At 71.4% G+C, this 50201-nt stretch carries 50 protein-coding genes and 1 pseudogene; 36 read left to right on the forward strand and 15 right to left on the reverse strand.

Annotated elements, in window-relative coordinates; genetic code table 11:
• Positions 1-967: 967 nt before the first annotated feature.
• The 15 genes from AC2CHE_RS17500 (at position 968) to AC2CHE_RS17570 (ending at position 17465) form a co-directional block, all read left to right on the forward strand.
• Positions 968-1798 carry an alpha/beta hydrolase family protein gene (locus AC2CHE_RS17500; protein WP_484506008.1) on the forward strand — a complete coding sequence of 277 codons (831 nt, stop codon included), beginning with the start codon at positions 968-970 and terminating at the stop codon, positions 1796-1798.
• 116 nt (positions 1799-1914) lie between these two features.
• Positions 1915-3072, forward strand: a complete 1158-nt coding sequence (locus AC2CHE_RS17505; RefSeq protein WP_484505961.1) for an acyl-CoA dehydrogenase family protein — start codon at positions 1915-1917, stop codon at positions 3070-3072.
• A complete protein-coding gene (locus tag AC2CHE_RS17510; protein ID WP_484505962.1) occupies positions 3069-4190 on the forward strand; it encodes an acyl-CoA dehydrogenase family protein in 1122 nt (373 codons plus the stop codon). The genes AC2CHE_RS17505 and AC2CHE_RS17510 overlap by 4 nt, the downstream gene beginning before the upstream one ends.
• Positions 4191-4279: 89 nt before the next feature.
• Entirely contained in the window at positions 4280-5062 is a 783-nt protein-coding gene (locus tag AC2CHE_RS17515) for an ABC transporter ATP-binding protein (protein ID WP_484505963.1), read from the forward strand.
• Positions 5062-5781, forward strand: a complete 720-nt coding sequence (locus AC2CHE_RS17520; RefSeq protein ID WP_484505964.1) for an ABC transporter ATP-binding protein — start codon at positions 5062-5064, stop codon at positions 5779-5781. Before AC2CHE_RS17515 ends, AC2CHE_RS17520 begins: the two co-directional genes overlap by 1 nt.
• 16 nt (positions 5782-5797) lie before the next feature.
• Entirely contained in the window at positions 5798-6676 is an 879-nt protein-coding gene (locus AC2CHE_RS17525; RefSeq protein WP_484505965.1) for a branched-chain amino acid ABC transporter permease, read from the forward strand.
• Positions 6673-7779: a branched-chain amino acid ABC transporter permease gene (locus AC2CHE_RS17530; RefSeq protein WP_484505966.1), complete on the forward strand. Its 1107-nt coding sequence runs from the start codon at positions 6673-6675 to the stop codon at positions 7777-7779. The genes AC2CHE_RS17525 and AC2CHE_RS17530 overlap by 4 nt, the downstream gene beginning before the upstream one ends.
• A gap of 64 nt (positions 7780-7843) precedes the next feature.
• Positions 7844-9124, forward strand: a complete 1281-nt coding sequence (locus tag AC2CHE_RS17535; RefSeq protein WP_484505967.1) for an ABC transporter substrate-binding protein — start codon at positions 7844-7846, stop codon at positions 9122-9124.
• A gap of 179 nt (positions 9125-9303) precedes the next feature.
• Positions 9304-9915, forward strand: a complete 612-nt coding sequence (locus AC2CHE_RS17540; RefSeq protein WP_484505968.1) for a TetR/AcrR family transcriptional regulator — start codon at positions 9304-9306, stop codon at positions 9913-9915.
• Between the two features lie 65 nt (positions 9916-9980).
• A complete protein-coding gene (locus AC2CHE_RS17545; RefSeq protein ID WP_484505969.1) occupies positions 9981-12902 on the forward strand; it encodes a helix-turn-helix transcriptional regulator in 2922 nt (973 codons plus the stop codon).
• A 185-nt stretch (positions 12903-13087) separates the two neighbouring features.
• A complete protein-coding gene (locus AC2CHE_RS17550; protein WP_484505970.1) occupies positions 13088-14059 on the forward strand; it encodes an ABC transporter substrate-binding protein in 972 nt (323 codons plus the stop codon).
• 75 nt (positions 14060-14134) lie between these two features.
• Positions 14135-14926 (forward strand): ABC transporter permease, encoded by a 792-nt coding sequence (locus AC2CHE_RS17555; protein ID WP_484505971.1) that lies wholly within the window; start codon positions 14135-14137, stop codon positions 14924-14926.
• On the forward strand, positions 14923-15747 hold the full coding sequence (locus AC2CHE_RS17560; RefSeq protein ID WP_484505972.1) for an ABC transporter permease: 825 nt from the start codon (positions 14923-14925) through the stop codon (positions 15745-15747). The genes AC2CHE_RS17555 and AC2CHE_RS17560 overlap by 4 nt, the downstream gene beginning before the upstream one ends.
• On the forward strand, positions 15740-16540 hold the full coding sequence (locus AC2CHE_RS17565) for an ABC transporter ATP-binding protein (RefSeq protein WP_484505973.1): 801 nt from the start codon (positions 15740-15742) through the stop codon (positions 16538-16540). The genes AC2CHE_RS17560 and AC2CHE_RS17565 overlap by 8 nt, the downstream gene beginning before the upstream one ends.
• Before the next feature lie 37 nt (positions 16541-16577).
• Positions 16578-17465, forward strand: coding sequence for a PaaX family transcriptional regulator (locus AC2CHE_RS17570; protein WP_484505974.1), 888 nt, complete (start codon positions 16578-16580; stop codon positions 17463-17465).
• Here the strand turns inward: AC2CHE_RS17570 and AC2CHE_RS17575 are convergent.
• The 4 genes from AC2CHE_RS17575 to AC2CHE_RS17590 all read right to left on the reverse strand — a co-directional run bounded on the left by AC2CHE_RS17575 (position 17462) and on the right by AC2CHE_RS17590 (position 21354).
• On the reverse strand, positions 17462-18988 hold the full coding sequence (locus AC2CHE_RS17575) for an acyl-CoA synthetase (protein WP_484505975.1): 1527 nt from the start codon (positions 18986-18988) through the stop codon (positions 17462-17464). The genes AC2CHE_RS17570 and AC2CHE_RS17575 overlap by 4 nt on opposite strands.
• A gap of 64 nt (positions 18989-19052) precedes the next feature.
• On the reverse strand, positions 19053-19505 hold the full coding sequence (locus AC2CHE_RS17580) for a MaoC family dehydratase (protein ID WP_484505976.1): 453 nt from the start codon (positions 19503-19505) through the stop codon (positions 19053-19055).
• Between the two features lie 16 nt (positions 19506-19521).
• Complete coding sequence (locus AC2CHE_RS17585) at positions 19522-20403, reverse strand: amidohydrolase family protein (protein WP_484505977.1); 882 nt, start codon at positions 20401-20403, stop codon at positions 19522-19524.
• A 24-nt stretch (positions 20404-20427) separates the two neighbouring features.
• Positions 20428-21354 (reverse strand): SDR family oxidoreductase, encoded by a 927-nt coding sequence (locus AC2CHE_RS17590; protein ID WP_484505978.1) that lies wholly within the window; start codon positions 21352-21354, stop codon positions 20428-20430.
• Between the two features lie 83 nt (positions 21355-21437).
• On the opposite strand from AC2CHE_RS17590, the gene AC2CHE_RS17595 reads away from it, so the two are divergent.
• Positions 21438-21905 (forward strand): MarR family winged helix-turn-helix transcriptional regulator, encoded by a 468-nt coding sequence (locus AC2CHE_RS17595; RefSeq protein WP_484505979.1) that lies wholly within the window; start codon positions 21438-21440, stop codon positions 21903-21905.
• Positions 21906-21924: 19 nt separating this feature from the next.
• Here the strand turns inward: AC2CHE_RS17595 and AC2CHE_RS17600 are convergent, their stop codons facing one another.
• From AC2CHE_RS17600 to AC2CHE_RS17615, 4 genes are read right to left on the reverse strand one after another with little or no spacing between them, the layout of a single operon-like run.
• Positions 21925-22698 (reverse strand): IclR family transcriptional regulator, encoded by a 774-nt coding sequence (locus AC2CHE_RS17600; protein ID WP_484505980.1) that lies wholly within the window; start codon positions 22696-22698, stop codon positions 21925-21927.
• 30 nt (positions 22699-22728) lie between these two features.
• On the reverse strand, positions 22729-23676 hold the full coding sequence (locus AC2CHE_RS17605; protein ID WP_484505981.1) for a PDR/VanB family oxidoreductase: 948 nt from the start codon (positions 23674-23676) through the stop codon (positions 22729-22731).
• On the reverse strand, positions 23673-23900 hold the full coding sequence (locus AC2CHE_RS17610) for a hypothetical protein (RefSeq protein WP_484505982.1): 228 nt from the start codon (positions 23898-23900) through the stop codon (positions 23673-23675). The genes AC2CHE_RS17605 and AC2CHE_RS17610 overlap by 4 nt, the downstream gene beginning before the upstream one ends.
• Complete coding sequence (locus AC2CHE_RS17615) at positions 23897-24940, reverse strand: aromatic ring-hydroxylating dioxygenase subunit alpha (protein WP_484505983.1); 1044 nt, start codon at positions 24938-24940, stop codon at positions 23897-23899. The genes AC2CHE_RS17610 and AC2CHE_RS17615 overlap by 4 nt, the downstream gene beginning before the upstream one ends.
• A 143-nt stretch (positions 24941-25083) precedes the next feature.
• Here AC2CHE_RS17615 and AC2CHE_RS17620 point away from each other — a divergent pair, with 143 nt between their 5' ends.
• The 5 genes and pseudogenes from AC2CHE_RS17620 (at position 25084) to AC2CHE_RS17640 (ending at position 28980) form a co-directional block, all read left to right on the forward strand.
• A complete protein-coding gene (locus tag AC2CHE_RS17620) occupies positions 25084-26355 on the forward strand; it encodes an MFS transporter (RefSeq protein ID WP_484505984.1) in 1272 nt (423 codons plus the stop codon).
• A 363-nt stretch (positions 26356-26718) separates the two neighbouring features.
• A complete protein-coding gene (locus tag AC2CHE_RS17625; protein WP_484505985.1) occupies positions 26719-27870 on the forward strand; it encodes a helix-turn-helix domain-containing protein in 1152 nt (383 codons plus the stop codon).
• Between the two features lie 180 nt (positions 27871-28050).
• Positions 28051-28287: a hypothetical protein gene (locus AC2CHE_RS17630; RefSeq protein WP_484505986.1), complete on the forward strand. Its 237-nt coding sequence runs from the start codon at positions 28051-28053 to the stop codon at positions 28285-28287.
• A 55-nt stretch (positions 28288-28342) separates the two neighbouring features.
• A pseudogene (locus AC2CHE_RS17635) lies at positions 28343-28690 on the forward strand (hypothetical protein); the annotation flags it as partial.
• Entirely contained in the window at positions 28687-28980 is a 294-nt protein-coding gene (locus AC2CHE_RS17640; protein ID WP_484505987.1) for a hypothetical protein, read from the forward strand. The pseudogene AC2CHE_RS17635 and the gene AC2CHE_RS17640, both read left to right, overlap by 4 nt.
• A gap of 27 nt (positions 28981-29007) precedes the next feature.
• Here the strand turns inward: AC2CHE_RS17640 and AC2CHE_RS17645 are convergent, their stop codons facing one another.
• On the reverse strand, positions 29008-29751 hold the full coding sequence (locus AC2CHE_RS17645) for a helix-turn-helix domain-containing protein (RefSeq protein ID WP_484505988.1): 744 nt from the start codon (positions 29749-29751) through the stop codon (positions 29008-29010).
• Between the two features lie 150 nt (positions 29752-29901).
• On the opposite strand from AC2CHE_RS17645, the gene AC2CHE_RS17650 reads away from it, so the two are divergent.
• The 5 genes from AC2CHE_RS17650 (at position 29902) to AC2CHE_RS17670 (ending at position 34217) form a co-directional block, all read left to right on the forward strand.
• Positions 29902-30072 (forward strand): hypothetical protein, encoded by a 171-nt coding sequence (locus AC2CHE_RS17650; protein WP_484505989.1) that lies wholly within the window; start codon positions 29902-29904, stop codon positions 30070-30072.
• Entirely contained in the window at positions 30059-31261 is a 1203-nt protein-coding gene (locus tag AC2CHE_RS17655) for a helix-turn-helix domain-containing protein (protein WP_484505990.1), read from the forward strand. The genes AC2CHE_RS17650 and AC2CHE_RS17655 overlap by 14 nt, the downstream gene beginning before the upstream one ends.
• A 573-nt stretch (positions 31262-31834) precedes the next feature.
• Positions 31835-32575: a hypothetical protein gene (locus tag AC2CHE_RS17660; RefSeq protein ID WP_484505991.1), complete on the forward strand. Its 741-nt coding sequence runs from the start codon at positions 31835-31837 to the stop codon at positions 32573-32575.
• Between the two features lie 110 nt (positions 32576-32685).
• On the forward strand, positions 32686-33732 hold the full coding sequence (locus AC2CHE_RS17665) for a hypothetical protein (RefSeq protein WP_484505992.1): 1047 nt from the start codon (positions 32686-32688) through the stop codon (positions 33730-33732).
• Positions 33729-34217 carry an NUDIX domain-containing protein gene (locus AC2CHE_RS17670; protein WP_484505993.1) on the forward strand — a complete coding sequence of 163 codons (489 nt, stop codon included), beginning with the start codon at positions 33729-33731 and terminating at the stop codon, positions 34215-34217. Before AC2CHE_RS17665 ends, AC2CHE_RS17670 begins: the two co-directional genes overlap by 4 nt.
• A 144-nt stretch (positions 34218-34361) precedes the next feature.
• Here the strand turns inward: AC2CHE_RS17670 and AC2CHE_RS17675 are convergent, their stop codons facing one another.
• From AC2CHE_RS17675 to AC2CHE_RS17685, 3 genes are read right to left on the reverse strand one after another with little or no spacing between them, the layout of a single operon-like run.
• On the reverse strand, positions 34362-35438 hold the full coding sequence (locus AC2CHE_RS17675; protein ID WP_484505994.1) for an alcohol dehydrogenase catalytic domain-containing protein: 1077 nt from the start codon (positions 35436-35438) through the stop codon (positions 34362-34364).
• The gene (locus tag AC2CHE_RS17680) at positions 35435-36853 is read right to left on the reverse strand and encodes an aldehyde dehydrogenase family protein (RefSeq protein ID WP_484505995.1); all 1419 of its coding nucleotides are present in this window, start codon (positions 36851-36853) and stop codon (positions 35435-35437) included. Before AC2CHE_RS17680 ends, AC2CHE_RS17675 begins: the two co-directional genes overlap by 4 nt.
• Before the next feature lie 44 nt (positions 36854-36897).
• On the reverse strand, positions 36898-37563 hold the full coding sequence (locus AC2CHE_RS17685) for a TetR/AcrR family transcriptional regulator (protein WP_484505996.1): 666 nt from the start codon (positions 37561-37563) through the stop codon (positions 36898-36900).
• Between the two features lie 89 nt (positions 37564-37652).
• On the opposite strand from AC2CHE_RS17685, the gene AC2CHE_RS17690 reads away from it, so the two are divergent.
• From AC2CHE_RS17690 to AC2CHE_RS17710, 5 genes are all read left to right on the forward strand, one after another.
• Complete coding sequence (locus AC2CHE_RS17690) at positions 37653-38801, forward strand: acyl-CoA dehydrogenase family protein (RefSeq protein ID WP_484505997.1); 1149 nt, start codon at positions 37653-37655, stop codon at positions 38799-38801.
• Between the two features lie 23 nt (positions 38802-38824).
• A complete protein-coding gene (locus AC2CHE_RS17695) occupies positions 38825-39997 on the forward strand; it encodes an acyl-CoA dehydrogenase family protein (RefSeq protein WP_484505998.1) in 1173 nt (390 codons plus the stop codon).
• Complete coding sequence (locus AC2CHE_RS17700) at positions 39994-40458, forward strand: MaoC family dehydratase (protein ID WP_210936754.1); 465 nt, start codon at positions 39994-39996, stop codon at positions 40456-40458. Before AC2CHE_RS17695 ends, AC2CHE_RS17700 begins: the two co-directional genes overlap by 4 nt.
• A complete protein-coding gene (locus AC2CHE_RS17705) occupies positions 40455-41372 on the forward strand; it encodes an AMP-binding protein (protein ID WP_484505999.1) in 918 nt (305 codons plus the stop codon). Before AC2CHE_RS17700 ends, AC2CHE_RS17705 begins: the two co-directional genes overlap by 4 nt.
• 138 nt (positions 41373-41510) lie before the next feature.
• Positions 41511-42029 carry a GNAT family N-acetyltransferase gene (locus AC2CHE_RS17710; protein WP_484506000.1) on the forward strand — a complete coding sequence of 173 codons (519 nt, stop codon included), beginning with the start codon at positions 41511-41513 and terminating at the stop codon, positions 42027-42029.
• A gap of 46 nt (positions 42030-42075) precedes the next feature.
• Here AC2CHE_RS17710 and AC2CHE_RS17715 read toward each other — a convergent pair whose 3' ends face one another.
• The 3 genes from AC2CHE_RS17715 to AC2CHE_RS17725 all read right to left on the reverse strand — a co-directional run bounded on the left by AC2CHE_RS17715 (position 42076) and on the right by AC2CHE_RS17725 (position 45559).
• Positions 42076-43938, reverse strand: coding sequence for an adenylyl cyclase (locus tag AC2CHE_RS17715; RefSeq protein WP_484506001.1), 1863 nt, complete (start codon positions 43936-43938; stop codon positions 42076-42078).
• A gap of 94 nt (positions 43939-44032) precedes the next feature.
• Positions 44033-44332 carry a hypothetical protein gene (locus tag AC2CHE_RS17720; RefSeq protein ID WP_484506009.1) on the reverse strand — a complete coding sequence of 100 codons (300 nt, stop codon included), beginning with the start codon at positions 44330-44332 and terminating at the stop codon, positions 44033-44035.
• A 57-nt stretch (positions 44333-44389) separates the two neighbouring features.
• Positions 44390-45559 (reverse strand): 4-hydroxybenzoate 3-monooxygenase, encoded by a 1170-nt coding sequence (locus AC2CHE_RS17725; RefSeq protein ID WP_484506002.1) that lies wholly within the window; start codon positions 45557-45559, stop codon positions 44390-44392.
• A gap of 524 nt (positions 45560-46083) precedes the next feature.
• Between AC2CHE_RS17725 and AC2CHE_RS17730 the strand changes: the two genes are divergently transcribed.
• The 5 genes from AC2CHE_RS17730 to pcaB all read left to right on the forward strand — a co-directional run.
• A complete protein-coding gene (locus AC2CHE_RS17730) occupies positions 46084-46902 on the forward strand; it encodes a CoA transferase subunit A (RefSeq protein WP_484506003.1) in 819 nt (272 codons plus the stop codon).
• Positions 46899-47663: a CoA-transferase subunit beta gene (locus tag AC2CHE_RS17735; protein WP_484506004.1), complete on the forward strand. Its 765-nt coding sequence runs from the start codon at positions 46899-46901 to the stop codon at positions 47661-47663. Before AC2CHE_RS17730 ends, AC2CHE_RS17735 begins: the two co-directional genes overlap by 4 nt.
• A gap of 118 nt (positions 47664-47781) precedes the next feature.
• On the forward strand, positions 47782-48522 hold the full coding sequence (gene pcaH, locus AC2CHE_RS17740; protein WP_484506005.1) for a protocatechuate 3,4-dioxygenase subunit beta: 741 nt from the start codon (positions 47782-47784) through the stop codon (positions 48520-48522).
• Complete coding sequence (pcaG, locus tag AC2CHE_RS17745; RefSeq protein WP_484506006.1) at positions 48515-49084, forward strand: protocatechuate 3,4-dioxygenase subunit alpha; 570 nt, start codon at positions 48515-48517, stop codon at positions 49082-49084. Before pcaH ends, pcaG begins: the two co-directional genes overlap by 8 nt.
• Positions 49059-50201: 3-carboxy-cis,cis-muconate cycloisomerase (gene pcaB, locus AC2CHE_RS17750; protein WP_484506007.1), on the forward strand; the 1143-nt coding region annotated here is incomplete at its 3' end. The genes pcaG and pcaB, both read left to right, overlap by 26 nt.

The following is a 50201-nucleotide window of genomic DNA, read 5'->3' on the forward strand; positions in this document are numbered from 1 at the left end:
GGGCCCGCAAGGGGCGGGCCCCCCCCGGGGGGGGGGGGGGCGGGGGGGGGGGGGGGGGGGGGGGCGCGCCCCCCCCCCGGACCGGGGATCAGCAGGAGAGGTTCGCTCCGGCGGGCACTCCGAGGATGCCCACGAACTGCTGGTACCGGGTGACCCGACTCTGCACCTGGGCGGGGTTGCCGCCGTTGCACTCGATCGAGCGTTGATGCTGCGGCGGAGGTGGCGGTCGACGGGGTGACCGCCAGCAGCGCGCCGGTGAGCGTCAGTGCCGCGAGCGCGGCCAGGGTGCCCCGGCTCATCGGCGGACATGATGGTAAAACCGACTGTTTGCAAACCTTACTATTAGTTCCAAGTAGTGAACCGGGCGTTGAGCCGGGCACGTCGCTGTGGGATTCTTGGACGCCGATGCGTTGTCGCGCGTGTGAATGACCGTCGCCCGATGGGCAACCGGAGCCGCCACGGTTCCGAGGGGCGACGGCCGAAGAGGGGATTCGTCTCTGTTCCGCCGGCCCCGGGCCCGGCACGTCGGGCTCGGGGCCGGTGGATCTCCGCGCGGCCAACGAAGGAAGATCATCAAGATCTCCGACAGGCGCGGCGTTCGTCCTCTGGCCCACCCCGGCGATCAGCCCGACGCGGGCATGTCCTTGTCGCGCTGGGTCTGCTGCTCGGCAGCGCCGCACTCGCCGGCATCGACCAGCCCGTCGCCGTCGCCGCCTACCACGGGCTGTCCATGATGAGCCGCTTCGCCCGCACCGGCGACCAGTCATCCGGGCGGCCAGCGATGAGCGGCGGGTGGGTAGCCGTGCCCAACGGTGACGCCGGGACTGGTGATTCTGCCGATGCGGGGCCGAGGGGGTGCCCCAAACACTGATCGCAGTCGATACCACTCCAACCCAAGGGAGTATCCGACGTGCGATCTACCACCACCACCCGTCCCCGTTCCCTCTCCCTGTTGGCCCGGCTGGCGATGGCCGCCGTCGTGGCCACCGGTGGCGTCGTCGCCGCCTCGTCCCCGGTCCAGGCCGCCAACCCGTACGAGCGGGGGCCGGCGCCGACAAACGCGATCCTGGAGGCCAGCCGCGGCCCCTTCGCCACCTCGTCGACGAGCGTCTCCTCGCTGGTCAGCGGCTTCGGCGGCGGCGTCATCTACTACCCGACCACCACCACGGCGGGCACCTTCGGCGCGGTGGCCATCTCGCCCGGCTACACCGCCTCCTGGTCGAGCCTGGACTGGCTGGGCCCGCGGATCGCCTCGCACGGTTTCGTGGTGATCGGCATCGACACCATCACCCGCTTCGACCAGCCGAGCAGTCGGGGCCGGCAGCTGCTGGCCGCACTGGACTACCTGACCGAGCGCAGTTCGGTGCGCGGGCGGATCGACGCCGGTCGGCTGGCCGTGGCCGGGCACTCGATGGGCGGCGGCGGCAGCCTGGAGGCCGCGGCGAGCCGACCGGCGTTGCAGGCCGCGGTGCCGCTGGCGCCGTGGAACCTGGACAAGAACTGGTCGAACCTGCGGGTGCCGACGCTCATCGTCGGCGGTGAGTACGACACGATCGCCTCGGTCTCGTCGCACTCCGAGCCGTTCTACAACAGCATTCCGGCCTCGGCCGAGAAGGCGTACCTGGAACTGAACGGCGAGGGTCACTTCTTCCCCAACACGGTGAACACCCCCACCGCCAAGCAGATGGTGGCCTGGCTGAAGCGGTTCGTCGACGACGACACCCGGTACGAGCAGTTCCTCTGCCCGGGGCCGAGCGGTCTGGCGATCGAGGAGTACCGCGACACCTGCCCGCACTGAGGGTGGCCCGGGGCGGTCGCGTCGCGTCCGCCCCGGCCGTCCGGCCGCCGGTCTTCCGTCCCGTGGACCGGCGGCCTTATATTGCATCAGCAATGCAATAACATTGGAGGTGGCGAGTGTCCGACCACACGGCGGACGGGCTGCGCGGGCTGGTCGCCGCGTTCCTGCGGACGCACGACCCGAGCGTTGACCGCACCGGTTTCCTGCGCGCCCGCTTCGACGCCGGCCTGGCCTGGGTGCACCACCCGCCCGGTCGCGGTGGCCTGGGCGCACCACCGCACCTTCAGGCGGTGGTGGACGACGCCTTCGCGGAGGCCGGCGCGCCGGACAACCAGCCCCGGCGCAACAGCATCGGGCTCGGCATGGCCGCGCCGACCCTGCTGCGGCACGCCAGCGAGGCCCAGTGCCAGCGCTGGCTGCGACCGCTGTGGACCGGCGAGGAGGTGTGGTGCCAGCTGTTCAGCGAGCCCGATGCCGGCTCCGACCTGGCGAGCCTGCGTACCCGGGCGGTGCCCGACGGCGACGGCTGGGTGGTCGACGGCCAGAAGGTGTGGACGTCACTGGCCCACGAGGCGCGCTGGGCGATCCTGCTGGCCCGCACCGACCCGGCCGCACCGAAGCATCACGGCCTCACCTACTTCGTCTGTGACATGACCGCGCCGGGGGTGCAGGTCCGGCCACTGCGGCAGGCCACCGGCGAGGCGGAGTTCAACGAGGTCTTCCTGACCGGGGTCCGGATACCCGACGCCCATCGGATCGGCGAGGCCGGGCACGGTTGGCGGATCGCCCGCACCACCCTGATGAACGAACGCGTCGCCATCGGCGGCCGGCCGTTGCCCCGGGAGGGTGGGATGGTCGGGGTGCTGGCCCGGCTGTGGCGGGAGCGACCGGACCTGCGCACCGGTGGCCTGCACGAGGAGGTCCTGCGCGCGTGGGTACGCGCCGAGGCCGCCCGGCTGGCCGCGCTGCGTCTGCGCCAGCTGGTCGCCGCCGGTCAACCCGGCCCTGAGGGCTCGGCGGTGAAGCTGTCCTTCGCCGAGCTGAGCCAGCGGATCAGCGGCCTGGAGGTCGAGTTGCGCGGCGCCGAGGGGCTGCGGCACGACGACTGGACGATGCGTCGTCCGGTGGCCCCGGACCTGCTCGGCCGCACCGCCACCTATCGATACCTGCGTGCCCGGGGCAACTCCATCGAGGGCGGCACCTCGGAGATCCTGCGCACCATCATCGCCGAGCGGGTGCTGGGCCTGCCCGCCGAGCCCCGGGTGGACCGATGACCGACCTGCTCTACGACGCCGACGAGGAGGCGCTGCGCGACGCCGTCCGCGCCCTGCTGGCCACGCACGCACCATGGCAGCGCATCCTCGCCGCCGTCGACGCCGGTGCGCCCTACGACGCGGCACTGTGGCGTCGGCTGGTCGACCAGACCGGAGTGACCGGCCTGGTGGTGCCGGCCGAGCACGGTGGCGCCGGAGCCGGGTTCCGCGAGGTCGCGGTGGTGCTGGAGGAACTGGGCCGGGCGGTCGCGCCGGTGCCCTTCCTGGGGGCCGTCGTGGCCACCCGGGCGCTGCTGGCCTGCGACGAGTCCACTCTGCTGCGCCAGGTCGCCGCCGCCGAACGCGACGTGACGTTGGCCGTCGGTCTCGCCACCGCGCCCGACGCGGATCCCGGGACGGTCACCGTCGGCCCCGGACCGACGCTGTCCGGCCGGGTGGCCGGCGTGGCCGACACCGCGCCGCACAGCCTGCTGCTGGTCCCGGCCGGCGACGCGTTGTACGTCGTCGACGGCACCGAGCCGGCGGTCCACCGGACCCCGGTGGTGTCCCTGGACGCCACCCGGCCGCTCGTCGACCTCGAGTTCACCGCCGCGCCCGCCCGCCCGGTCGCCCGGGGCACGGTGGCCGCCACGGCGGTGACGGCGGCGCTGACCACGGGCGCGGCGCTGCTCGCCTCGGAGCAGGTCGGGGTGGCGCAGTGGTGTCTGGACACGACGGTGGACTACGTGCGACAGCGTCACCAGTTCGGCCGGCCGGTCGGCTCGTTCCAGGCGGTCAAGCACCGGCTGGCCGACCTCTGGGTGGAGCTGACCGAGGCCCGGGCGGTGGCCCGGTACGCGGCCGCCAGCGCCGCCGGTGCCGAGGCGTCGCTGGCCGCCGCGTTGGCGCAGGCGTACTGCGGCCCGGTGGCGGTCCGGGCGGCGGAGGTGTGCGTCCAGTTGCACGGTGGCCTGGGCTTCACCTGGGAACACCCGGCCCATCTCTATCTCAAGCGGGCCAAGAGCGCCGCGATCGCCTTCGGCACCGCCGACCGGCACCGGGCCGCCCTGGCTCGGCTGGTCGACCTGCCCGCGCCCGTCGTCGTCGGGTCCGTCCCGGACGGCGGTGCCGGCGGGTGACGAAGGGCCATCCGGAGGTGTTGACGAAACACGCGAGAAACGTACACTCCGAGTGTAATAATCTCGACCGCGAGGCGGGGGGCGGGTTGATGGCGGACGGTCTCGCACTGCACCAGGTCGGCGTCCGCTTCGGCGGCCTCACCGCCCTTGACGACATCTCGCTGACGGCCGGGCCGGGCGAGGTGGTCGGGGTGATCGGTCCCAACGGGGCCGGGAAGACCACGCTGTTCAACGTCGTCTGCGGCTTCGTCACCGCACACACCGGCACGCTCACCCTCGACGGTCGGCCGCTGCGGCCACGGCCGCACCGGCTCACCCGCCTGGGCATCGCCCGGACATTGCAGGGCACCGGCCTGTTCGCCGGGCTCACCGTGCTGGAGAACGTGATGGCCGGGGCCACCCACACCGCCCGCACCGGTCTGATGCCGGCCCTGCTGGGGCTGCCCCGCAGCGACCGCGACGAGCGCCGGCTGCGCGAGCACGCCCGCGCCGTCCTGGCCGACCTGGGCATCAAGGAGTACGCCGACGCCGCGCCGGGCACCCTGCCGTTCGCGGTACGCCAGCGGGTCGCGCTCGCCCGCGCGCTGGCCGCCCGCCCCCGGCTGCTGCTGCTCGACGAGCCGGCCGGCGGCCTCGGCGCCGATGACGTGGACAGTCTCGCGGAGTTGATCCGGGGGCTCCCGCACCGGGCCACCGACCCCTGTGCGGTGCTGCTGGTGGAACACCACATGGACCTGGTCATGGCGGTCTGTGACCGGATCGTGGTGCTCGACTTCGGGCGGGTCGTCGCCACCGGGCCGCCCGAGGCGGTCCGTGAGGATCCGGCTGTGGTGGACGCCTACCTCGGTGCCACTCTCGACGAGGCAGCGTAGTGGGCGGCGACCTGCTCACCGCCGAGGCCCTGGCCGCCGGCTACGGGCCGATCCCGGTGCTGCACGACGTCGATCTGCGGGTGCCCACCGGCACCATCGCCGCCGTCATCGGGGCCAACGGCGCCGGCAAGACCACCCTGTTGCGCACCCTGTCGGGCATGCTGCGTCCGACCGCCGGCCGGATCCTCCTCGACGGCCGCGACCTGCGCGGCACCCCGGTCGAGCAACTCGTGCGGCGCGGCGTGGCGCACGTGCCGGAGGGACGCGGCGTGATCGGAGAACTCACCGTGGAGGAGAACCTGCGCCTCGGCGCGTTGTGGCGGCGGGATCGCAGCGACGCCGCGCGCGCCCTCGACGAGGTCTATCAGCTGTTCGAGCCGCTGGCCGCGCGGCGGCGACACCTCGGCCACCAGCTCTCCGGTGGCGAACGGCAGATGCTGGCCCTCGGTCGGGCCCTGGTCGGCCGGCCCCGGCTGCTGCTGCTGGATGAGCCGTCGCTCGGCCTGGCACCACGGGTGGTGGCCCAGACCATGGCGTTGCTGCGCCAGCTGCGCGACGACAGCGGGCTGACCGTGCTGCTGGTGGAGCAGAACGTGCGCAGTGCTCTGGCCGTCGCCGACCAGGGCATCGTGATGTCGCTCGGGCGGATCGTCCTGGCCGCACCGGCCGCCCGGCTGCGCGACGACGCCGACCTGCGCCACGTCTACCTCGGATTCTGAGAGCACAAGGAGGACCGTGGACCGCTTCCTGTTCCTCACCCTCGACGGACTGTCGAGGGGCGCGGTCTACGCCGCGTTCGCCCTCGCCCTGGTGCTCATCTGGCGGGCCGGTCGGATCGTCAACTTCGCCCAGGGCGCGATGGCGGTGGCCGCGGCGTACGTCGCGTACAGCGTCACCGCCGCCACCGGCTCGTACTGGCTCGGCTTCGGCGCGGCGCTGCTCGCCGGGCTGCTGCTCGGCGCGGTCGTCGACATCGCGGTGATGCGGCTGGTGGACCACCGGTCACCGCTCAACCCGGTGATCGTCGCGCTCGGGCTGGTCCTGCTGATCCAGGCGGTCCTCGGCATGGTGTACGGCAACGAGTACCTACCCGCCCGGACACCGTTCAGCCGGACCGCGCTGACGGTCGGCGGCACCGCCGTGCTGTCCCCGTACGACCTGTTCGTCTTCGCCACCGTCGGGGTGGTCGGCGCGGCCCTGGTCTGGGTCTTCACCCGGACGGCGATCGGGCTGCGGATGCGCGCCGCGGCGTTCGCACCCGAGGTGTCCCGGCTGCTCGGGGTGAACGTGGGCGGCATGCTCACCCTCGGCTGGGCGCTGGCCTCGGGTGTCGGCGCCCTGGCCGCGATGCTGGTCATCCCCACCGGACTGGGCCTGCATCCGCACGCGATGGACCTGGTCTTCGTCTCCGCGTTCACCGCCGCGGTGCTCGGCGGGTTGGACAGTCCGCCCGGCGCGGTCGTCGGTGGTCTCGGCGTCGGCCTGCTGCTGTCCTACGTCAGCGGGTACGCGGGCGGCGACCTCATCCCGCTCGCGGTGCTCGCACTGCTGCTGACGGTGCTGCTGCTGCGCCCCGGCGGGTTGTTCGCCGCGGTCACCGCGAGGCGGGTGTGAGCGCCACCCGGGCGGTGGCGCCGTCCGTCCGGCACACCGCCGCCGGTGCCGCCCGGTTCGGCCGGTCGCTGCCGACCCTGGTCCGTCACCTCGCCGTCGCGGCCGGCGCCGGCCTGCTGGTGCTGATGGTCAGCTACCAGCTCGACTCGTTCCGCAACTTCCAACTGGCCACCGTGGCGGCCTACCTCTGCGCCACGGCCGGGCTGACCGTCCTGACCGGCCTCTGCGGGCAGCTCTCGCTGGGACACGGCGCGCTGATGGCCACCGGCGCGTACACCCTCGCCCTAGTGCAGAACGCCTTCGCCGAGCGGGGCCTCACCGCCGGCGGATGGCTGTTCGTGTCGCTGGTGGTCGCGGTGCTGGCCACCGTCGTCGTCGGCGCGGTCGTCGGGGTCGCCGCCGCCCGGCTGCGCGGGCCGTACCTGGCCGGGCTCACGCTGGCGGTGGCCGTGGTGGTGCCGGCGTTGACCGTCACCTTCGACGGGGTTTTCAACGGCGAGCAGGGTCTGGCGGTGCCGGTGGCCCCGGCCCCGGCCGGGCTGGGCAGCTACTTCCCGCACGAGCGGTGGCAGCTCTGGGTGGCCGCCGCGGCGACCCTGATCTGCCTGGTGCTGCTGGCGAACCTGGTCCGCAGCCGCTACGGCCGCTCGTTCCGGGCGGTACGCGACGACGAGGTCGCCGCCCGGCTGGCCGGGATCCACGTGGCGCGTACCCAGGTCGTCGCGTTCGTGGTCAGCGCGGCCAGCGCCGGCCTCGGCGGGGCCCTGCTGGCGATGCTCGCGCAGAGCGTTTCACCCGGCGCGTTCGGCCTGACGTTGTCGCTGTTCCTGCTGATGGCAGTGGTCATCGGCGGTCTCGGTCGAATCGCCGGGGCGGCCTGGGGCGCCTTCCTGCTGGTCGCCCTGCCCGATCTGACGCACTCCCTGACCAACCTGTTCACCCTCTCGCCGGCCGCGGCGCAGCGACTGGAGGGCAATCTGCCGCTGGCGATCTTCGGTAGCACGCTGATCGCGGTCATGATCGTCGCGCCGGGAGGTGTACAGGGGTTGTTGTCCCGGCTGGCCCGGGCCTTGCGCGCCCGCTGGCCGGTCGGGCGGTCGTAACCGTCGCACCTACTCACCCAACCATCCATTTCGCACAACCGGACCGATGAAAGGTCGGTGTCCCATGCGAAGCACGGCACGGCGCGGTCTCGTGATCGCCACCACTCTCACCCTGCTGCTCACCTCAGCCGCCTGCGGCTCCGACGACGGCCCCGGTGCGGGCGCGGCGGTGCCCGGCGTCACCGATACGGAGATCGTCGTCGGCACCCACATGCCGCTGACCGGTCCGGCTTCCGCCGGCTACTCGAAGATCGCCCCGGCGACGAAGGCGTACTTCGACTACGTCAACGCCAACGGCGGCGTGCACGGCCGCAAGATCAGCTACAAGATCATGGATGACGGCTACAACCCCGCCACCACCCAGCAGGTCGTCCGGCAGCTCGTCCTCCAGGACAAGGTCTTCGCCATCCTGAACGGGCTCGGCACGCCGACCCACACCGGCGTGCTGGACTTCCTGCACACCAACCGGGTACCCGATCTCTTCGTCGCCTCCGGCAGCCGCAGCTGGGACCAGCCCGACCGCTATCCGAACACCTTCGGCTTCAACCCCGACTACACCGTCGAGGGCAAGATCCTGGCGAATCACGTGAAGACCGCCCTGCCCGGGCGCACGGTGTGCTTCCTCGGGCAGGACGACGACTTCGGCCGCGACGCGTTGGCCGGGGTGGAGAAGGTGCTCGGGGCCGACGGCGTGGCGGCCCGGCAGACGTACGTCACCAGCAACACGAACGTCGCGCCACAGATCGGCGCGTTCAAGGCGGCCGGCTGCCAGGTGGTCATCCTGGCCACCGTGCCCGGCTTCACCGCCCTGTCCGTCGGCACCGCCGCCCGACTGGACTTCCGGCCGCAGTGGGTGGTGTCGAACGTGGGCGCCGACCTGCCGACACTGTCCCGGCAGCTCGGCGACGCCGCCGGACTGCTGGAGGGCCTGATCGGCCTGAACTACCTGCCGATGCAGGGGGACAGCGACGACCCGTGGATCCAGCTGTTCACCAAGGTCAACGCGGAGCACAACGGCGGTGCGGAGTTCGACGGGAACACCGTCTACGGCATGGCGGTGGGTTACCTGTTGGTGCAGGTGCTCCAGACGGCCGGCAAGGACCTCACCCGGGAGTCGTTGGTCGAGGCCGTCCGCAAGGGTGGTTACCAGGGGCCCGGTGTGGCGCCGTTGCGGTTCTCCGCCACCGACCACTCCGGTTACGGCGGCGGTCGGCTGAGCCGGGTCGAAGGGGGAGAGCAGCGCTACTTCGGTCCCACGTACGAGACCGACGAGTCCGACGGGCCGGTCAACGAGTACACCGCGCCGCCGGCGCCGCCACCGGCCGACGGCGTGCCGACCGCCTGATCCGCTCGCGTGTGCGCCGCCCGGGCCCCCGGACGGCGCACACCGGCGAGACGAGCCAGCCCGCGCCGACCTGCCGCGACACCGGCCGCGATCGGTCAGGCTCGTCCGGGCAGGGTCTCGGCGAACGCCTAGACTCGGCTCGCACGAACGCGACGCCAGGGGTGAGGGGGACGGCGGGGATGGTCAGTGCCGAGGCGGCCGGCCGGGTCGACGGGCGCACCGCCCGGGCCGAGCGCACCCGGGCGGCGATCGTCGAGGCGCATCTCGCGCTCATCTCCGAGGGAGACCTGCGCCCGACCGGCGAGCGCATCGCCGAGCGGGCCGGCATCTCCCTGCGTACGCTCTGGACCAACTTTAAGGACATGGAGACCCTGTTCGAGGCCAGCGGGGCCGAGCTGCTGCGCCAGCAGGAAGCCGCGTGGCGGCCGATCTCGCCCACCCTGCCGCTGGCGAAGCGGGTCGACGCGTTCTGCCGGCAGCGGGCGAAGCTGCTGCAACTGATCGCGCCGTCGGCTCGGGCGGCACAGATGCGCGAGCCGGTCTCCGCGCAGCTGCGCCGCAACCGGCTCAAACACATCGCCCGGGTACGCGACGAGGTCGAGCAGCTGTTCGCCGACGAACTGGCCCGCGCCGGGTCGGCCCGGACCCAGCTGGTCAACGCCGTGGTGGCGGCGAGCACCTGGCCGGCGTGGTCGACCCTGCGCGACGGCCTCGGGCTGGGGGTGGACGCCGCCCGCGCGGTGATGGCCCGCACCGTCGGCGCGCTGCTCGCCGAGCCGGCCGACCGCTGACCTCGGCGGAACCACCCCGACAATTCCCTCTTCTCAAGCGCCGACGGGTAGGCGAGACTCGATGCATGGTTAATGCATCGACGGTGCAAATAGCTGTGCTACGGGGCCGGCAGGCAGAGTGCCGGGAGATCCAGAGCCTGCTCGCCGCACCGGTCGGCAAGGCGCTGCTGCTGCACGGCGAACCCGGCTCCGGGCGTAGCACGCTGCTGGCGTACGCACACCGGCACGGCCGGGGCCGTCGGCTGCTCGCCGCCGCCGGCCTGCCCGACGAGGCGATGCTGCCCTACGCCGGGCTGCAGCGGCTGCTCGATCCGGTGCTCGTCGGCACCGGCGCGCTGCCCGGGCGGCAACGGCAGGTGCTGCGCCGGGCGGTGGCCGGTGAAGGCTGTCGCGACCAGGACCAGTTGGTGCTCTCCCACGCCGTACTCGGGCTGCTCGCCGAGGCCGCTCACGACGGTCCGCTGCTGTGCACCATGGACGACCTCGACGTGGGCGACGCCCCGACGGCGCGGTTGCTGACCCTGGTGGCCCGGCGACTGCCGCGGCTGCCCGTCGTCCTGCTGCTCACCGCCGGCAGCGACAGCGGGGCGGACGCGATACCCGGCCGCCGGCTGCTGCCGCTCGACGAGCCGGACAGTCACGCCCTGCTGGCCGCGCGCCGCCCGGGGCCGCCACCACCCGACCCGGTGCTGGCCGGACTGAACGCCCTCGCCGCCGGCAATCCGCAGGCCCTGGTCGACCTCGCGGACTCGCTGACCCAGGGCCAGTGGCACGGTGTGGAACCGCTGCCCACCACCCCGCCGACCGACGGCGGGCTGGGCCGGGCCTACCGTGGCGTGCTCTCCCGCCTGCCCGGCGACACGCGGCGCGCGCTGCTGCTGGCCGTGCTCGCCGCGACCGCTCCCGCCGGTTCCGAGCGGGCCGACGTCGCGGACCCGGTAACCCTGGGCCGGGCGCTGCGCGCCGTCGGCGACAGTCTCGCGACGCTGGCACCGGCCGAGGCCGCCGGCCTGGTCCGACTCACCGCACCGGGTGGCGCCGCCTTTCCCCGGTCGCTGGCCCGCGCCATGGTCGAGGCCACCGCCTCGGTAACCGCGCGCCGCGAGGCTCATCTACTGCTCGCCGCCGCGCTCGACGGCACCGGGGCCCGGCTGCGTCGGGCCCTGCACCTGGCGGCGGCGACCGATGGACCGGCACCGGCGCTGGCCACGGAACTGGCGGACGCGGTAGGCGAGCGGACGGACCGTCTCACCGCAGCGACGGCGCTGGCCCGGGCCGCCGAACTCAGCGACGATCCGGAGCGCGCCGCCAGCCGACAGGTCACCGCCGCCCGCTACGCCTGGCAGGCTGGCGATCCCGGCCGGGCCCGCGCGTTGCTGCACCGCGTCGCTGAGGCACCCAGCGGTCCGACAGCGACACTGCCGGACGGGGTGTCAGCCACTACGGTCGGGCGCGACGTCGTGGCCGGTGCGCCGCCGGACGGCGACCCGCCCGCATCGGCCGGGCGGGTCGCCGGCAGCGCGGCGGTGTGCGACCGGGGGTTGGCCACTGCCACCGGGGGACTCGCCGAACTGCTGCGTGGCGAGATGCGACTGCGCTGCGGCTCGGCCCCGGCCGCGCTGCCGAGCCTGCTGTCCGCCGCCAGCGCACTGGCCGAGGTGGACCGTGAGTCGGCGTTGGTCGCGTTGGTCCGCGCCGGTGAGGCCGTCTGCTTCTGCGGCGACCAGTACCGCTACGCCGAAGTGGCCCGCCGCATGGCGACACTGCGTCGGGACGGGGATCCACCGTGGGCGGACCTGTTGACCACCCTGGTCGCCGGGGTCGCCGCCACGCTGCGCGGTGACCACGCCCACGCCGGACCGCTGCTGCGCCGGGCGGTGGTGCTCGGTGGGCGGTTGACCGATACGGCGGTGACCCCGACCGCGTTGACCGGCGCGGCCGTGGCCGGCCTGCTGGTCGCGGTGGACGCCGCGGCGTACCGGCTCGCCGACCGCGCCGTCGAGCTGGCGGCCGACCGGGGCGAGCTGTCCCTGCTGCCCAGGGCGCTCGAGCTACGGGCGATGAGCGAGTACTGGCTGGGCCGCCACGAGGCCGCGACGCAGAGCTGTCGGGAAGGGCTGCGGGTGGCGCGGGCCGCCGGCCAGCACACCAGCGCCGGTGTCCATCTCGGCCTGCTCGCCGTGCTCGCGGCCGTGCGGTCGGACCACGAGGCCAGTCTCGGTCACGTCGCCGAGCTGGGCGACGGCGCCGTGCCGGGCAGTCGCCCGCACGCCCTCGCCGAGTGGGCCCTCGCGATGCTGGACCTGGTCGACGCCAGGTACGCCGACGCGGCAGACCGGCTGGCCGCGCTGGCTCACCCCGGTACCGGGCGCGGTCAGGTCCTCGTCCAGGTGATGGCCACGCCTTACCTGGTGGAGGCCGCCGCGCACGATGGCCGGCAGACCCGGGCGCGGGCCGCGCTCACCGTCTTCGACCGCTGGGCCGGCAGCACCGCCAGCCCGCTGCGCCGGGCGCTGTCGGCCCGCTGCCACGCGTTGCTGGCCCCGCGCGGTAGCGCCGAGGCCGAGCGGCATTTCCGTGCCGCGCTGTCCCTGCATCCGAGCGATGCCGCCACCTTCGAGCGGGCGCGCACCGAGTTGCTCTTCGGTCGGGAACTACGCCACGCCCGCCACCCTCGCGAGGCTCGCGGTCACCTGCACCGGGCCCGGCAGACCTTCGTCCTGCTCGGTGCGCAGGCGTGGGCCCGGCAGTCCACCGTGGAGCTACGCGCGGCGGGGGAGTCCGTCGGTACGCCGGACCCGTACGCCGTGCGGCTGCTCACCGGTCAGCAGCTACGCGTCGCCCTCCTGGTTGCCTCCGGTGCCACCAACCAGGAGGTGGCCAGGCAGATGTTCCTGTCCACCCGGACCGTCGACCATCACCTGCGAAACATCTACCACCGGCTCGGCATCCGCTCCCGCACCGAGCTGGTCCGTGCGTTGGGCTGACGTGGCGGAATCGATATTCAACTGATTTGTGACGGGCGTCAGAATTTCTTGACATTTCGGGGTAGGGTGGCCCACGATGTCCAACACGGCCGGGTGATCTCACTCACATCGAGCCCGCCGCAGGTCCCAAGACACCTGTCGGTGTTGACGCGCCCACCACTCCCGCCCCAGGAAGGGCCTTGTCGATGAAGAAGCTGTTCACGTTCGGGCTGATCGCCGGCGTCGCGATCGCGCTCGTTGGATGTACGGACTCGGATGCCACCCCCTCGGGAGAGGATAGCGGCGAACTTCGCCAGGTTCGTGTCGCGGCCCTGCCGATCACCGAGACCGCCGCGTTGTGGGGCGGCATGAAGGCCGGCATCTTCGAAAAGCACGGGCTGTCGGTCGAGGTGCTGCCCGCGCAGGGCGGGGCACAGGCCATCCCCGCGCTCATCAACGGCGACATCGACTTCGCCATCGGTCAGCCGTTCGGCCCGTTCCGGGCCGACCTGCAGGATCTCGGCGTCGTGATCATCGGCAACTACGCGTCGTCCTACGCCGAGGGCGACGACATCAACGCCGTGGTGGCCTCGGCCAAGTCGGGCATCACCAGGCCGGCGGAGCTGGCCGGCAAGCGAGTGGCGGTGAACAGCCTCGGCGCGGCCGGCGACGTGACGATCATGGCCGCGGTGGAGAAGGACGGTGGTGACCCCTCCACCATCAAGTTCGTCGAGGTCGCCTTCCCCGACGTCCCGGCGCAGCTGGAAGCCGACAACATCGACGCCGCCTGGGTGCCGGAGCCCTTCGTCACCCAGCTGCGCAACCGTGGCGACGCCTTCGTCGTCGCGCCGTACCAGGCGGTCGCCCCCGGGCTCGCGACGCTCACCGCCATCACGACGAAGGAGCAGATGGACTCCGAGGCCGAAGTGGTCGCTGACTTCACCGCGGCGATGAAGGAGACCCTCGCGTGGGCGCAGGACTCCGCCAACGAGGCGGCCGTCCGCCAGGCGATCAAGGACAACCTGGAGCTCCCGGAGGCGGTCGCGGACTCGGTGAAGCTGCCGCAGTTCGGCTGGGAGCTGGACCGGGCGAGCCTGGAGTCGCTGGCCACGCTCGCCGGCAAGTACAAGGTGCTCGATCAGCAGCCCAACTTCGATCGCCTCATCCAACAGCAGTAGCCGGCGCGGTCCCGCCCTTCCCGGTGACCGGCCGGGAAGGGCGGGACCGCCGACCACGGGAGCAACATGCACGTCTTGTCCCTCCGGCGTCCCCGTTCGCTGCGCAAGGTGATGCTGGGCGTTGTCGGGCTGACCGGGTTCCTCGTCATCTGGCAGCTGGTACCGACCCTGGGCCTGATCAACTCGCAGTATCTGCCGTACGTCACGGACGTGCTCGCCCGGCTCGCCGAGGAGTTCCGCGACCTCGCCTTCTGGCGTCGGCTCGGGTACACCATGACCTCCTGGGCGATCGGGCTGGCCGTGGCCACCGCCGCCGCGGTCGTCCTCGGCACGATCGTCGGCCTGGTGCCCTTCCTGCGCCGCGCCACCCACACGGTGGTGGAGTTCCTGCGGCCCATCCCGTCGGTGGCGCTCATCCCGCTCGCCGTGCTGTTGTTCGGCATCCAGATGCAGGCGGCCCTGCTCATCATCATCTACGCGTCGTTCTGGCAGGTCTTCGTGCAGGTGATCTACGGCGTCGCCGACGTCGACGCGGTCGCCCGGGACACCGCCCGCAGCTTCGGGCTCACCCGCCGTGAGCGGTTGTCGTATCTGGTGCTGCCGACCGCCCTGCCGTACCTCATGACCGGCGTCAGGCTGGCCGCGGCGGTCGCCCTCATCCTCGCCATCACCGCCGAGATGGTGATCGGCAATCCCGGTCTGGGACGGATGATCGAGCTGTCCCGGTCCGCCGGTGACTCGGTCGGCCTGTACGCCTTCGTGGTGGTCACCGGCCTGCTCGGGCTCGTGGTGAATCTCGTCTTCCGGTCCATCGAGCGGCGTTCGCTGTCGTGGCACCAGTCCGTACGCGGTGAGGAGGTCCTGTGACCGTGCACGCCGGCCGGATCGCCCAGCGCCCGCGCGGGCGTGGCCTCGGGCGTCGCGTCGCCGCTGGCTTCCTCTACCCGCTCGGGCTGCCCTTCCTGCTGCTGGTGATCTGGGGACTGGCGTCGACCTCGTCGACCAACCGGTTCTTCCCCGGCCCTCTCACGATCTTCGAAGCCTTCGGGGAGACCTGGATCGGTCCCGCGTTCGTCGACGACGTGCTGCCGAGCCTCTACCGGCTCGCCCTCGGCATCGCCGCCTCGATCGTGATCGGCGTCGCCGCCGGCACGCTCATCGGGCTGTTCCAGTGGCTACGGGAACTGCTCGAACCGCTGCTGGAGTTCTTCCGGGCCATTCCGCCGCCGGTGCTGATCCCGGTCGTGATGCTGCTGCTCGGCATCACCGACACGATGAAGGTGGTGGTGATCGTCTCCGGTGCGGTCTGGCCGATCCTGCTGAACACGATCGACGGTGTCCGGGCCACCGACAGCGTGATGTCCGAGACCGCCGACTCGTTCCAGATCACCTGGTGGGAGCGGCTCCGGTACCTGGTGCTCCCGGCCGCCAGCCCGCGGATCATGACCGGGGTCCGGCAGGGGCTCTCGGTCGCGCTGATCCTGATGGTCATCTCGGAGATGTTCGCCTCGTCCGCCGGACTGGGCTACCGGATCGCCTACTTCCAACGCAACTACCTCATTGCCGAGATGTGGAGCGGCATTCTCCTGCTCGGCCTCGTCGGCGTGCTCCTCGCCGCGACCTTCGGTGTCGTCGAGCGACGGGTGCTGCGCTGGTACCACGGAATCAGGGAGGTCAACCGTGCCTGACCAGAGCACCCTGCTGCGGGTGGAGCACCTGCGCAAGGTCTACGAGTCCGCGAACGGCGATGTCGAGGCGATCGGGGACATCAGCTTCACCATGCGCTCCGGTGAGCTGGTCTGCATCGTCGGGCCGTCGGGCTGCGGCAAGACGACCCTGTTGAAATGTCTCGCCGGCCTGCTCCGGCCCACCAGCGGCCTGGTCGAGATGGACGGGGCGCCGGTGACCGGCCCGAGCCCGGCGATGGCCGTCGTCTTCCAGGAGTACGGCCGCAGCCTCTATCCGTGGTTGACCGTCCGGGGCAACGTCGAGCTGCCGCTGCGGCACAAGCGGCTCTCCCGCCAGGCCCGCGACAAGCTCGTCACCGACGCCATCGAGGCGGTCGGGCTGGCGCACGCGGCACGCAGCCACCCGTGGCAGCTCTCCGGCGGCATGCAGCAGCGGGTGGCGATCGCGCGGGCCGTCGCGTACCAGCCCGAGGTGCTGATCATGGACGAGCCGTTCGCCGCGGTCGACGCCCAGACCCGCGCCGACCTGGAGGATCTCGTCCGCGAGCTGCACGCGAGCCGTAGGATTTCGGTTCTCTTCGTCACCCATGACATCGACGAATCGGTTTACCTGGGGGAACGGGTACTGGTGTTGTCCGCGTCGCCGACCTGGGTACAGGAGGACCTGACGGTCGACCTGCCGCCGGAGCGCGACCAGATCAGCACCCGGGCGCTACCGCGCTTCACCGAGCTGCGTACGCATGTCTACGACCAGATCCAGCGTGCCAAGCGCGGGCAGACCGTCGCCCCGTGACCGTGCCGAGGGGTGGATTCGCTCGAGAGGGAAAGCTGTGCGCAGTCGTCAGCCGAAGCAGCTGCTGCTCGCGTTCTTCGGCGAGCACGTCGTCGACGATGCGGTCGGCCCGATTCGCGCCAGCGTCCTGATCGGGGTGCTCGAAGGAGCCGGCGTCGCCGCGCCGGCGACGCGGGCGACCCTCGACCGGCTGGTGCAGACCGGCATGCTGGACCGGAGCAAGAGCGGCCGGGAGATCCTGTTCTCGTTGACCGAGCACGGCGTGGCGGTGTTGCGGGAGGCCACCGCACGCGTCCGGGGTCCTCGCCCGTTCGATCCGCAGGGCACCGGCTGGACCCTCGTCACGTTCACGATCCCCGAGGGGCAGCGGACCCTGCGCCACCGGTTGCGTTCCACCCTGACCTGGGAGGGGTTCGCGCCGCTGCGCGACGGGCTCTGGCTGGCACCCGGCGAGGTCGACCTCGCCGGGTCGCTGGAACCGTTGTGTGAGGACCTTCCCCCCAAGACGGTCATCGCCTTCCACGCCCGGGAACTCGCCGGCTTTCCGATCGCCGACAGTGTCCGCGCGGCCTGGGACATCGAGGCGATCCGCCGTCAGCACCTGGCGTTCATCGAGGTGTGGGGCGATCCGGGTGCCGCGACCCAGGCGGCGAGCGCGCTGACCGTGCGTACCATGCTGGTGGCCGACTGGCTCGCGTTGCTGCGCGCGGACCCGAGGCTGCCCCGCGAGTTCATGGACGCGCAGTGGCCGGCCGGGCGGTCGACGCAGGTCTACCGGCGGATGCACCAGCGGTTGGCCACGGCCTCCGCCGAGGAGTTCGCCGCCCTCGTTGCCGGTGGCACCGGCGCGGCGGCCAGGAACGTCGGTGGTGTCGCGGCGAGGTCGGTCGGCGATCCGGCACGGCGCAGCCGGACCTCGAACTAGCCGGCGAACCGGCTCCGCAGGTCGCCCTTGCGTACCTTCCCGGACGCGGTCCGGGGAAGTTCGTCGACGACGACCACGTTCTTGGGCACCTTGTAACGGGCGACCCGGCCGTCGAGGAACTGCTGGACCGTGGCCACGTCGACGGTGGCGTCCTGGCGCACCGTCATGATCGCCCACGGCACCTCGCCCCACCGCGCGTCCGGTACGCCGATGACCGCCACCCCGGTCACCCCGTCGATCTCGCCGAGCAGGACTTCGATCTCGGCCGGGTAGATGTTCTCGCCCCCGGAGATGATCATGTCCTTGAGTCGACCCGAGATGTAGAGGTAGCCGTCGGCGTCGAGGTAACCGAGGTCGCCGGAGCGGAACCAACCGTCCGGGGTGAACGCCTCGGCCGTCGCCTCCGGCAGCAGGTGATAGCCGGGGAAAACGTTCGGGCCGCAGATCTGGATCTCACCGATGCCGTCGTCGGCGAGCGGTGCGCCGTGTTCGTCGGCGATCCGCACGCCGGTGAAGAAGTGCGGCAGGCCCACGCTGCCCTGCTTGACGCGGGTCATCGCCGGAGGCAGCGACGTCGCGCCCGGCGACGCCTCGGTCATGCCGTATCCCTGCGAGAACGACAGGCCGCGCTCCTCGTAGGCGTTGAGGATCCGGGTGGGCACGGCCGAGCCGCCGCAGGTCAGCTTCCGCAACGTCGACAGGTCGGTGGTGGCCCAGTCCGGGTGGTCGGCCATCAGCTGGTAGGTGGTCGGCACGCCGCTGAGCATGGTGACGCCGTGCCGCTCGATCTGGGTCAGCGCGCGTCCCGGCTCGAAGCCCTTCTCCAGCACGAGCGTGGCGCCCTTGAGGATGACCGGCAGCGCCCCCATGCCGAGGGACGCGACGTGGAACAACGGCGAGATCATCAGCGCGACGTCGGTCGACACGACGTCGTAGTCGACCACGCAGTTGAGCGCGACCCAGGTGAGGTTGCCGTGGGTCAGCACGGCACCCTTGGCCCGCCCGGTCGTACCCGAGGTGTAGATGATCGCGGCCGGGTCGTCCAGGCTCACCGCGACGGCGGTGCTGGCGTCCGCGGCGGTCGTGTTCAGCAGCCGGGTCAGTCCCGGCCGGTCGGCGGTACCCCCGCCGGTGACGATGACGCGCGGGGGCGGCCCGGTGCCGATGGCGGCGGCCACCCGCTCGGCGAACTCGGGATCGTGGATCAGCACCCGCGCGCCGCAGTCGGTCAGCACGTGGGCTACCTCGGGCGGCGCCAGCCGGGTGTTGATCGGCACGAAGACGGCACCCAGCCGCGCCGCGCCGAACATCACCTGGAGGAAGTCCGGACTGTTCTCGCCCAGGTAGGCCACCGCGTCGCCCTTGCCGACGCCGAACCGCCGCAGCATCGCGGCGACCCGGTCGGCGCCGTCGGCGAACTGGCGGTACGTCACGGTGGAGCCCGCACCGTGGACGAGGGCGAGCCTGTCCGGGGACTTGAGCCGGCGCTTGGCCAGCCAGGCACCGATTCCTTGTTCATGCATCAGCGGTCTCCCGGTGGTGGCGGACGGTGCGTCGATGCGTGACCTGCCGGCGTGCCGGTGGCGGTCAGGCGTAGAAGCGGTACAAGCCGCGGGCCACCACTGCGGGCTTGGTGCCGCCGTCGATCTCGATCGTCTGGTCGACGGCGATCTGGTACCCGCCGGACACCTCGACGACCTCGGCGACCGTCGCGGTCATGCGGACCTGCGAGCCGACCTTGACCGGGGCCGGGAAGCGCACCTTGTCCAGGCCGTAGTTGACCTTCGTGGTGACCCCCTTCACGTCGAGCAGTTCGGTCCAGAAGGGCACTGCCAGCGAGAGCGTGAGGAAGCCGTGGGCGATAGGCGCGCCGAAGGGGCCGTTCTTCGCCCGCTCCGGGTCGACGTGGATCCACTGGTGGTCGTCGGTGGCGTCGGCGAAGAGGTTCACCTGGTCCTGGGTGACCGTCCGGTAGTCGGTGTAGCCGAGGTCGGTGCCGGCAAGGTCGGCGAGCTGCTCGTAGGTGATCGTCGTCGTCATGAACGTCCTCTCGTCGTCAGCTGGACAGGCGCAACAGCCGGACGGCGTTGTCCTTCAGAATGCCGGGGAGCACCTCGGGCTTGAGGTCGGTGGTGCGCACGTCCCGCAGCCAGCGGTCCGGGGTGAGCAGCGGGTAGTCGGTGCCGAACAGCACCCGGCGCTTGAGCAGCGAGTTGGCGTACCGCACCAGCTCGGCCGGGAAGTACTTCGGGCTCCAGCCGGACAGGTCGATCCAGGTGTTCGGCTTGTGGGTGGCCACCGACAGCGCCTCGTCCTGCCAGGGCACCGACGGGTGGGCCATGATGATCTGGAGGTCGGGGAACTCGGCCGCGACGGGGTCGAGCAGCATCGGGTTCGACAGGCCGAGCCGGAAGCCGTAGCCGCCCGGCATCCCGGCGCCGATGCCGGTCTGCCCGGTGTGGAACAGCGCCGGCACGCCGGCCTTTTCGAGCAGGCCCCACAGCGGGGCGTACTGCTCGTCGCTCGGATCGAAGCCCTGCACCGTGGGATGGAACTTGAAGCCGCGTACGCCCTCGTCCTCGATCAGCCGAGTGGCGAGGTCGAGCGCCGCCGACCCGGTGCGCGGGTCGACCGACCCGAACGGGATCAGGACGTCGGCGTGCTCGGCCGCGGCGCGGGCGATCTCCACGCTCGACAGCGGCTGGTGCGCCAACTGGGTGCGGGCGTCCACGGTGAACACCACTGCCGCCATCTGGCGTTCCCGGTAGTACTGCGCCACCGCCTCGATCGCCGGGCGCGGCCCGTCGGCCTTGAAGTACTTCGACACCGCCGCCACCAGGTCGTCGGGCAGCGAGTTGTGGCCGTGCTCGTCGACCTCGATGTGCACGTGCATGTCGATCGCGGTGACGGCGTCGAGGTCGATGGCGGGCTGGTACATGATGGGGAACTTTCGTCCGGCGGGTCAGGAGGCGGCGGTCTTGAACTCCTCGGGCAGTTCCGGGAACCGCTCGCCGACGCTCTGCAGCGCCCCGGCGAACGTCGCCGGCCAGGCTTCGAGCAGAGCATCGTACGTCCAGCCGCCCTCGCGGTGGGCGGTCAGCGCCGCCTCCGGGTGGGTCCAGATCTGGAGCCGGTCGCCGCCCACCCCGATCACCTGACCGGTGACGCCGCCGGCCGCGTCGGAGCCGAGGAACGCGATGAGCCCGGCGACGTCGTCCGCCGTGCCGAAGCCGAGATCGTGCCGGAAGAACGCTGGCATCGGCTCGCCCTGCTCGGCCGCCTGCACGGCGGCGGCGAAGTAGGGAACCGTGGCGGTCATGGCGGTCGCGGCCACCGGAACCACGGTGTTGGCGGTGATGCCGGCCCGCTTGAGCTCCAGCGCCCAGGTGCGCGTCATGCCGACGATGCCCGCCTTGGCGGCGGCGTAGTTGGTCTGGCCGAAGTTGCCCCGCTGGCCGGTGGGGGACCCGATGCAGATGACGCGCCCACCCTCGCCGGCCGCCCGCATGTGTTGCACCGCCGCGCGGACGGTGGTGAAGGTGCCGCGCAGGTGCACGTTGATGACGGTGTCGAAGTCCTCGTCGGTCATCTTCCACAGCACGGTGTCGCGCAGCACACCGGCGTTGGTGACCAGGATGTCGAGTCGACCGAAGGTCTCGACGGCGGCAGCGACCAACCGCTCGGCGGTCTCGGTCGGGCCGACCGGAGCGACCACCGCTGCGGCCCGGCCACCGAGCGCCTCGATGGACGCGACGGCGTCGGCAGTGGTCTGCGCGTCGACGTCGTTGACCACCACGGCGGCACCCTGCCGGGCGAGCTCCTGCGCGTACGCGAGGCCGAGACCGCGTCCGGATCCGGTGACGATGGCGACCTTGCCGTCCAGGGACATGGGGAACTCCTTCGTGTTCACCTGATCTGAGCACGGACCGTTGAAAATGTCAATCATTGGTGAAACGCGCTACCATCGTCGCCATGTCCGCTAGCGGGAAGACCCGGCTGCCGGGGCGGAACGCCCTGCGGGACAGCGTGCTCGGCGGTGACCTGGTATTTCTGCTGGCCCGCGCCAACGCGCTCACGCTCGCGGCGGCCAACGCCGCCCTCGCCGAGCACGGGCTCAAGGCGCGGTCCTACTGCGTGCTCGCGCTGGCCGCCGACGGGGTGCGACCCACCCAGCGGGAGCTGGCCGAGTTCCTCCGCCTCGACCCGAGTCAGGTCGTCGCGCTGGTCGACGGGCTCGAACAACGCCAGTTGGTGGAGCGTCGCACCGACCCGGCCGACCGGCGGGCCAACGTCCTCGTCGCGACCGACGCCGGCCGGGACCTCTTCGCCCGCGCCCAGCAGGCCGCCCGCGCCGTCGAGCTGGGGCTGCTGGCCACGGTGACCCCCGAGGACCACGAGCGGCTGGCCGGTCTGCTGCGGCTGCTCGCCTTCCCCGACTGAGCCGGCGGGGCGTACCGACCTACCCGGCAGACCGCCGTGACCCGTACGGCGTGCCGAGCGATCGGGAGATGGTCCGGCCCGCCGCCTGGACCAGCGGCGCCAGCGCCACCGGGTCCGCCCGGTGCTGCGCCACCACGAGTGAGATCGCGGCGACCACCGAACCCTCCGGTCCGCAGACCGGCGCGGCGACCGAGAGAGCGTCCATGGTCACCTGCCGGTCGCTGACCGCGTACCCGGTGCGCCGCACCTCGGCCAGCCCTCGGCGCAGCCGCCCGGGATCGGTGATGGTCAGCGGGGTGTACCGCTCCAACGGCGCGGCCAGCACCTGTTCCTGCACCTCGGCCGGCGCGTACGCGAGCAGCACCAGCCCGACTCCGGTGGCGTGCAACGCGAAGCGGCCACCGACCCGGGTGAGCACCGGCACCGCGTGCCGCCCGGCGATCCGTTCGATGAAGACCAGCTCGACGTCCTGCCGGACGGCGAGCTGGACGTTCTCATGGGTCACCTCGTACAGGTCCTCCATGGTCGGCAGCGCCAGCTCGCGCAGCCCGAGCCCCCGGGGAGCGAGCGAACCCACCTCCCACAGCCGTAACCCGATCCGGTACCGCCCGTCGTCACCGCGCTCCAGCGCGCCCCAGGCGACCAGCTCGGCGACCCGGCGGGACGCGGTGGGCAACGGCAGTTCGGCGCGGCGGGCCAGCTCGCTGAGGGTCAGCGCCGGGCTGGCCGGGGTGAACGCGTCGAGCAGGGCCAGCACCTTGCTGGTGACCGACCGTCCGGGCTGCGCGTCCACCCCGCCATCATGCCGATCCCGGCCGGCCGGTCACAGCTCCAGCGTCAGCCGGGGCGTGACCGACCGGGACACGCAGATCATCATGGTGTCGCCCGCGGCCCGTTCCGCCTCGGTGAGCAGGCTGTCCCGGTGCTCCGGCACGCCGTCCAGCACGGCTGTCTCGCAGGTGCCGCAGGTGCCCTCCCGGCACGAGGAGAGCACCTGCACGCCGGCCGCCTCCACCGCCGCCAGGATCGACGTGCCCGGCGGCACGGTGAGCGTCCGGCCGCTGAGGGCGAGTTCCACCTCGACGGCGGTGTCCACGGCCTCGGTGGGGGCCAGCGGGGTGAAGCGCTCGACGTGCAGGGCTCCGGCGGGCCACGTCCGGCAGCGCTGCTCCACGGCCGCGATCAACGCCTCCGGCCCGCAGCAGTAGACCAGCCCGTCGACCGGCTGTCCCAGCAGCTCGTCCAGGTCGAGCAGGCCGGTCTCGTCCTGGGGATACAGGCGCACCCGATCGCCGTACTTCTCCCGCAGGGCGTCGGCGAAGGCCATCGTGGCGCGGCTGCGTCCGCCGTACACCAGCTGCCAGTCGGCGTCGGCGGCGTCGGCGACCATCGGCCTGATCGGGGTGATGCCGATGCCACCGGCGACGAACAGGTAGCGCGGCGCCGCCACCAGCGGGAAATTGTTGCGCGGCCCGCGCACCCGGATGGTCGCGCCCGGGGTGAGACGTTCGTGCACGTGCCGCGAGCCGCCGCGCCCCTCCGCCTCCAGCTGGACCGCGACCCGCAGGGTGGCGCGGTCGGCCGGGTCGCCGCAGAGCGAGTACTGGCGCACCAGTCCCGGCCCGAGTTCCAGGTCGAGGTGCGCACCCGGGGTCCAGGCGGGCAGGTCGCCGCCGTCGGGGCGGCACAGGCCCAGCACGTCGACACCCGTCGCCGCCCGGTCCCGCTCGGCCACCACCAGCTCCGCGCCGTCCAGCCCGTCGTCGGTCACGCCGGCACCGCCGTCCGGGTCGGTGCGGCGTGCGGGGTCGGTGCGACCGCCTCCGGCGGCTGGTGACCGTACGGGTGGGCGAGCAGCCACTCCCACAGCTCGACCGGTTCCTCGGCGACGCGCTCGGCACCGCAGTGGCAGATCCCGCGCAGCGTGTCGGTGCCCGGCATCCAGTGGATCCGGTAGATCCGGTCGCCGGTGAGCATGCTGGCCGGCTCGGTCATCGGGGCGCCCCCACCGTCCCCGCCTCGACCATCCGGGCGATCAGACGCCGGGCGGCGAGCCCGCCGGTGTCGATGTTGATGCTGAGTTCCTGGTACCTGTCCGGTTCGGACGCGATCACCTGCTCCAGGATGTTCAGCGCCGTCACGTCCTGCATGACCACCGTGTGGTTGCTCTGGTGCAGGTACGCGCTCACCGACTCGTCGTCGACGGCGAAGTCCCGGGCCACCGCCCAGAAGTCGTAGGTGGTGTGCTCCGTCGACGGCGTGATCGCGTACACGATCTCGGCGTGGAAGGCGCCGCTGTCCTCGCCCTCGGCCGGCGGGTAGAGGCCCTGCGGCGCGATCCGGCTGTGCAGCAGGTACAGGCACGGCGGGTGGTACTCGATGTCCTGCCAGCGGGTGATCCGGCCCTGGATGCCCGTCGACTTGGCGTAGAACGGCGGGCACTCGGCGTCGTCCATGTGCCGGCTGACGTAGACGATGCCGCGTTCCTCGTCCACCTCGGTGGTGATCGGCGTGTTCGCCACCTCGGGGGTGCCGATGTAGCCGCCGTGCAGGTAGGTCTCGTGGGACAGGTCCATCAGGTTGTCGACCAGCAGGCTGTACCGCGCGTTCAGCGGCGCCATCCCACGCACCACCGTGTACCGGGGGTCGTCCAGCCAGGGCGCGCGGGGAATGGTGGTCGGGTCCGCGCGGTCCCGGTCGCCGATCCACACCCAGATCAACGAATCCTGCTCCACCACCGGGTACGCGGCGACCCGCGCGGTACGCGGGATGCGTTGCTGACCGGGTACGAAGACGCAGGCACCGGTCTGGTCGTAGGTGAAGCCGTGGTACCCGCAGACGATGGTGTCGCCGTCGAGTCGGCTCTCGGAGAGCGGGTAGCGGCGGTGCACGCACCTGTCGGCGAGCGCCACGGCCTCGCCGGACTCGGTGCGGTACAGGACCAGCGGCTCACCGAGCACCGTGCGGGCGAGCAGATCCCGCCCGACCTCGCTACTGTAGGCCGTCACGTACCACTGGTTGCGGGCGAACGCCATCGTGACCCCACCTCTCTCGCCGACGGACCGGGGGTGCGGTCGGATGATCCCGTGATCCGACCGCTGATCGGCACTGTCTATTTCACTCAGTGCAAGGCCGTCGGCCTTCCGCCGGTCGCCGCGACGCTGCGATGATCGGCGGTATGACGGGGGTCGAGGAACCAGTGCGTACGGATGCAGCACGTCGCCCGGACGAGGGCGGGCTGGGGGGACGGTTCTGGCGGCTCTGGTCCGCGTCGGCGGTGTCCAATTTGGCCGACGGGATCGTCAAGATCGCGCTGCCGTTGGCCGCCGTCGGATACACCCGCTCACCGGTGCTGGTGGCCGGGGTCGCGACCGCGTTCAGCCTGCCCTGGCTGCTGTTCGCGCTGCCGGCCGGTGCCCTCACCGACCGGCTCGACCGGCGTCGGGTGATGCTCACCGCCAACACCCTGCGCGCGGCGCTCATCGGCGGGCTGGCGCTGGCGGTGGCGTTCGACGCCGGGTCGATCTGGCTGCTCTACCTGGTGGCGTTCGGCGTCGGTATCACCGAGACCCTCTACGACACCTCCGCCCAGTCGATCCTGCCGCAGGTGGTCACCCGCGACCAGCTGCCCCGGGCCAACGGCCGACTCGCCGCCGTGGAACTGGCCGCCAACCAGTTCGTCGGCCCACCACTCGCCGGCTTCCTGGTTGCCGCCGGGGTGGCCCTGGCGCTCGCCGGGCCGGCGGTGCTCTGGGCGGTGGCGGTCGCCGCGCTGCTCCTGGTCGCCGGCCGGTTCCGGATCGAACGCGACGCCCCGACCACGATGCGCGCTGACATCGCCGAGGGGCTGCGCTTCCTGTGGCGGCACCGGCTGCTGCGCACCCTGGCCACCATGGTCGGGACCAGCAACTTCATCACCAGCGGCATCTTCGCCGTGCTGGTGCTCTACGCGGTCGGCCCGGACTCGGCCGTCGGCCTCACCGAGCCCGGCTACGGGCTTCTGCTCACCACCATCGCCGCCGGCATCGTGCTCGGCTCGGTCGCCACCGCCAAGATCGAAAAACGGCTCGGGCGGTCCCGCACCCTCGCGCTCTCCGTGCTGGCGATGGCCGCCATCACCGGCGTACCGGCGCTGAGCACCAACCCGTTCGTGATCGGCACCGTCTTCTTCGTCGGCGGGATCCTGCTCGCCACCTGGAACGTCATCACCATCTCGCTACGCCAGCGGATCACCCCGGACCGGCTGCTCGGCCGGGTCAACAGCGGCTACCGGACGCTGGCCTGGGGAAGCATGCCGGCCGGCGCGCTGGTCGGCGGTCTGCTGGCCGAGGTGTTCGGCCTCCGCGCGGTCTTCGCCATCCTGGGGTCGCTGACACTGACCCTGCTGCTCGGCATGTTCGTGGTCACCGACGCCAACATCGACGCCGCCGAACGCGACGCCGCTACCTGACCGCGCCGGCACAGGCGTCGTGGAACTGCGTGGCATGACGATGTGATCGAGGGGTTCTCGGGTGGCGCCACCGGCTGGTCGGCCTGAGTTGAATCAGGCCCAACCACCGCACCGTGCAGCACCGCAACCAGTACAAGCGCCGGCCGTAGACAGTGGCCCTGCGGATAGGACAACAACGGGGAAGTTGTGGCCTCGAAGCGAACGGAGACGACAACAACAGGGAAGTTGTACTCAGGCTTAGCCAAGCGCCACGCCCGTGACCGCAGAGGGCGAAGACAACCAGCAGCGACGGCTGCCTGCCGGATCTGATCGTTGGTCGATAGGATCGTTGTGCCTCGCCGAGCCATTCCTGCTGACCTGTCGGTGGGTGAGCGCATCCGGGCCCGGCGCGAGTTGCGGGGCTGGAGCATCCGGTACGCCGCGAGTCGCGCGGGCATCTCGCATACAACGTGGTCACGTATCGAACGCGGTGTGCAGCGCACCGATCGGTACATGGTGGTCGACCTGGCCGCTGCCCTGGAGTGTTCGGTTTTCGACCTCACCGGGCAGCCGTACACGCCTGCTGATCGACAGCTTGACGGCGCGCGGATCGACGCCGAGCGGGTGTGGCGGGCGATGATGGCGCACCCGTTCGATGGGCCGCCGATCGTCCGGGCTGCCACTGTGGAGCAGGCGGCTCGAGAGTCAGCGCTGGTGCGGGATCTGTACGGCCGGTGCGACTACGCCGGAGCCTTGCGCCGGCTTGTGGACCTCGTGCCGGCCCTGCACGGCGTGACTGATCAGCGGTCGGCGTACCGGTTGATGGTGCCGGTGTACGGGGTGGCGATGGGTTCGTTGCTGAACGTCGGCTACTCGGCCCACGCCTGGTTGGCAGCGGAGCGTTCGGCCGAGGCTGCGCACCTGCTTGATGATCCGGTTGCGGTGGGGGTGGCGGCGGCCAATCGGGCACGGGTGTCGGCATACACCGGCGCGTACGGCCCGGCCCGGACGTACTGCGATCGGGCCGGAGCGGATCTGGAAGGCAGCAGCGCGGACACCGCGTTGGATGTGCTCGGTTTCCTGCACCTGGCCCGCGCGCTTCACCTCGCTGGTATGAAGGATCAGGCCGCCGCCGAGGATCACCTCGACGAGGCGGCGCGGATCGCCGCGCACACCGGGGAAACGACGAGCTGGGACCTGTTGTGGGGCCCGAGCAACGTGGCGTTGTGGCGGATGGCCTACCTGCTCGACACCGGACGTCCGCAGGAGGCGTTAAGGGCGGCTGCCCGGGTGGCGGTCGGGGATCTGCCGGCGGTGCGGCAGGTGTACTACTGGCTGGACCTGGCCCGCGCGATGGTGGCGGCTGATCGGGAGCGAGACGCGGTGCGGATGCTGCTGGCAGCCGAGCGGGTCGGTGCCCAGCACACCCGGTCATCGACGGCGGCGCGGGAGGTCGCGCGTGGGCTGCTGCGCCGAGGACTGGTCTCCACCGAACTGCGGGGCCTGTGCGAGCGCATGGGAGTCACCAGCCAGTAGTGGTGCGTAGGTGTGCCATCACGCACCGTGCTGTTCATAGCGTTCCGTTTAGGACACGACGGCAGGAAGCACCCGCTGCGCCGACTGTGTCTGTCGGGTGGCGGCGTCAACCCGAGCGCGACGCCTGACAGTCGCGCTGCCGTCGCCACCCGCCAACCCGTGACGAGGGAGGCGGAACCTGTGGCGATCTGGTCCGAGCTGCGCGACATCATGCGGTGGTTACTTCGGCGGGCCGACTTACCCCCGCCGCCTGGAACGGGTCAGCGCCACCAAGCCGCCGAGCAGGCAGTGGCGCAGCAGCGGTTGCTCGACCAGGCTAAGCGCTTGCGCGACACGCAGTGGCATCGCGAGCCGATCCAGACAACGCCGTACGCGCCGACGATGCGGGACCAGCGCACGACATGGAGCCACCGGTGAGGTCAGAGCGGGCAGGTGCTCCTGACGTGTTGCCAGCGAGTAGCCGGCGCGTCTCGTACGACGAGTACCTGTCGGCCACCGCGTTGACGTTTGCCCGACGGCATCGGCCCGTCTGGTCGTGGCAACTGTGGCGGCGTGTCTGCCGGTGCGGAGCCGACCTGCCGTGCCGTGCCCGGCACCGGATTCCGATCAATCGGGGTCACTGGCCGCAGGAGAGTGAGCAGTGACCGGCGGCCCGGAGCAGACGATCCTCGCGGTGCATGTCCGAGGGTTCGACGGGATGTGTGCCGGCTGTCGGGCGTGGTGGTCGCGGCTGTCCCCGTACCCCTGCTGGCAGGTGGAGTGGGCGACCAGCCGGCAGGCCCGTGCGAGCGTCGCCCTGTTCCTGGGTGGTGTGGGGTGACCACCCACGGCCCGGTCCTGCCGATCTGGAGCTGCGGCGGCTGCGACCTGCCGTGGCCGTGTCCGACACGGCGGCGGGAGCTGCGTGCGGAGTACGCGGGCGCTCCGGTGTCACTGGCCCTCTACCTCGGTGGCTATCTCGTGCAGGCCGCCGAGGACATGCCCTGGGCGCCGGCCGGCGCGCTGCACCGCCGCTTCATTGGCTGGACCAGACAACCGGAAGTACCGCTGCGAAGTACAGCAACCGTGCCAAATGAACTCGACCGGCACGAAAGCCGGCAGCCCGGATGACCTTAGAAAACACGGATCAGCAGCGCGCTATGTCGCCGAGGTGTTGTACCGGTCGAGTGTGGCCTTGGATGTTGAGGCGTCGCGGAAGATGAGTTCCCACGGGCCGGTGTTGACGTCCATGTCCTTGCCGAACCCGACCCACTTGCCGGCCATCCGTCGACCCGTGGGCTCAGCCAGGAGTTGGATCGCACCGTGGTAGCGGGCACCCCGGTAGTAGCCGGCCGGGTCGGTCTGCTCGACCCATGTGCCGGTGATGACGGAGCCGAACACGGTCAGGTCCATTGAGAGAGACGAGGCTGCCGAGCCGGGCAGGCTACGTGCGGTCAGCCGGTCGCCGTGCTGGAGGACTACGACGAAGTGCTGTCCGGCGAAGGAGTCTCCCCGGCCGCTTGAGTAGTACTGGTAGCGGCTGAGCCAGATTCCCTCGTATGACTGGTGAACTGTGGTCGGCCTGGGCGTCGGCGTGGCCAGGCTGGACATGGGAGATGTCAGGTCGTGGCCGCCGTGCTGGTCGTCGGCGACCTCCCTGCCGGGAACCGAGGCGAAGCCCAACAGCGAGATGGGTAGGCCGGTGACGACCTCCAGCGCGCGGGCATAGACGGGTCGGGGCGCGGCGATCGCGCCGGACTCCCATCGTTGGACGAGCCTCTTGTTGGCGTCGTTGGGCTCACCGACGCGATGGCCGGCCGCCTGGAGCGCGCGGGCGAAGTCGTCCTGGCTCATCCGCATCCCGATGCGGATAGCTCGCAGGGCGGTATTGGGGGCGTCCATGACCGACACGATAGCGCCGTGTCGCCTTTTCGTCGCCACCAATGTGGCCTGTTCGTCGGGCCTTGTGTCGTCGCGGCCGGTGACATCCGGACGTCACTGTAGACCTGCGACGGCCGACTTGCCGCCGCGCTTCGGCCGACGGAGGTGGGGATGCAGGGTGACGGCGACGAGCCAGGGGTGAGCCGGGGCGAGCAGATCCAAGCAGCCGAGCGGGAAGCGGCGAAGCGGCGGCTTCTCGCCGAGGCTGAGGCGGAGCGGATCCCGGCGGAGGAGATCACCCGGGCGAGACCGGACCGGCAGTGGCGTCGTGGACAGCGTTGAGCTGTTGCCGGTCGGACGGCGGGTGGCGTACTGGCGGGGGCGGCGGAAGCTGTCGCAGCAGATGTTCGCCGACCGGCTCGGCAAGTCGAAGAGCTGGGTCGACAAGGTTGAGCGCGGAGCCCGATCGTTGGACAGACTGTCCACTCTCCAGCAGATCGCCCGCGTGCTGCGTATCGATGCCGCCGTGTTGGTCGGCGGGAACGCCGAGTCGGTCGAGGCGACGCATCGCGCCGAGGGTGTCGATCGGATCAGGTTTGCGCTGTCCCGGTACGAGATTCCGTTGGGCATGCCGGCGGGCCTGCGGCCGGTGTTTCCGGTGGACCGGATGCTGCGGGAGGTGGAGCACGCGTGGACGACGTTTCAGTATGCCCGCTACCAGCAGGTGATCGACATGGCGCCGGGTTTGCTCACCAATGCACAGCGCACTCACGCCCAAGCCCCGGTCCAGGGTCGAACACCGCTGGTGGAGGCGTACCGGATTACCGCCGCCCTGCTGATCAAGCTCGGCGACGCCGAGCTGGCGTGGCTGGCCACCGACCGGGCGATGCTCGCCGCCACCGGTGACCGGGAGCTGGTGGCAGCCGCAGCCGTCCAACTCGGGCAGGTGTTGCGGATGTCGGGGCGTACGCGGGAGGCGAAGTCAGTGATGCTCGCCGCCGCCTACCGGATCGCCCCGCCGGTGATCGAGAGCGGTGCACCGGCGGAGCTGTCCCTGTGCGGAACCCTGCTCATCCAGGCCGCCCTGGCAGCCGCACAGCACGGAAACGAGCCGGCGGCCACTGAGCTGATCGATGAGGCCGCCGGCATGGCCGAACGGGTCGGCGACGGGCACGACCATCACCACACCGGGTTCGGACCCACCGCCGTCGCCCTTGCACGTACTGCCGCAGCCGTCGAATCCGGTGACGCCGGTGCTGCGATCGGCTGGCACGAAAAGGCCACCAGGCGGCCCGGATGGCGGTGGCTACCCCCCGAACATCGCGCTGCGCACCTGCTCGACGTCGCCCGTGCCTACCTCCACGCCAACGATGTGACCAATGCTGCCCGGGTCCTGATCGAAGCCGAACGCACCGCACCGGCCGAGATCCGTCACCGCCCCGCCGCCCGGGAGCTACTCGCCGAGATCGCCCGTGACGCGTGCGCCCCGAGCACGATCACGCAGCTCGCCGTTGCCCTCGGGGTGGGCTGACCAGTGACGGCACCATTCCTGTCTCTCGCCCAGCCCGCAACCGACTGATCCTCATCGCAGGGCCGACGGTGGGACAGGGTTGAGACTTGGGGATTGCGGCTCCGACGGGGCCAGACGACTCCAGGTCGAGTTGCCGAACGGCTGCTCCACCGAGGTGTGGGGTCGGCGGCCGACGGGTTGGCGGCGCGCTGGTGAGCGCGATGACCGGAGGTGGGACAGGCCGCCGTACATTTCGGGCTATGCGTTGGGTGACCCGCTCCGCCGGTGCCTGAGGACGAGATCAGCTACCACAACAGGGATTACCGCCACCGCACCAACCAGGATCTTAAGACCGACGGACGCGTCCCAGGCGAAGCCCAAGACCACGAGGGCGAGCAGGATTAGGAGGTAGACGACCTTCAGGTAGCGCGGCATGACCGTCACCGTAGCGCGGCGAAGTGCACTGACCGCAGAACCGCCCTCGATCGCGACAGTCTTCCGTCGGCATTTGTCGTCTCTGCGGAGCCGTTTCCCTGATGCCACGTCTGACGCGATAATGCGCAGCACGTGACCATGGGGAGGTGGCGATCACCCGTGCCTACTCACGAACGCCGCAGGCGTCTGCGCCAGGTGATCAAGCAGGCGCTGACGCCCAAGATTGCGGAGGCTCGCACCACACCGCCAGCGGGGACGCGACCCGGGGGCATCGACGTAGAGACCGCCCGCAAGATGTTGTTGATCGACTTCGAGCAGGCGTTTATCCTGCACAACGACTACAAGGACGCCGAAAGGGATCTCTATAAGCTCAGTCTCCGTATCCTGGCTTTTCCGGTGCTGGTCGCTGGTGCCCTGGTGTCCGCAAAATTGATCTCCTCGGTGGGGCAGGTCGGCACGGTGCTGCGGCTACCGATCATCTATGCGGCGGCGGTGATCGCTGGGGTGTTGAACACGATCGTCCTGCGGGCCTATGTCGTCACCGATCGGGTGCAGACCGAGGCGAAACACCAGGTAAACCGGCTGCGAAGCGTCTATCTGCACGCGCTTGCCGCCGATTTTCCCGAAGGATGGGAACCGGTGTGGGGGTCGACCAATCCATACCTGGAGAGTCGACGCAAGCTGAAGGCCGCAGCACTTACTTCAGTGGTGATCGGATCGCTCAACGCCGCGTACGTCGCTGTCGGTGCCGACCGTCTCATCACGTATGGAACAGACATCTCCTGGACGCCCCTGCTGTCAGCGACGTTCGCGCTGATCTACTTCCTCTTGCAGATGGAGTTCACGTGGGAGGTACTCCAGAGGGTGCAACGAAAACGGTCAGTGGGAGCGGGCGGGTGAGGCGTTTCTCTACGGGTGCTGACCCAGTCGGCTACGACTTCGGAACGACGGTCGAACTTCTCGCCCGATACGGTCAGCCGATCTTGATAGCCATTAGCCAACTACGCACTATGGACTTTCTGTTTCCCGGGATGTCCCGGCTGTATCAGGACGCCCTTGACTCCGAGCTGCTGTTCCGGCAGACGGTGCCGGTGGCCGCGGTTGGTGCCCGGATCGGTGCCGATCCGGAGGTGCTGGCTGAGTACCTGAAGATTTACGCACTGGGTCAGACCCTCATCCTCAACAACATGGACCGCCACCTCGACCTTTCGGCTTCCTACAGCATCCGCGACCCGGCCTTGCTGCTTGCCGATGTCAACTCGACCATGTGCCTTTCGGTGACCAGCCTGCTGACGATGGTCCGCGAGGCGACGCTCACACCAGCAGGCGTTCGGGCACTACCGGTGATGGCCGAGGTGACGGCGGAAATCGTGCAGTCCATGTACGACAACTACGCCGCCCGCTTCGACGCAGCGCCGCTCGAAGACGGAGACAGCCTTGTGAACTGGTATCGAATGGATGTCAGGTCTCGACACCTCGGATCTGGCTTCTACTCGTCTGGCCTACTCGGACTGCTTGCCTATCTCGGGAAGACCGTGCCGGACGGCTTGGCCGACGAGCTCCGCGACATGCGCCGGTTGAGACAGCGGGTGGACGAACTGGCGGACCTGTTCGAGGACACCGTTACTGGGCTGGTGAGCTACCCGGTCGCCAAGGGGCTCGCCGAGCCGACGCTCAACGCGCACCTGCGCCATTCAATCAGCAAGCTCTGGACCCGGGCGCAGCAGGTCATCGGCAGCCACGGCAGGCATGCTGGTGTGCTCAACCGGGCGCTGGCCCACGATCCTGAGCTGAACAAGACGCACAGCGCCATCTTGGAGATGCTGGTGTCGGGTGGCATCATGCGGGAGTGCTACCGGGAGGCCGATACCCTCTGGCGTGAGATCGCGCTCGGCCTCGATGCTCTGGACCCTCGGTTCGGTGAGCCGCTCCTGGCGATCATCGACCTCAAGCGGGCGCTGCTCGACCGCCTGGCGATGAATGGCTGGCAGAACAACCCACCTCCGCACACGTTCCAGGACATGATCGAAGCAGCGGGATTGGAAGCGACGACATGACGAGTGCCGAGAGCCGGCTCGAAAACTCTGCCAAGGCTGTCATCCTCGATGGCGACAGGGTGCTCCTGCTGAAGTATGTGGACCGCAAGATGGGGCTCGGGGTCTGGTACTCGCTGCCCGGCGGCCGGCAGCAGTACGGCGAGACGCTGACCGAAACTCTGATCCGTGAATGCCAGGAGGAAATCGGCGCGGACGTGATGCCAGGGCGCCTGCTCTTCGTTCGTGAGTACATTCACGCGCGCCACGAACTGGCCGGGAAGGGGCGCGATCAACACAAGATCGAGTTCTACTTTCTCGCGGAACTCAAATCGGAGTTGTCCGCCGACTACCTGGCCGCAGACGATGTCTCCGACGAAGGCCAGCAGGGGATGCGCTGGTGCAACCTCGCCGACCTGCGGCAATTCAACATCTTTCCCACCGGTCTTCGTACGCTGGAGGACGTGGTGAACGCCAGCACGGACACCTACTGGGGCGACACGTACTGACGGAAGATCTCCAGGTCGCCGGAAAAGGTGTCCGTGCTGGGCCAGGGAAGGTCGCTAAAGGTGGCAGGGGCACCGACCTGTCACGACACTCGATAAACGCCCTCGATGCTCGGAGCGGGGATGCCGCTGGCCGACCGGGGCGCGTCAGTCGAACAGGACCACCGTGCGGGCGCCCTCGCCCCGGGACATCCGGGCCAGCGCCTCCGGTGCGTCGTCGAGGGTGATCCGGTCGGTGACCAGGAAGTCCAGGTCGAGGGTGCCGTCGAGAACCGTGCGGGCCAGCTCGGGGACGTCGCGGTCCGGGTCGGAGGAGCCGTACACGGAGGAGCGCAGCGTCCGGGCCGAGTGAAAGATCTCCAGGGCGCTGAGGGTGACCATGTCGTCCTTGCCGCCCATGCCGACCACGATGACCTGCCCGCCGCGCCGGGTCGCCCGCCAGGCGGCGCGGATGGTGGCGGCCCGGCCGACGCATTCGACCGCGTGGTCGACGCCCCGGCCGTCGGTGAGTGACCGTACCGCGCGGCTGAGGGTGTCGTCGGCGAGCAGGAAGTTGGTGGCACCGGCGGCGTGGGCCAGCGCGGCCTTGGCGGGTGCGACGTCGACGGCGATGACGCGGGCGGCACCGGCGGCGCGGGCGGCGGCGACCGCGGAGAGGCCGACGCCGCCGAGACCGATGACGGCGACCGAGTCGCCGGGACGGACGTCGGCGGTACGGCGGATCGCGCCGACGCCGGTGAGTACCGCGCAGCCGAGCAGCGCGGCGGTGGGGAAGGGCAGTTCCGGCGGTACGGCGACCACGGCCTGCTGCGGCACCACCACCTGTTCGGCGAGCGCGCCGAGGCCGAGGGTGACGTGCAGCGGCTCGCCGTCGATGGTGTGCCCGACGGTGGCGGCCGGGGTGCCGGAGCGTTCGCAGAGCCACGGTTCGCCGTGGCCGCAGTTCCAACAGGCGCGACAGGGGGGCGCCCAGTCGAGCACCACGTGGTCGCCGACCGCGATCCGGTCGACGTCGTCGCCGACCTCGATGACCACGCCCGCGGCCTCGTGGCCGAGCAGCAGCGGGTACGGTGCGGCGATGGTGCCGTCGACCATGGACAAATCGGAGTGGCAGACGCCGGCCGCCCGGACCGCCACCCGTACCTGGCCGGGACCGGTGGCGGGCAGCTCGACCTTTTCCACCCGGGGTGGCGTGCCGACGCCCCGGACCACCAGGCCCCTCACCGTTGGATCGCCTTCACTTCGCAGAACTCCTCCAGCCCGTGCACGCCCAGCTCCCGGCCGACGCCGGACTGCTTGTAGCCGCCGAACGGGGCGAGCGGGTTGAACGGTGCGCCGTTGATGTCGACGGCACCGGTACGCAGCCGGCGGGCCACCCGCAGCGCCCGGTCCTCGTCGCCGGACCAGACCGCGCCGGCCAGTCCGTAGCGGGAGTTGTTGGCGACCCGCACCGCGTGGTCGTCGTCGTCGACGGGGATGACCGCCAGGACCGGCCCGAAGACCTCCTCCTGCGCGAGGGCGCTGTCGGGGTCGACGTCGGCGATGACGGTCGGGGCGACGAACCAGCCCCGCTGCGGGATGGGGGCGTCGGGGCCGCCGGCCACCAGCCGGCCGCCGTCGGCCAGGCCCCGGGCGATGTGGTCGCGCACCCGGTCCCGTTGGGCTGCGGAGACCAGCGGGCCGAGTCGGGTGGCCGGGTCGAGCGGTTCGCCGAGCCGGTAGCCGTCGGTCGCCTTGGCGGCCAGGTCGAGGGCCTCCTCGTAGCGGTCCCGGTGCACCAGCATCCGGGTCCACGCGGTGCAGGTCTGGCCCGAGTTGAGGAAGGCGTTGCCGACGCCCACCTTGATCGCGCTGGCCAGGTCGGCGTCGTCGAGGATCACGTTTGCCGACTTGCCGCCCAGCTCCAGCGACACCCGGGCGATCCGGTCGGCGGCCAGGTGCGTGATCCGCCGGCCGGTGGCGGTGGAGCCGGTGAAGGAGACCAGGTCGACGTCGGGGTGGCCGGCGAGCGCCTCGCCGACCACTGGGCCGGTGCCGGTGACCAGGTTGGCCACGCCGGGTGGCAGGCCGGCCTCGTCGATGGCGTCGAACAGCAGGTACGCGGTCAGCGGCGTCAGTTCGCTCGGCTTCAGCACCAGCGTGCAGCCGGCGGCCAGGGCGGGCGCCAGCTTGGCGACGATCTGGTGCAGCGGATAGTTCCACGGGGTGATCGCGCCGACCACGCCGACGGGTTCGCGTACCACCAGGGTGTTGCCCACGGTCTGCGGCGCGGGTGGGTGGGCGGCCAGGTCGACGTAGCTGCGCAGCACGGTCAGCGGCAGCCCGGCCTGGACGCGGGTGGCGACCTTCAGGGGGGTGCCGAGTTCGGCGGCGACGGTGTGCGCGATGTCGTCGGCGCGGGCGGTCAGGGCGGCGTGCAGCCGGTCGAGGTGGGCGGCCCGGTCGGCGGGGTCGGTCGCCGCCCAGCCCTCGAAGGCGGCCCGCGCGGCGGCCACGGCCCGGTCGACGTCGCCGGCCGTACCGGCCGGGACGGTGCCGATGGCCTCCTCGGTCGTCGGGTTGTGCACCTCCAGCGGCTGGCCGCTCTCGGCGCGCACCCAGCGTCCGTCGAGGTAGAAGTCGGTCCGTACGGATTCCATGGGCTCCTCACCTCAACCTAAAACTAGCGGTGCAAGTTTGGACTCTAGTACGCCGGGCCGCCCGGCGGGAGGGGTGGCGGTGGGCCGACGACGCGTTCGTAGGTGTGCGACAGCCCGTCGATGAGCGCCTCCAGCCCCAGCGCGAAGGCGCCCTCGTCGACCTGGTGCTGGTGCTCGGCGAGGCGGTGGGCCTGGCTCAGGTGCGGGTACTGCTCCGCGTAGAGCCCCGGGTCCTCCACGAAGCCCTGGGCGAAGGAACTGAGCGCGGAACCCATCACGAAGTAGCGCATCAGCGCGCCGATGTGCGTCGCCCGGGCGGGTGGCCAACCCGCCGCGACCAGCCCGCCGTAGACGGCGTCGGCCATGGCCAGCGCTGCCGGACGTCGGCCGGGGCCGCGCGCCAGGTGCGGCACGATGTTCGGGTGGGCGGCGAGGGCGGCCCGGTAGGAGTGCCCCCAGCGGCGCAACGCCTCGCGCCAGTCCACCTCGCCGAAGAACGACACGTCGACCTGGCCGGTGATGCTGTCCGCGACCGCGTCGAGGATCGCGTCCTTGGTGGCGAAGTGGTTGTACAGCGAGGGTCCGCGTACGCCGAGCGCGGCGGCGAGCCGGCGGGTGGAGAACGCGTCGAGCCCCTCGGCGTCGATCAACGCGGCGGCGGCCTCGACGATCCGGTCCCGGCTGAGCAGGGCCTGTCGCGGCCGGGGCATGGGCGTCCTCCTTCGGGTGGGTGGCTCGCGGGGAACTTTGCCACACCGGGGTCTGGACAGCGTAAAACTTGCACCGCTAGTTTACTGTCATGGACCTTCACCTCTCCGCCGAGCAGGTCGCGGTCCGTTCGCTCGCCGCCGACTTCGTCAACCGCGAGGTGGCGCCGTACGCAACGGCCTGGGACCGACGCGAGGCGGTCGACCCCGGGATCGTCGGCAAGCTCGGCGAGGTCGGCTTCCTCGGCCTCACCATCGCCGAGGAGCACGGCGGCTCCGGCGGCGATCACCTCGCGTACTGCCTGGTGCTGGAGGAACTCGGCCGGGGTGACTCCGCCGTTCGGGGCATCGTGTCGGTCTCGCTCGGCCTGGTGGCCAAGTCGATCGCCACCCACGGCACCCCGGAGCAGCGCGAACGGTGGCTGCCGCTGCTCTGCTCCGGCACCGCGCTCGGCTGCTTCGCGCTCACCGAACCGGACAGCGGCTCGGACGCGGCGGCGCTGACCACCCGCGCGGTCCGCGACGGCGACGACTGGCTGCTGACCGGCCGCAAGACGTTCATCACCAACGGCACCACCGCCGACGTGGCGCTGCTCTTCGCCCGTACCGGCGGCCCGGGCCACCGGGGCATCACCGCGTTCCTGGTGCCGACCGACAGCCCCGGCCTGACCCGGTCGGAGATCAAGGGCAAGCTGGGCCTGCGCGGGCAGGCCACCGCCGAACTCGTCCTCGACTCCGTCCGGGTGCCCGACACCGCCCGCCTCGGTGAGTGCGGCGCCGGCTTCAAGCTGGCGCTGGCCACCCTCGCCAAGGGACGGATGTCGGTCGCCGCAGGCTGCGTCGGCATCGCCCAGGGCTGCCTGGACGCCGCCGTCGGCTACGCCGGAGCCCGCACGCAGTTCGGCAAGCCGATCGCCGGCCACCAGCTCGTGCAGCAACTGCTCGCCGGCATCGCGGTCGACACCGCCGCGGCGCGGCTGCTGGTGTGGCGGGTCGCCGACCTGATCGACCGGGGCCAGCCGTTCGCCACCGAGGCGTCGATGGCCAAGCTGTTCGCCAGCGAGGCCGCCGTGCGCGCGGCCAACGACGCCATCCAGGTCTTCGGCGGGTACGGCTACATCGACGAGTACCCGGTCGGCAAGTACCTGCGTGACGCCCGCGTCGCCACCCTCTACGAGGGCACCAGCCAGATCCAGCAGTTACTCATCGGGCGGGCGCTCACCGGCGTCAACGCCTTCTGAACCGGGAGAGGAACCGTGAGCACATGGACTTCGGGCTGTCCGACGAGGAACGGGCCATCCGCGACACCGCCCGCGACTTCGTCACCCGCGAGGTCATGCCGTTGGAGCAGGAGCTGCTGCGCCGCGAACGGGCCCACCAGCCCGGCCTGGAACGCTCCGAGCTGAGGGAGTTGCAGCTCAAGGCCCGCAAGTTCGGCTTCTGGGGGCTGGCCACGCCAGCGGAGTACGGCGGCATGGACCTGCCCGCAGTCGTCCAGTCGCTGATCTGGACGGAGATCGGCCGCAGCTTCGTGCCGTTCCGCTTCGGCGGCGAGGCGGACAACATCCTCTTCCACGCCACCGAGGAACAGCGGCAGGAGTTCCTGCTGCCCACCATCGAGGGGGAGCGCAACTCCTGCTTCGCCATCACCGAACCGGGCGCCGGCTCCGACGCGGCGAACATCCGGTTCCGGGCCCGTCGCGACGGCGACGACTGGATCCTCAACGGCGAGAAGACCTTCATCACCGGCGGCAACGAGGCCGACTTCGCCATCGTCATCGCGGTCACCGACCCCGAGCGGGGGGCCCGCGGCGGCGGGGCGACCGCGTTCCTGGTGGACCGGGCGATGGGCTGGCGGTCGGAGTTCATCCCCACCATGGGCGAGGGTGGGCCCGCCTCGCTGTTCTTCGACGACGTACGGGTGCCGAACCGCAACATCCTCGGCGAGGTCGGGCAGGGCTTCGCCCTGGCCATGCAGTGGATCGGCAAGGGGCGCTACACGATCCCCTCGCACGCCGTCGGCATCGCCGAACGCGCGCTGCGGATGGCCATCGACCACGCCAACACCCGGGAGACCTTCGGGGCCAAGATCGGCACCAACCAGGCCATCCAGTGGATGATCGCCGACTCGGAGACCGAGCTGGAGGCGGCCCGCTGGCTGATCCTGCGCGCCGCCTGGACGGTCGACGCCGGCCTGGACCCGAGGCACGCCTCCTCGATGGCGAAGCTCTACGGCGCCGGCATGGTCAACCGGGTGGTCGACCGGGTCATGCAGATCCACGGCGGCATGGGCTACACCCGCGAGCTGCCGATCGAACGCTGGTACCGGCAGGTGCGGCTGTACCGGATCTTCGAGGGGACCGACGAGATGCAACGCCTGATCATCTCCCGTGACCTGCTGCGCGGTTACACGAAACTCGGGGGGCACCTGGGATGAGGCGCTTCGCCAGCATCGACGAGTTGGCCGGCGCGGTCGGCGAACGGCTCGGACCGGGCCCCTGGTTTCCGATCGACCAGCGCCGGGTCGACCGGTTTGCCGACGCCACCGACGACCACCAGTGGATCCACCTCGACCAGGAACGGGCGGCGGCCGGGCCGTACGGTGGCACCATCGCCCACGGCTACCTGACGCTCGCCCTGCTGCCGGCGCTGGTCGGCCGTCTCTACCGGGTGGACGGGGTGCGGATGGGGGTCAACTACGGTCTCAACCGGGTCCGTTTCCCCGCTCCGGTACGGGTCGGCAGCTCGGTGCGGGTCGTCGCCACGATCGACCAGGTGAGCCCGTTCGACGGCGGGGCGCAGCTGGTGGCCACGGCGACCGTGGACGGCGACGGTGGCGGCAAGCCGGTCTGCGTGGCCGAGACGGTGAGCCGGCTGTACGTGGACCCGCCCCGATGACCGCGCTGTCCCCGGCGACCGTGCTGGCCGGTTCCGCCGACCGGCACGCCGACACCGTCGCCGTCGTCGACGGCCGGATCCGGGTCACGTACGCCGAGTTGTGGTTGGAGGCCCGCTGCTACGGCGCCGGCCTGCGGACCGCCGGGGTGCGCGGCGGCGACGCGGTGGCGTTGCTCGCGCCGAACGTGGTGGACTTTCCCCGGGTCTACTACGGCGCCCTCGCCGCCGGTGCCGTCGCCGTGCCGGTCGGTCCGCACGTCGATCACCTGGCCCGGGCTGCGCGGCTGCTGGTCTGCCACACCTCGCAACTGGCCGCCGGGCGGCGGCTCAGTGCCCGGGCCGGCGTGCCGCTGCTCACGGTCGGCCCGGCCCGGGGTCCGTCCGACGTACCTCGGTTGGAGGATCTCTGTGACACCCCACCCGGCCAGGCCAATGGGTTCGCGGACGCCGACGCCGACCCGGCCGCCGAGCCGGACGGCAGCGACGTGGTGCTCGGCTGTCTGCCGCTGGGTGGTCATTTCGGTCAGGCGGTCGCCCTGACCGGCACCTTCCGGGCGGGGGCGACCCTGGTGCTGCTGAGCCGCTTCACCGGCCCGGCCGCGCTGGACCTCATGCTGCGCGAGGAGGTCACCGTCTTCCACGGCACATCGGCGATGTACGCGGCCCTGCTCGACGCGGCTCGGGGCCGCCGGGCACTGCCCCGGCTGCGTCGCTGCGTGAGCCGGGCGCCACTGCCGCCGTCCCTGCGGCAGCGCTTCACCATCACCTTCGACACGTCCGTCGAGGTTGCCGAGGGGGAGCGCGGCTCGCCCGTGCCGGACCCGCCCGGCGGCAGGTCGCGCCCGGTCCGGCGGAACCGCTCCCGTCGCCTGGGCTGCCACGGTGAGCGGTACCGGCGGAGTCCCGGCAGCTAGTGCGGTGGCCCGCACCACCTGAACCAACGATGCCAGGCTCGCCAGAAACGGTCACCGGGCCGGGTGGGTCCCGGCGACGACCGGCGCGGTTCCGATTCGCGTGCGGGCCGTTCGGCGCCCCTCGCCTACGATTCGGCCATGATCCGAAACGAGCCGGCAGGGGCCGAGGTGCGGCTGCGCCCGATGACGGCGGACGACGCCGATCGGGTACTGGCGATCTACCAGGCCGGGCTGGACGGCGGTAACGCCAGCTTCGAGACCGTCGCACCGACCTGGAGCGACTTCGACGCCGGTCGGTTGCCGGCGCACCGGCTGGTCGCGGTCGACGGGGACGGGACGCTCATCGGCTGGATCGCCGTGTCGCCGACCTCTACCCGAACGGTCTACGCCGGGGTGGTGGAGCACTCCGTCTACGTGGACCCGGCGGCCCAGGGGCGGGGGGTGGCCCGGCTGCTGCTCGACGCGCTGATCGAGTCGACCGACGCGGCGGGCATCTGGACTATCCAGTCCGGCGTCTTCCCGGGGAACACCGCCAGCCTGGCGCTGCACCGTCGGGCCGGGTTCCGGGTCGTCGGCACCCGCGAACGGGTGGGCCGCCACCACGGCCGTTGGCGCGACGTCGTCCTGCTGGAGCGCCGCAGCCCGGTGGTGGACTGAACCGCGTCGGCGGGGACCGGCGAGCTACCGGCCCCCGCCCGCGGTGTTACGGGTACTGCTCCAGGTAGACCGGAGCGCCGACCCGGTCCATGTCGGCGGCCTCGCCGACGCCGTTGACCACGTGGTCGATGGTGCCGGCGCTGAGGTTCACCGTCATGATGTGGTGCAGCCGGATGCCGGGTCGCACCGGCACCTCGAAGCCGTTCTCGGTTCGGATCGACGGGTTGTTCTGGTTGAACACGTACACCCCGCCACCGTGCAGCGTGTGGTGGCGGACCCGGTCGCCGACCTTGTAGCCGGCCCACCCGTTGACCGTGCCGTTCTGCCAGTCCGCCTGGGTGGGCGGGTCGTACGGCAGCTCGTTCTGGTAGAGGATCGTGGTGCCGTGCTCACCGTTCCACACGGTGTTGTACCGCTGGAAGTGCTCGACGAACAGGCCGGTGGCGGTGACGTGGTCGCCGTTGACGACGACGCCGTAGCGGCCGGTGTTGGTACGCCAGCGGTCGGTGTCGCCGTTGACGCCCTCGGTGAAGCCCTCGACACCGTGGTCGCCCCGCCACACCCAGGTGTGGTCGATCAGCACGTGGTCGCTGTTGACCTCCAGCGCGGTGTCCGTCTTGCCGATGTGCGGGCCGCCGACCCGGAAGTACACGTCGGACAGCGTGATCGGGTTGCGCGGGGTGCTGTGGTTGCGGCCGTGCTCGCGGCCGACCCGCAGCAGCACCGGTGATTCCTTCAGGCCCGCGTCGATGGTGACCCCGGCGACGACCACTCCGGGCACCCCGGCGACGTTGAGCGGCACCGCGCCGTCGACCGCGGTCAGGGTGGCGTGCCCGATGCCGAGCACGATCGTGTCGGGCCGGCGGACCTCGATGCTGCGGGCCACGTCGTACACGCCGGGGGTGAGCAGCAGGTGCCGGCCCCGGGCGAGTTCCCGGTTGATGACGTGCACCGGATCCGACGGCCGGGCGACGAAGAAGTCGCTGATCGGGATGGTCCGCCCCGGCGTCATCCGGGCACCCCAGGTGATGCCGCGCGTGTCGCGGCGCGCGGCCGGCACCCGGACCTGGTACTTCCCCCTGGCGTCGACGAACAGGTACGGCTTCTCCCGGCTCAGCGGGGTGGTGTCGAGCGTGGTGTACGGCGGGTCGGGGAATCCGGCGTCGTCGGGTGCGCCGACCACCCCGGCGAACACCTGGTTCCACACGGCGTTGGACCAGCTCTCGACCTCGCTGTTGCGGGTCAGCCACTGCTGCTGTGAGCCGTTCGTGGTGGCCGGCAGCCGGGAGTCGGCGATGAAGCCGCCGCTGGCGTACTGCGGCCCGTTGGTGCAGTAGTCCATCAGTGACAGGCCGCCGCCGCTGATGTCGAGCCGACGCATCGACACTGCCTGGGAAACCGCCCAGAAGTTGGCCGAGGCACGGCAGTCGTCCTGGCCGGTGGCGTTGATCCGCAACGACAGGTTGCTCAGCGTGCGCCAGAAGTTGACGAGCGCGATGCAGTTGGCGGTGCCGCCCTCGGTCAGGCACCGGTTGTACGCCTCGACCTTGCCGGTGATCACCACGTCGGTGGGGGAGGCGCCCAGGCCGGAGATCTCGGTGTAGTAGCCCACCTTGATCTGGAGCGGCTGCTCGGCGGTCCCGTATTGGCCCGGCCGGAACAGGTAGGCGTGCCGGCTGGTGCCCATCTCGTTGTCGACCTGTGCGGCGTGGGCCGCGTCGAGGGTCGCCTGGATCTGACTGACCGGCATGCTCGGGTCGAAGATCGTGACGTTGGGCCCGAAGTCGGGGCTGGCCGGTCGGGGCGGGCCCGCGCTGACCGGCGTGTTCGTGGCGACTGCGGCGGTGGTCAGCGCCAGCCCGAAGGCCAGTGCCCGACCGAGTCGCCGGTGCGTTGGTGGGATCGGCATGCGTTCGTCCTTTCCGTCGGGCGGGTCGATGGCGAGCCCGACGACACGATGGAGCAAAGCCCTGAGAGCGCTCTCCCATCGAGTGACACTTGTATCACGGCGTGAAAAAACGGGGTCCAGATGTTTCTACCCCGTAACGCCGCCGCGCGCCATGCCCCGAAGCGGGTGAATCCACGATCGGCAGCCCCATGTGCGCCTGTACGCCCAGGGCGCTGAGCTTGGCCAGCAGGGACCAGTCGGCGTAGTCGTTGCGCGCGGTCACCGCGTCGCTGTCCGGGTCGACGGCGACGTGGTCGAATCGCACCGGCCAGACGTGGAGCGCGTCCAACCCGGCGCCGAAGTTCGCCCCGGCGAAGCGGGACCAGGTCAACCCGGTGGCCGCGAGGAACAGCAGCCCGACGGCGAGCCAGACACCGGTGGTGGCGTGCCAGCTCCGGGTCCGTCGTACCTTTCAGACCTCGGGTAGGCCGACGTAGTTCTCCGCGAGGCTCGTCGCGTACGCCGGGGAGGTGGTGACGTACCGCAGGGTCGCCGACTGGATTTTCGCCTCGTACGGGTCGTCGGCGTTGAGTCGGTGCAGCATCGAGGTCATCCACCAGGAGAACTGCTGTGCCCGCCACACCCGGCGCAGCGCGGTACGTGAGTAGCCGTCCAGTAGTTCGTTGCTGCCGTCGGCGTACCAGGCGGCGAAGGCGTCACCGAGCAGCGCGACGTCGGCAAGGGCCAGGTTCATGCCCTTGGCCCCGGTCGGCGGCACGATGTGCACCGCGTCGCCGGCCAGGTACAGCCGCTGCCACTGCATCGGCTCGACCACCAGGCTGCGCAGCGGGGTGATCGACTTCTCCAGCACCGGCCCCTCGTTGAGCGTCCAGTTCGGCACCGTCTCCAACCGGGTACGCAGCTCGGCCCAGATCCGCTCGTCGGGCCAGTCGGCGATGTCCTCGTCGGCGGGCACCTGGAGGTACAGCCGGGAGATCTGCGGCGAGCGCATGCTGTACAGGGCGAAGCCCCGCTCGTGGTGGGCGTAGATCAGCTCCTCCACGGCGGGCGGGGCGGCGGCGAGGACGCCCAGCCAGGCGAACGGGTAGGTGCGCTCGTAGGTGCTCAGCACCCCGTCGGGCACGGTCGGCCGGCTGATCCCGTGGTAGCCGTCGCAACCGACCACGAAGTCGCAGTGCAGTTCCTCGGCCCGGTCCTGGTGTCGAAAGTGGATCACGGGGGCGGTGTCGAGCCCGGACAGCCGGTCGGCGGGCGCCTCGAACAGGATCGTCCCGCCCGCAGCCAGCCGGGCGGCGATCATGTCCTTGACCACTTCCTGCTGGCCGTACACGGTGATCGCCCGGCCGGTCAGCTCGGTCATCGGCACCCGGTGCGACTCGCCGTCGAAGCGCAACTCGATGCCCTCGTGCCGCATTCCCTCCCGGTCCAGGCGCGCTCCCAGGCCGGTGTCCCGCAGCAGGTCGACCGAGCCCTGTTCGAGCACGCCCGCGCGGAGCCGGTGCTCCACGTACTCCCGGCTGCGGCTCTCCAGCACCACCGAGTCGATGCCGTGCCGGTGCAGCAGGTGCGACAGCATGAGACCGGCCGGTCCCGCTCCGATGATGCCGACCTGGGTGCGCATTCATGCCTCCTTGGGGCCTGGAACGGGTAGCGGGTGATGTCGCCCGGCACGGTGAGCCACTGCGTGTCCGCGAACGCCTCGACGTTCGCCGCCGCAACCGCCGAAGCGGGTACCGGTACCGGACGCGGCGTGCTGCTCCCACGACGCGCCGGCCCGGTGCAGCACGGTGTCGAGCCGGGGCATGGTGATCCTCCTTGCGCCGCAGGTGGGACGGCCACGGGCGGTGACGGCGGGGTGGTTCCGGCCACGCCTGGCACGTGCGAGGGCCCGGCGGTGGCCGGAGCCGACCGCACGTGTCGCATGTTCGCTTGCCGAACAAGCGTTCTCATCAAGGACATTTGCACGGGACTCCGCTCGCGTCAACGGATCACCGCAACAATTCTGCGACAGGTCGGACCGGTGAATCCGACCGGCCGGGGGCGCGTTGACGGACGTCCTCGACTCCGATTACGTTCGAGATGAGTACGCCGGTCCGCATACCGAACATCGTCAGCGGGTCCGTGACACAGGAGGCAGGGAGGCTCATGGCGAAGCTCGTCTCGCTGGCCGACGGCGTCGCGGAGCTGGTCCGCGACGGTGACACGGTGGCGTTGGAGGGATTCACCCACCTGATCCCGTTCGCCGCCGGTCACGAGATCATCCGGCAGGAGCGGCGCGACCTGACCCTGGTGCGGATGACTCCCGACGTCATCTACGACCAGCTCATCGGCGCCGGCTGCGCCCGCCGCCTGGTCTTCTCCTGGGGCGGCAACCCCGGCGTGGGGTCGCTGCACCGCTTCCGCGACGCCGTGCAGAACTCCTGGCCCGTCCCGCTCGAGCTGGAGGAACACAGCCACGCCGGGATGGCCAACCGCTATGTCGCCGGTGCCTCCGGCCTGCCGTTCGCCGTGCTACGCGGCTACACCGGCACCGACCTGCCCCGGCACACCACCAACATCCGCAGCATCGACTGCCCGTTCACCGGGGAGACGCTGACCGCGGTTCCCGCGCTCAACCCCGACGTGACAGTGGTGCACGCCCAGCGCGCCGACCGGGCCGGCAACGTGCAGATGTGGGGCATCACCGGCGTGCAGAAGGAGGCGGTGCTGGCCGCCCGCCGGTCCCTGGTCACCGTCGAGGAGATCGTCGACGAGTTGACCCCGGTGCCCGGTCAGGTGGTGCTGCCCGGCTGGGTGATCACGGCCGTGGCGCACGTCCCCGGGGGTGCCCATCCCTCGTACGCGCAGGGCTACTCGGTGCGGGACAACGCCTGCTACGTCGCCTGGGACGAGGTCAGCCGGGACCGTGACACGTTCCAGCAATGGATCGAACGGCACGTGCACAACGCGGAGGCGCAGGCATGAGTCAGTACACCGCCGACGAGATGATGACGGTGGCGGCCGCCCGACAACTGCGCGACGGCACCGCCTGCTTCGTCGGGATCGGCCTGCCCAGCACCGCGGCGAACCTGGCCCGCGCCACCCACGCGCCCGGCCTGGTGCTGATCTACGAGTCCGGCTGCCTCGGCGCCAAACCCGACCGGCTGCCGCTGTCCATCGGTGACGGCGTCCTCGCCGACACCGCCGACGCGGTGATCTCGGTGCCCGAGGTGTTCAACTACTGGCTGCAACCCGGGCGCATCGACGTCGGCTTCCTCGGCGCCGCGCAGCTCGACCGGTACGGCAACATCAACACCACGGTCATCGGTGGCGACTACACCGACCCGAAGGTGCGCCTGCCCGGCGCCGGTGGCGCTCCCGAGATCGCCGCCTCCTGCGGCGAGGTGGTGGTGATCGTCCGGCAGAGCCGGCGTACCTTCACCGAACGCGTCGACTTCGTCACCTCGGTCGGCTACGGCGCCGGCCCCGGTGACCGGGCCCGGCTCGGTCTGCGCGGCGGCGGACCCCGCACCGTCATCACCGACCTCGGCGTCCTCGAGGCCGACCCGGACAGCTGCGAACTCACCCTCACCCGGCTGCACCCGGGCGTCACCGTCGAGCGGGCCCGCGAGGCCACCGGCTGGCCGCTCGCCGTCGCCGAGGACCTGAGCATCAACGAGCCGCCCACCGCCGAGGAACTCACCGTGCTGCGCGCCCTCGAAGCGACCATGCGGACGGCGGCGTGAACGGACGGCGGCCGGCCACCGCGATCAACGGACCGCAGGGCGGTGCGCTCGCCCTCGGGCGTCCGCTCCACGCCTTCGGGTCGCGGATACTCGGATCTACTGAAGGGGAGGAGCGGCCGTGAGCCAGGACGCCGAGCGGAAACTGATCCTGCCGAGCTACCGGCGCGACGACGTCGACGCCCATCCGCCGCTGCTCAGTCCCGGCTACCGGTCCACCGTGGCGCGGGCACCGCAGCAGCCGCTGACCTACCTGTCGCAGCGGCTCACCGAGGTGACCGGCCCGCTGCTCGGCGAGGGCCGCATCGGCGAACTGGACCACGACCTGACCCGCCAGCACGACGGGGAGCCCCTCGGACAGCGGATCATCGTGCACGGCCGGGTCCTCGACGGCGACGGCCACGTGGTGCCGCACACCCTCGTCGAGATATGGCAGGCCAACGCGGCCGGCCGCTACCGGCACGCCGCCGACACCTGGCCGGCGCCGCTGGACCCCAACTTCACCGGCGTGGGGCGGGCCCTGACCGACGCCGACGGTCGCTACCGCTTCGTCACCGTGCAGCCCGGCGCCTACCCGTGGCGCAACCACGACAACGCCTGGCGGCCCGCGCACATCCACTTCTCCCTCTTCGGCCGGGCGTTCACCCAGCGTCTGGTGACCCAGATGTACTTCCCCGGCGACCCGCTGTTCTTCCAGGACCCGATCTTCAACTCGGTCCGCGACGAGCGGGCCCGCCAACGGATGGTGGCCCGTTACGACCACGCCGCCACCCGCCCCGAGTGGGCGCTGGCCTACGAGTTCGACATCGTGCTGCGGGGCCGGGAGGCCACCGTGTTCGAGGACGAGGACGACGATGAGTGAGCCGCTGGGTGTCACGCCCGCCCAGACCGTCGGGCCGTACCTGCACATCGGCCTGCGCTGGCCCGACGGGCCGTACGTGGTGCCGGAGGGCGCGCCCGGCGCGTTCTGGCTGCGTGGCCGGATCGTCGACGGCACCGGCGCGGCAGTGGTCGACGCGATGGTGGAGAGCTGGCAGGCCGATCCCGACGGGCGTTTCGACCACCCCGACGATCCGCGTGGCGCCCGGCCACCGGCGCTTGCCGGCTTCCGGGGCTTCGGTCGGGCCGAAACCGACACCGAGGGCCGGTACGCGCTGCACACCGTCAAGCCGGGGCCGCTGCCCACCTTCGACGGCGACACCGAGGCGCCGCACCTGACCCTGTCGGTGTTCGGGCGGGGGCTGCTGCACCGTCTCGTCACCCGGGTCTACTTTCCCGGCGAGGCGGCCAACGCCAGCGACCCGGTGCTGCGTACCGTCGACCCGCAGCGTCGTGACACGCTGCTGGCCCGACCGGCCACCGACGGGTTCCAGTTCGACATCCGCCTTCAGGGAGAGCATGAGACCGTCTTCTTCGCCGTCTGAGGCACTGCTGCGCGGGCTCTCCGGCACACCCGAGGTCGACGCCGAACTCGACGACCACGCCCTGCTGCGGGCGCTGCTGGACGCCGAGGCGGCCCTGGTTCGGGCCGGCGCCGACGCCGGACTGCTACCCGCCCCGGCCGCCGACGAGATCGTCCGCCAGTGCCGCGCCGAGCGGTACGACCCGGCCGCCCTCGGTGCCGCGGCCGAGGCGGCCGGCAACCCCGTGGTTCCGCTGGTGCGGGAGCTGACCGCAGCGGTCGCCGAACCGGCCCGGCCCTGGGTGCACCACGGTGCCACCAGCCAGGACGTGCTCGACACCGCCCTGTCGCTGGTGACGGCCCGCGCCGCCGAGCCGCTGTTGCGGCACCTCGCCGACGCCGCCGACGCCGCCGCCGCGCTGGCCCGGAGCCACCGCGACACCCTGATGCCCGCCCGTACCCTCGGCCAGCAGGCCGCACCGACCACCTTCGGGCTCAAGGCAGCCGGCTGGCTGGTCGGCCTGGTCGAGGCGGGCGGCCGGCTGGCCAGGGCGCGTGCCGGCCTGCCCGCGCAGCTCGGCGGGGCGGTCGGCACCCTCGCCGCCTACGGCACGGCCGGGCCGGAGATGGTCGACCGGTTCGCCGCGCAACTGGGGCTGGCCGCGAGCCCGCTGCCCTGGCACACCCGTCGTCAGCCCCTGCTCGACCTGGCGGCGGCTCTCGGCGGGCTGCTCGCCGCCACCGGCAAGGTCGCTCTCGACGTGGGCCTGCTCGCGCAGACCGAGGTCGGCGAGGTGGCCGAGGGGGGCGCGGAGCGGGGCGGCTCGTCGGCGATGCCGCACAAGCGCAACCCGGTGGACTCGGTGCTGGTCACCGCTGCGGCCCGGCGTGGCCCCGGGCTCGTCGGCACGCTGTTCGCCGCCGCCGGCCAGGAACACGAGCGGGGCGCCGGTGGCTGGCACGCCGAGTGGGAACCCCTGCTCGACCTGACGCACCTCGCCGGCGGGGCCGCCGCCCGTACCGCGCGGATGCTCGCCGGCCTCGACGTACGTCCGCAGCGGATGCGGGCCAACCTGGACGCCACCGGCGGTCTGCTGCTCGCCGAGGCGGTCGCCGCCCGGCTGGCACCGGCCCTGGGC

Source organism: Micromonospora sp. ATLC16 (assembly GCF_057196645.1).

Coding starts and splice junctions, on each gene's coding strand:
- AC2CHE_RS17500 (WP_484506008.1), top strand. CDS start 968: ATGGCCGCCGTCGTGGCCACCGGTGGCGTCGTCGCCGCCTCGTCCCCG.
- AC2CHE_RS17510 (WP_484505962.1), top strand. CDS start 3,069: ATGACCGACCTGCTCTACGACGCCGACGAGGAGGCGCTGCGCGACGCC.
- AC2CHE_RS17515 (WP_484505963.1), top strand. CDS start 4,280: ATGGCGGACGGTCTCGCACTGCACCAGGTCGGCGTCCGCTTCGGCGGC.
- AC2CHE_RS17535 (WP_484505967.1), top strand. CDS start 7,844: ATGCGAAGCACGGCACGGCGCGGTCTCGTGATCGCCACCACTCTCACC.
- AC2CHE_RS17540 (WP_484505968.1), top strand. CDS start 9,304: ATGGTCAGTGCCGAGGCGGCCGGCCGGGTCGACGGGCGCACCGCCCGG.
- AC2CHE_RS17545 (WP_484505969.1), top strand. CDS start 9,981: ATGGTTAATGCATCGACGGTGCAAATAGCTGTGCTACGGGGCCGGCAG.
- AC2CHE_RS17550 (WP_484505970.1), top strand. CDS start 13,088: ATGAAGAAGCTGTTCACGTTCGGGCTGATCGCCGGCGTCGCGATCGCG.
- AC2CHE_RS17575 (WP_484505975.1), bottom strand. CDS start 18,988: ATGCATGAACAAGGAATCGGTGCCTGGCTGGCCAAGCGCCGGCTCAAG.
- AC2CHE_RS17580 (WP_484505976.1), bottom strand. CDS start 19,505: ATGACGACGACGATCACCTACGAGCAGCTCGCCGACCTTGCCGGCACC.
- AC2CHE_RS17585 (WP_484505977.1), bottom strand. CDS start 20,403: ATGTACCAGCCCGCCATCGACCTCGACGCCGTCACCGCGATCGACATG.
- AC2CHE_RS17590 (WP_484505978.1), bottom strand. CDS start 21,354: ATGTCCCTGGACGGCAAGGTCGCCATCGTCACCGGATCCGGACGCGGT.
- AC2CHE_RS17595 (WP_484505979.1), top strand. CDS start 21,438: ATGTCCGCTAGCGGGAAGACCCGGCTGCCGGGGCGGAACGCCCTGCGG.
- AC2CHE_RS17610 (WP_484505982.1), bottom strand. CDS start 23,900: ATGACCGAGCCGGCCAGCATGCTCACCGGCGACCGGATCTACCGGATC.
- AC2CHE_RS17615 (WP_484505983.1), bottom strand. CDS start 24,940: ATGGCGTTCGCCCGCAACCAGTGGTACGTGACGGCCTACAGTAGCGAG.
- AC2CHE_RS17620 (WP_484505984.1), top strand. CDS start 25,084: ATGACGGGGGTCGAGGAACCAGTGCGTACGGATGCAGCACGTCGCCCG.
- AC2CHE_RS17645 (WP_484505988.1), bottom strand. CDS start 29,751: ATGGACGCCCCCAATACCGCCCTGCGAGCTATCCGCATCGGGATGCGG.
- AC2CHE_RS17650 (WP_484505989.1), top strand. CDS start 29,902: ATGCAGGGTGACGGCGACGAGCCAGGGGTGAGCCGGGGCGAGCAGATC.
- AC2CHE_RS17665 (WP_484505992.1), top strand. CDS start 32,686: ATGGACTTTCTGTTTCCCGGGATGTCCCGGCTGTATCAGGACGCCCTT.
- AC2CHE_RS17670 (WP_484505993.1), top strand. CDS start 33,729: ATGACGAGTGCCGAGAGCCGGCTCGAAAACTCTGCCAAGGCTGTCATC.
- AC2CHE_RS17680 (WP_484505995.1), bottom strand. CDS start 36,853: ATGGAATCCGTACGGACCGACTTCTACCTCGACGGACGCTGGGTGCGC.
- AC2CHE_RS17685 (WP_484505996.1), bottom strand. CDS start 37,563: ATGCCCCGGCCGCGACAGGCCCTGCTCAGCCGGGACCGGATCGTCGAG.
- AC2CHE_RS17690 (WP_484505997.1), top strand. CDS start 37,653: ATGGACCTTCACCTCTCCGCCGAGCAGGTCGCGGTCCGTTCGCTCGCC.
- AC2CHE_RS17695 (WP_484505998.1), top strand. CDS start 38,825: ATGGACTTCGGGCTGTCCGACGAGGAACGGGCCATCCGCGACACCGCC.
- AC2CHE_RS17700 (WP_210936754.1), top strand. CDS start 39,994: ATGAGGCGCTTCGCCAGCATCGACGAGTTGGCCGGCGCGGTCGGCGAA.
- AC2CHE_RS17705 (WP_484505999.1), top strand. CDS start 40,455: ATGACCGCGCTGTCCCCGGCGACCGTGCTGGCCGGTTCCGCCGACCGG.
- AC2CHE_RS17710 (WP_484506000.1), top strand. CDS start 41,511: ATGATCCGAAACGAGCCGGCAGGGGCCGAGGTGCGGCTGCGCCCGATG.
- AC2CHE_RS17715 (WP_484506001.1), bottom strand. CDS start 43,938: ATGCCGATCCCACCAACGCACCGGCGACTCGGTCGGGCACTGGCCTTC.
- AC2CHE_RS17725 (WP_484506002.1), bottom strand. CDS start 45,559: ATGCGCACCCAGGTCGGCATCATCGGAGCGGGACCGGCCGGTCTCATG.
- AC2CHE_RS17730 (WP_484506003.1), top strand. CDS start 46,084: ATGGCGAAGCTCGTCTCGCTGGCCGACGGCGTCGCGGAGCTGGTCCGC.
- AC2CHE_RS17735 (WP_484506004.1), top strand. CDS start 46,899: ATGAGTCAGTACACCGCCGACGAGATGATGACGGTGGCGGCCGCCCGA.
- pcaG (WP_484506006.1), top strand. CDS start 48,515: ATGAGTGAGCCGCTGGGTGTCACGCCCGCCCAGACCGTCGGGCCGTAC.